Source organism: Blautia sp. AF32-4BH (assembly GCF_003460565.1).
In the GTDB taxonomy this organism is placed as follows: Bacteria; Bacillota; Clostridia; order Lachnospirales; family Lachnospiraceae; genus Fusicatenibacter; species Fusicatenibacter saccharivorans.
This window is the reverse complement of record NZ_QTVL01000001.1, coordinates 172,338-230,008: the sequence shown is the minus strand read 5'-3', so window position 1 is coordinate 230,008 and position 57,671 is coordinate 172,338. Positions and strand designations below refer to the sequence as shown.

Sequence of the window (57,671 nt, the reverse complement as noted above, 5' to 3'; positions counted from 1 at the left end):
AAAAAAGTCTTGCTGCCATTTTATTTTCCTCCATAATATATAGAATGTCTTGACCGGCGGCAGGTCGGTCAATTTATACAGCGAAAAGCATTTCTGCCTTTTGCTGTTTGTCAGGGAAATGAACTTTTCTATACAAAAATTTCATTCCTCTAGCAAACGTATGTAATGTGATCTGCGTTAATCGAGGTAACGCACATCGTGGGCTCCTCTGGAGAGTCCTGTCACTCCTGTTCTGGCCAGTTCCAGGATTTCGTATCCCTGTACCAGATTCAGGAACCCTTCGAGCTTTGACTGGTTTCCGGTCAGCTCTACAATCAGGCTTTCCTGTCCCACATCCACGATTCTTCCACGGAAGACATCGGAGATGGCGATGACATTGCGGCGTTCATTTTCATTCACACGGATTTTGACCAGCATCAGCTCTCGTCTGACACTCTCGTCCGGCTTCAGCTCTTTGATATCCCGCACATCGACAAGTTTTGCCAGCTGTTTTTTGATCTGCTCCAGAATCATTTCATCACTGCAGTACAGAACAACAGTCATTCTTGTGTATCGCGGGTCTGCTGTCACACCGGCGGTGATCGTCTCGATATTGTATCCGCGTCGGCTGAAAAGACCAGCTACTCTGCTTAAAAGTCCCGGCGTATTATCCACCAGCAGGGATAATGTTCTTTTCTGTTCCATAAACACCAACTTTCCTCCATCCGCAGGCGCCGCGGATTTTCAGCAATTTCTTACAACTTCCAACGCCTTATCCAATATATTAGCAACTTATCCTCACTTTGTCAACAAAAATTTTACCAAATTATTCTTTTGAGCAAAAATCTTTTGCCTCCTGTGGTTCCCATTTGCATACCTTCCGGTCATACGTAAGGATGCCGTTCGACTCCTCCTCGACATCGGTAAGCTGTGTGTAGACTGCTGCGGCAAGTCCCTGTTCTGTGAGTTCTCTTATCTTTTCTGCCAGTGCATTCATCGCTTTCTGGTACTGTGTCTGGTTCTGGTACGTGCGGTAGCCGAACGATTTTTCGGAGTAGAGATGCTCCTGTACCGGATACGTATAGCCGCCGTATTCAGAAAAAGCAAACGCGCGCTCCTCCGGTTTTACTTTTAACGGACGAAAGTAATTGTGAAGGCTCTTGATGTCCCCCGCTCCCTGATCGTACCAGCCGCTCGCGTGGTCGATCTGCCGCGTCGGATCGAGAGCGCGCACCATTTCTGTCATCTCCCTGGCATCAAACTGTCCCCATCCCTCGTTGAACAGAACCCAGAGCGACACGCACGGTGCATTGTAAAGCTGATGAACCGTCTCGCGGCACTCCCGCTTCCACCACTCTCTTCCCGTTTTTGAGGTCCGCGAAAAGAGCGGATAACAGTTATCCCTGAATTCCGTTGTCACAAACGGCAGTACGGTCGGAAGGTACAAAAGGAACGTCTGAATCGACCGGCCGCCGCCGTTGATCATATCCTGCCACACCAGCATACCGATATGGTCGCAGTGGGAATACCATCTTGCGCACTCAACTTTCAGGTGTTTCCGGATCATATTGAAACCGAGGCGTTTGGCCGTCTTAATGTCATAAACCATCGCCTCATCGGACGGCGGCGTGTAGAAGCTTTCCGGCCAATAACCCTGGTCGAGGACACCGTTCTGGAAATACGGCTTTCCGTTTAAGAGAAGACGCGTGATTCCTTTCTCATCTTTTCCAATGCCGAATTTGCGCATGCCGAAATAACTCTCGATGCGGTCTTCTCCCGCTTCAATGGAAACCCCATAGAGATGCGGATGTTCCGGGCTCCAGCCTGCAAAATTACCGAGAATCAGCTCCGCCTCGTTTTCTCTCGTCTCCCGGACGCAGATCACCTTCGCATCCGGCGCTTCGCTCTCCCGCACCGTAATTTTTTTCGTCAGTCCCGCATCCGGTCCGTTGAGGAAAACCCGTACTTTTACGCTCGCCGTATCATATTCCGGCGTGATCACGATGCGTTCCAGATACGTCTCCGGCACCCATTCCATCCAGACGCTCTGCCAGATGCCGCTCTGCGCGGTGTAAAACATGCCGCCCGGGGTAAGGCTCTGCTTTCCGCGGCCCTTCCAGTCCGTGTCCGTCTCATCGCGCACCTTGACGGCAAGCTCGTTCTCTCCCGTTTTGAGATACGGCGTAAGATCCACTGAAAAAGAAAGATACCCGCCGAGATGGCCTCCGGCACGCTTTCCGTTGCAGTAAATTACCGCATCCTGATCCACGGCGCCGAACTGCAGCAGCAGCCGTTTTCCGGCAGGAATTTTGGGAAGCTGAATCGTGCGGAAGTACCACAGATATTCTTTTGGAAGCAGCTGCCGCTTCACGCCGGACGCATCGCACTCCGGGGAAAACGGAACGAGAATTTTTCCGTCCCGCTGTTTTGGCATTTTCTGCGTTTCCGTGAACGCATACTCCCACCATCCGTTCAGATTTGTCCAGTTTTCCCGGCGCATCTGCGGACGCGGATATTCCGGAAACGGGAGCTCTTCTTCCGGATTTTTCCCAAATTCCGTAGAAAGGCGGAATTTTTTTCCTTCCTTTTTTCCAATCTGTAATGCTTTGACCGCATTTTTGAAGTCCATTCTTTTCCCTCTTTTTCTGATTTTTATGATTGATAAAAGCGTGCCCGGACAAAATCCCGGACACGCTTTTGGTGTACTGAAAATCAAAGCGGATATTCGCAATCCGGTTAGATAAACGCCAGCGTTTTCATCAGATACAGCCAGAACGTCAGCGTAAAGGCACTGCCGCACGTTGTGAGCATAACGGTGTTTGCCGTCAGACTTCCCTCATGACCCATATTTTTCGCCATGATAAAACTGCTCACCGTCGTTGCGGAACCCAGCATCACAAGGATTGCCACCAATTTTTCCTGACGGAAGCCAAGTATCACGGCGATCGGCAGAAAGACAGCTGCAAGACCGACCAGCTTAATCGCAGCTGCAGCAATCGACGGCCGGATATTCTTTGCCGCGCTCTTTGCCTCAAACGACGCACCCATCGCAATCAGGCCGAGCGGCGTTGCAAGTACCGCAATATTCTGCACCGTTTTCTGCAGAATCACCGGCTTTGGAATGCGAAGCACCGACCAGAGAAGTCCTGCAACGATCCCGAGGATAATCGGGTTTGTCACGATATTTTTCGCCGTCTTTTTCACAAAATCTGCCGTGATCTCCTCCCGTTCCGGACCGAATACCGCAAGAACGACAACCGCCATGATATTATACAGCGGCACACTGCTGATGATCATCAGCGGCGCCATGCCGGAATTTCCGTAGATATTCTGGATAAAGGCAATACCAAGGATCGCCGCACTGCTCCGGTACGCCGCCTGGATAAATTCGCCTCTTGCACTTCTCTCTTTTAAGAGATGGGAAAGTCCCCATACCGCAAGAATTGAGAGCAGTGTTGCAAAGAAGCAGAACAGAACGAATTTGATATCCCACACAGCGGAGAAATCAGAATCCGACAGGTCCTGGAACAGCAGCACCGGGAGTGCGATTTTAAACACAAATTTGTTCATTTTGCTTGTGAACGATTCGTCCAGAATACCAACCTTTCGAAAGAAAAGTCCCAAAATCATTGTCAGGAAGATCGGCATCGTCGCGTTCAGGCTGAAGATCAGATTACTCATACCAGTGTTTTTCCTGCCAGTACATTTTTATAATCTTCGTAGTTCTCTTCGAGAAGCTTCGGCGTATTCAGACCGTAGGGACATTTCTTCATGCAGGCGCCGCAGTGGAGACAACCTTCGATTTTCTTCATCATCGCCTGGCCGCGCTCGGTGAGCTGGTTGGCGGACGGGGAACGGCGCAGAAGCAGGCTCATGCGCGCGCAGGTGTTAATCTCAATGCCTGCCGGACATGGCATACAGTAACCGCAGCCGCGGCAGAAGTTGCCGGAGAGCTCTTTCTGGTCTTTCTCGATGATCGTCTTGATTTCATCCGTCATGGCAGGCGGACAGGCAATGTAGCTTAAGAACTCGTCCAGCTCTTTTTCTCTCTGGACGCCCCAGATCGGAAGCACGTTGTCGTACTGGTCTTCAAAAGCATATGCAGCCGCGGAGTTTGTGATCAGCCCGCCCGAGAGCGCTTTCATTGCGATAAAGCCGATATTTTTCTCTTTGCATCCCTGTACCAGTGCTTTCTCACGGTCCGTTGCCAGATAGCAGAACGGGAACTGCAGCGTCTCATAAAGACCGGACTCAATGATCTCCTCTGCCACGCTCATGCGGTGGTTCGTGATACCGATGTGGCGGATTTTTCCCTGTGCTTTTGCTTCCAGCATCGCCTCATACAGGCCGGTTCCATCTCCCGGCTTAGGACAGAAGGACGGATTGTGGAACTGATAGATATCGATGTAATCCGTCTTCAAAAGGGAAAGGCTTGTCTCCAGATCCTTCCAGAAGCCCTCCACATCCTTTGCCATCGTCTTCGTAGAGATAAAGACCTTCTCACGCATTTTCTCAAACGCTGCGCCTAATTTTTCCTCGCTGTCGCTGTAGGCACGCGCGGTATCAAAAAAGCGGATGCCTCCGTCATACGCTTTGCGCAGCAGATAAACAGCGTCTTCTTTCGTGACACGCTGTACCGGTAGCGCGCCGAAGCCGTTCTTGTTTACACAGATTCCTGTACTTCCCAGTGTTACCATGGACATACTTATGTTCCTCCTTTTTCGCTTTCATTGTTTCAACTCACAGTCGGTATTTCACGGAGTCTGACATATCGAAAATAGTTCGACTGTGACTTGCCTCATGTCAGTGGAGAATACCGATTTCTCTCCGCCCGCCACTGCCGTTATGTTTCTTTTAGCAATTCATCCCACCGCTTCAGAAACGGGGGACTTCTTGTCTACTGGTGTTAAAATCCGTTATTTCTATAGTATCACACTTTCTGTCAGACGGCAAACGCGATTTAAAGAGGCAGGCACAAAGGGAAATACTTTCCTTTTATGTCTGCCTCTGAATATCATTTTTTATTTTACTTCTTTATAAAAGTTTACGCAGTCCGACGGATCATAATAGATTTTATTATCCGCAAGCAGCGTGGAAACACCGTTCTGTACTTCGATGATGCTGACCGCACAGTTGTACGGCACGCCGCCGTGCCAGAAGTCGTTCTTGTCTTCATAGACATTGCGCAGCAGCGCGCGCATGCAGCAGCCGTGGGTGGCGATCAGGATCGTCTTGTCCTGGAACTCCGGTTTCGCAGTCAGCTCATGATAGAACGCTTCTGCCCGGTCGCAGACCTCCTGGATTGTCTCTCCGTCTCCCGCCGGGCGGAAGTGGAACGGATCTCTGTAAAAATCGTCGAAGTGTTCAGACGGAATCTCAAAATTGTTTGCCCGGCATCCAAGCCCTTCCCAGGAGCCAAAGGAAAGCTCCATCAGGCGGTCGTCGGTCGTAAGCGGCACATTTCTGCCCGCAAGGACGAGCTCTGCCGTGTGCTTTGCGCGGCGCAGTGGACTGGAAATTCCAAGGTCAAACGGGATATTTTTCAGTCCTTCCGCCGTCACTTTCGCCAGACGGACACCGTTCTCATTCAGCTCGGTGTCCGTCTGGCCCTGCAGCCTGCCTTCTACGTTCCACGCGGTTTCACCGTGGCGCATGATATAAAGTTTCATAAAAATCAGCCTCTCAGTTCGATGTTGAACTCATTCTGCAGTTTCTTGCAGATCTTCTCGACAAATTTCTGTACTTTTTCGAAGTCAAATGCTTCTTCCTTCGGTGCAAAGGTGACGGTGAACGCCATGCTCTTCTTGCCTTCCGGAATCTGGCCGCCCTCGTAAACATCGAACAGACGGATCTCTTTTACGTATTTGTTTGCCTCGCGGATACAGTTCTCTACATCGCCGCAGCTGATGTTTTTGTCCATGACAAATGCCAGGTCACGTTTCTCCTCCTGGAATTTGGAGATCGGCTGGAAGGTGCGTTTTTTGCCGTACCATCTGGAGAGCTCTTTTAAGTCAAGCTCCATGATGTAAGCGGAAGCACGCATGCTCAGCTCGTTCTGGATATCATATGCTGCTTTTCCGAAGTATCCGATTTCTGTACCCTCGCAGAGTACTTTCACTGCCTGATACGGATGCAGGAAGGATTTCTGAACCGGCTCGTAGGTGAACTCAATGTCCATGCTCTCGGCGATGGTGTTGGCGATGCCCTTCATAGTGAAGAAGCTCTCGTTGTTTCCGAAGGTTCCGACGCAGAGAACTTTTCTCTCATCCGGGTAGGATGTCAGCGGCAGGGACTCCGGAATGTAGATGCTTGCTACCTCGAACAGTCTTCCTTCAAGAGTGCCCTGTTTCTCATTTCTGGAAATGGCATTCAGCATGGAAGCTGCCAGTGTGGTACGCATCAGGGACAGATCCTGGTTGATCGGGTTGATGATCTCGATGGCATTTCTCTCTTTTGCATCTGCCGGCAGTTTCAAGAGATCCAGATCTGCAGGGGAGAAGAAGGAGTAATGCATGCACTCGTAGATACCCATGGTGCATAAGGTATTCTTCAGTGCCAGCTCGCCTTTCTGCTCTTCATTGTAGCCGCCCATCGTTACCTGTGCAGCGGAAAGGAAGGTATCGGTTACGTGATCGTAGCCGTACATACGGATGACTTCCTCTGCCACATCCGGGTAACGCTCTACATCGTTTTCGCCCTCCGGCAGCATATCCTCACGGTAAGCCGGTACCTGAATGGTCAGCTCGTCGCCGTTGATTTCCGGTGCAAAGTTCAGATTTTTCATAATGCGGAGAATTTCAGCTTCCGGAACTTCAATACCGAGTACGCCGTTTACCTTGCTGACGCTGACGGTAATCGGGGTCGGATCAATCGAGTTTCCTGTATTCACATCGAAATGGGTGCGGGAAACTTTACCGCAGCCGAGCTCTTCCATCAGGTGCAGCGCACGTTTCATACCAAGAACGGCAGAATACTCATCTACGCCTTTCTCATATCTTGCGCTGGCATCCGTTGCTTTTCCAAGTGCACGGGCTGTCTTTCTGACGTTGTCGCGTGCGAATTTTGCGGACTCAAACATAACGGCCTCTGTCGTGTCGCGGATCTCGGAGTTTAAGCCTCCCATGACACCGGCAAGCGCAACCGGTTTTACGCCGTCACAGATTACGAGGTTGTTCTCATTCATTGTGTATTCCTGCTCATCGAGGGTCACGATCTTTTCATTTTCTTTTGCTCTTCTGACGCAGATCTCATTGCCTTCCAGATAAGAGCAGTCAAAAGCATGCATCGGCTGGCCGATCTCTTTTAAGACATAGTTTGTGATATCAACCACGTTGGAGATCGCGGACATGCCGACGAGTGCCAGACGGCGTTTCATCCATGCCGGGGACTCTCCGATTTTTACGTCATATACGTAATGAGCGCTGTAACGCGGGCAGAGTTCCGGAGCTTCCACGCGGACAGAGAAGCCTTCTTTTTCCACATCCGTCTCGGTGTAATCGGTTGCCGGCATTTTTAAAGGTTTTTCCAGCATCGCCGATACTTCTCTTGCGATACCGAGGATACTCTGGCAGTCCGGTCTGTTTGCAGTCAGGGAGATATCAAAGATCCAGTCGTCAAGACCTGTCAGCTCTTTGACATCTGCGCCAAGCTCGGCATCTTCCGGCAGAACAAGCAGTCCGTTGTAGCCTGCGCCCGGGTACAGATCCTCGGTAAGGCCGAGCTCCACGCCGGAGCAGAGCATTCCGCAGGACTCATATCCTCTTAATTTTCCTTTTTTGATGGTCATAACACCCTCGATGGTCTTATGATCCTTTGCTGTTGCATAAACAGAAGCGCCAGGAAGGGCAACCGGGAATTTTCCGCCGGTGTGCACGTTGTCTGCGCCGCAGCAGATCTGCATGGCGCCGTGTTCTCCTGCATTTACCTGGCACACATGAAGATGGGTCTCCGGAATCGGCTCGCAGCCCTCCACCAGACCGACAACAACATTGCTGATGTCTTTTCCCACTTGATAACGCTCTTCTACTTCAAAACCGCCGTCGAACAGTTTTTTCTCCAGTTCTTCCGGGGTAACATCGATATCTACATATTCTTTCAGCCAACTTAACGGTACTAACATATTAAACCTCCAAATTCAAACTGTTTCGTCTTTATTTCTCGTTAATCTGATTTAAAACCCGCAGATCGGAACCGAATAACAGTTTGATGTTGTTGATTCCGTATTTCAGCATGGCGATACGCTCCAGGCCGATGCCAAAAGCGAAGCCGCTGTACTCTTCTGAATCAATGCCGCAGTTCTCCAGCACGCGTTTGTTTACGATACCTGCTCCAAGGACCTCGATCCAGCCGGTTCCCTTGCAGAGGCTGCATCCTTTTCCGCCGCAGGCGAAGCAGCTGCAGTCTACCTCAACGGACGGCTCCGTGAACGGGAAGTAAGACGGACGAAGACGTGTTGTGGTTCCCTCGCCGTAGATCTTCTGTACGAGTACGTCGAGCATTCCTTTCAGGTCGCAGAGGGTGATGTTTTTGTCGACAACGAGTCCCTCCATCTGATGGAACATCGGAGAATGGGTTGCGTCGTCATCAGACCGAAAAACACGTCCCGGGGAAAGGATCTTGATCGGCGGCTTTTTGTTTTCCATGACATGAATCTGGCCTGCCGATGTCTGGGTACGAAGCAGGAATTCCGGGGAGAGATAGAAGGTATCCTGCATATCTCTTGCCGGGTGATCCTGTGGTGTATTCAGTGCAGTAAAGTTGTAATAATCGGTCTCGATTTCTCTTCCCTCGTATACCTCAAAGCCCATACCTGCAAAGATGTCGATGAGCTGTTTGCGGATCAGGGTAACCGGATGAAGGTTTCCGATCGCTGTCTCTTCTGCCGGAAGGGTCAGGTCGATTTTCTCGGACTCATATTTCTTCTGCAGCTCGCGCTCTTTCATCTCCTCTTCCACTTTCTGGAAGCGGCCAAGCGCCCACTCTTTTAACTCATTGACGGATTTACCGTAGTTTGCGCGCTCTTCCGGGGCAATGTTTTTCATTTCTTTCATCAGCCCGCTGATCTTACTTTTCTTTCCTTCCAGATACTCGCTCTTAAATTCATACAGTTCTTTGGAGCTTTTCAGCTCTTCCAGTCCATTTTCAATCTTCTGTTTTAATTCAGACAGATGGCCGGTTAATACACTTTTTTCCTGCATTTGACTCTCCTACTTTCTTTTTCTTGCTTGTTTGATGGTAAATGTGAAAAACAATCAGATACCCCGCTGCAAACAGCGGAGCATCTGATTTTCGTGGCAGTCGCCAGATATCCATGCAAGCATGGCTGCCTGGCTCGTTGCTCACGAAAAAAAGACCCCGCCCCACAAAGGGACGAGATCTGAAATTTCGCGGTACCACCCTGATTTCTGCAGATACTTCCTGCAGACACTCATAACCGGTGCTGTAACGTACACCAAACGTCTGTCCCTACTTGCATTTCCAGTATCCTGCTATGCGTTCCGGACATCTGCTCCAATGCGAAATTTGAAATATTCCTGAACCTGAAGGAGCTTGCAGCCGATGACTCCCTCTCTCTGGCGGAAAAAATATTTCTCTGAACATCTTCACAGCATTTTTCCTGTTAGATTATTTATAAAACTATCATAAACAATGTTTATTGTACCGTCTTGACCCCTGGATGTCAAGCCATTATTTTCCCGCTTCTTTATTTGTCTCTTTATTTTCCATAAAATGCTCGATCGCCGCATTCTGCAGTTTCCGCAGTTTATCCTCAAAATACGCGTTGATCTCCGCGCCGATCAGAAGGATCCACATGCAGAAATACATCCAGATCATGATAAACACAATCATCGTCAGACTGCCGTACATATTGGACACCGCAAGCGCGATGTCGAGGTACATGGAAAATGCAAGGGAAAAAATAGACCAGGCAAGGGATGAGATCAGTGCGCCCGGGCACTGGCTCTTAAAGCTCGCCTTCCGGTTCGGAATGCATTTATACAGCACCAGGAACAGAACCGCCAGCACGCCTGTCGTAATCAGGGTACGCATGCCCATGATAGAGGATGTCACGCGCGCCACCATCGGCAGATGTTCCGTCAGCTTATTCTGAATGCGGGTTCCGAAGACCAGAAGCACCAGACTGGTGAGGAATGCAGCGACAAATATTAAGGTATATGCCATGCCCCGCAGCCGGTTGATGATGTAATTACGTGTCTCTGTTACGTGATAAATGCTGTTCAGCCCATTTGTCAGCGCCGCAATGCCCTTTCCCGCCGACCACAGCGTTGTGATGATCGTAATCGGCATATAGGCAACGGACTGATAAAAGATCTCATTTACAATACCGCCCACGTAGCTCTGGAACTCCGTGGGCAGCATATTGATCAGAACGCTGTAAACATCGTCGCGTGTCAGCGGCGTATATTTTACAAGCGTAACAACCAGAAGAACAAACGGAATAAAGGAAAGAAGAATGAAATACGCGCTCTGCGCTGCATAAGCACCGACATGGTCCTCATTCAGGCGCTTCATAAAACCGCGGATTGTTTTTATCATCTGGCAAAACCGCCTTTTCTTTGTTTTCGTGAATCTATCCCATTCTTGCACATATATCGTACTTCAGGATAGCCTACAAAGCATATCATACTTTTCTTTCCTTCGCAAGGGATTTAATTCCATTTCCGGTAATACCATGCGTAACCGCGTGCCGGAACCGGAACGCCGCGCAGAACACGTTTCTCGCCGGTAAACAGATCCTTCCAGATGAACTCACCCATATCGATCCAGGCCGTGCGGTCTTCATTGCTGAAGTTAAAGAGACCCGTTACCATCTCATTGCCGGATTTTCTGCAGACACAGAGAAGCGCCGTATCATACGTTTCCTCGGTCCAGACATCCGCCTCACCCTCAAACGGACGGTATTTGAATTTCAGCTCCTCCATCTTTTTCATCGAAGCAAAAATCTGATTCTGAACCGTTCCTTTTTTCTCCTTCTGGGGCTCCAGATCCCAGCGGAAGTGGCCGCGGTGCAGATAACGGCTGTCGGCTGCGCGGTCAGAATCTTCACTCTCTTTGTAGGAATAATCGTTGACCTGGCCGATCTCATCGCCGCTGTAGATAACCGGAATACCAGACTGGATGAAAAGGTATGCGTTCAGCATCTCAATTCTCCGGATCGCCTGTTCGGTCTTCGCCTCATTCTGCTCAAAGCCTGCCGCCTCAAGTCCACACAGGGAAGCGGTTGTTCCGCAGAGACGCGCATCCTGCAGCACCGGATCGTCGTTATAGAGCTCTCCTCTTGCGTCGCTTCCCTCCACATAACCGCGGAAATAGTCATTCAGATATTTCTTATGCGGTGCCTCGGCGATGCCGAACTGTTTCAGCCATTCGTAATCGAGGCCCCAGCCGATATCATCGTGGCATCTCAGATAGTTCAGGAAGACATAGTCCTTCGGCAGTCTCGTCACAATATCCATCTGATGTTTCAGCAGGCGGGTATCCGCCGTTGCAACCGTGTGCCAGGTGGATGCCATCGTCGTTACGTTGTACAGCATATGGCATTCCGGTTTCTCGAGTGTTCCGAAGTACGGAACAACCTTTTCCGGCTCCATGACAACCTCGCCGAGCAGCAGAACGCCCGGGCAGACGATCTCGGTGATCATACGCATCATGCGGACAATGGTATGTACCTGCGGCAGGTTACGGCAGGTGGTGCCGAGCTGTTTCCAGATGTATGGAACGGCATCAATGCGGACGATATCGATTCCCTGGTTGACGAGATAGAGCATATTGTTTACCATCTCGTTAAAGACAACCGGGTTCGCATAGTTCAGATCCCACTGGTATGGATAGAACGTCGTCATGACAAATTTATGGCAGTCCTCTCTCCAGGTAAAGTTGCCCGGTGCCGTTGTCGGGAATACCTGCGGACAGGTCTTTTCATATTCGGACGGAATATCGTAGTTGTCGAAGAAAAAGTAACGGTCCTGGTACTCTTTCTCACCGGCAAGTGCACGTTTTGCCCATTCATGATCCTCGGAAGTGTGGTTCATAACGAAATCCATACAAAGGCTCATGCCCTGGTCATGGCATTTTTCAGAGAGGGCAGCCAGATCTTCCATCGTTCCAAGGGACGGCTGTACCGTGCGGTAATCGGCAACCGCATAGCCGCCGTCGCTTTTTCCCTTCGGCGTTGCAAGGAACGGCATCAGATGCAGGTAGTTGACGTTGCACTCTTTTAAATAATCCAGTTTTTTCTCAAGGCCGCTGATGTTATCTGCGAATGCGTCGATGTACAGCATCATACCGAGCATTTTCTGGCTCTTGTACCAGTCTTTCTGTTTTTCTCTTTTCCGATCCAGCGCTTTCCATTTTTTATTCCGCTCTTTGTACCACTGCTCCATGGCTGCACAGAGTTCCTCAAAGCGTCCCTGGCCGTTTGGATACAGCTCACAGTAGAGCCATTTCAGCTCGTCGTAGTGTTTTTCGAGTCTTCTCTGATATTCCACTGTCATGTTGTTTATTCTCCTTTATCTTATTCTTTATTTTGTCACATCATTCCGTTAACGGTAATTCTGTGTTACGTTTCTTCTCTTGCAGTATACCGTTGTGTGAATTATATGTCAACCGTTTACATATCATATTTTTCAACAAATTTCCGGCTTCTTCTTTGTCTTTTTTGCCATTTTTCTGTCTATCGTTTACCGCAGGGCAGAAAAAAACTCCGCGGTTTCTTTTTTCCGCAGAGTTTTCTTTCCGTTTTTGTTTCACGCCGAATCGCGCACCACAAGGCTCACCGGCATGGTCGTCACATTCGGCACCATCTCTCCCTTTCTTCTCCGGTCGATATACGCAATGGAAAGCTCCGACATTTCCTCAATCGGCTGATGAATCGTCGTGATGGAAGGCGTGGTAATCCCGGCGATCACAGTGTCATCAAACCCGACAACTTTAATATCCTCCGGCACCCGTTTTCCCATGGCGCAAAGGCGCTGGAGTACCTGTGCGGCAATCAGGTCACTGCTTGCAAAAATTCCGTCCGTCTCCGGGTGCTCCAGAAGGCCCTTTTCAATATAGGATTCATAGTGCATGGAGCCGTAGCTTAAGCGGTCACTCAAAAGAACTTCCCCTTCAATCCCCCGCTCCCGGCAGACGCGCAGGAATCCATCCGCACGCCGGTCCGCCGGCATATCTCTTCCGACGATTCCGCCGAAATGAAGCAGATGGCAGCAGCCGCAGTCCGCAAGATGCGATGCTGCAAGCGCTCCTCCCTGCTCGTTGTCACACTGGATTGTAATGGCCTCCGTATTTTCCTCTCGCTCGAAATTGACGATCGGAATTTTCAGATCATGAAACTTTTCAATCTGCACATCGCGGCTTGCCATCACAACGCCGGTTACACGGTTGGAGATGAACATATCGAGATATTCGGTTTCTTTCTCCGGCTGATCTTTCGAGTTGCAGAGCAGAATCTTGTAGCCCCGCTTTGCCGCCGCGCTCTCGAGTGCACTGATCATTTTACTGAAAAACGGGTGCGAGATGTGCGGAACGATAACCCCGATCGTATTGGAATGCGCTTTTGCCAGGGAACGCGCCAGCTCATTCGGCTGGTAATTCATCTCCTGCATCGCCTGCGTTACTTTTTTTCTTGTCTCTTCACTGATGTATCCGCGGTTGTTGATCACGCGGGAAACCGTCGTCGCCGTAACGCCGGCGCGTGCCGCTATGTCCTTGATTGTCGCCATGTTTCTCTCCTCGTCATTTTCTAACTGTTTTTCGCTTTCGCCCATTATAGCACAAAAAATCTGTTTTCGGTGATTTTTTTAAAAAAGGGAACGGCAGTCGCCGATTTCGATGTTCTGGTAAAAATAGCGGAGAATCTCCTCATACGATTTTCCCTGCTCTGCCAGATGTTTCGCACCGTTCTGTGACATGCCGACGCCGTGGCCGTAGCCGCCGCCGTAAAATGTAAAGGAGACAACCGTTTCCCCTTCTTTTTCCGGAACCACGATAAAGCAGGCACTCGGAAGCAGCTCCATCTCACAGCTTACAGTTCCGTCATTTTTCTGAATCGGCCAGCCTTTCGCCGAGAGGAACTTTCGGATCTGATACTCTCCCTCGATTTCCATGGATCCTTTTTCCCCCTCGATAAGGACGGTTTCTGCCGCACCTCCCTCTGACCGCCGCCGCACCTCAATCCCCGTGATCTCCCCGATTTTCTGATCCGCTGCCCGTTCTGACAGCACATCCGCCGGAATCGTCACCTGCCAGCGGTACCAGCCGTCCTCCACTTCCAGACTTGTGCTGTCCCTTTTGGTGATAAACGATGCAAACGCCTCCTCCGTCTCCGGTTCCTGCTTCTCCCCGCCTACCGTCACGCTCTTCAGATATTCTGCCGTCTCCGCCGTATTCCACACTTCATCCGTACTCGTCTTCCCGCAGGAGGTTGAGAAAAAATACGCCTGAATTGGTTCCCCGCCGCAGGTGATGATTTTTCCTTCTGTCTCCGCCACCGCAGCGTCTGTCTCCGGCTGCGCTTCCATATTGTGGTAGACCTGGCTTTCCACGCTGTCGTCTACATCCGCGTGGTAGTTCTCCCACGTTTTTTCACGAATCCTGGCACACGCATACGTTCTCGCACAGACCGCCTGTGCTTTTAATGCCTCCTTTTCATAGGAGGACGGCATCTCACTCGGCACGACATACCGAAGATACATTTCCAGATCAAGTTCATTTACAACGAGAAGTCCCTCTTCGCTTTTATAGATGACAAAACTTCCCGGATAAACCGTCTCGTCCTCCGGCTTTCCCGTAAGGGAAACCGCCGTTCCCGCCGTCTCATCGGCCGGCACCACATGCACAACTTCCCCGCATTCCTGTTCCGTCACACAGATCGTCTCCTGCGGGGAAGCTATGTATGCGCCGTCGTTCATGGAAAGGCTTGCGTTTCCACGCAGGGACACCTGTTTCTGTGCGTATCCCAGCTTTCCGCAGTCTGTCAGAAGGACACGGATCTGCACCGGTCCGGCTGCCGTTGTTTCTTTTTGTTCTTCCTTTTTACTGTTCAGAAAAGCCGCGTTTTCCTGTTCCATGTTCTGTATCGTCTCCTCCTGCTTTTTGCCTTCCATCGTCTCCGTCCTGCTTTCTGCTGTCGCTGTCTCTTCCGGCGCATCCAGACGGCGCTTCACAACAAACAATAACAGCAGCAGGAGAATCCCCACTCCTAACAGTATCAGTTCCAATTTATCATTTTTTCTCTTCATATCTCATTCTATGCACACGGCTTTTTGTCTGATTCCTTTTCTTTTTGCGATTTTTCCTTGACAAATACCGCCCTATGGTATATAGTATGGTTGTGTATAAATTTCATATCAACATCCAGAGTGCATCAAAAGAAGATCCGTCTTTTGGTGAGAGAGGGAATTCAGGTGAGATTCCTGGGCGATCCGGTCACTGTAATCAGGGAGTGAAGCATAACAAATCCATTGTATGTCCGCAACATATGAGAAGGAATGTGGAACGATGATCTGTAAGTCAGGAAACCTGCTCTGTATGCATAGGGTTGATGCTTCCGATGAAAGCTTCCATTCAAAGACTATTATGGGATATGGAATGTCTGAAAATTTTCGATTAGATTTTTAGAAACCTTCGAGCGAGATTTATGCATTGCATTAAACGGCCGGGTAAACCGTTTCAGATTCTGGTTTCGCCTGTTCTTAGTCAGGCGCCATCCTCCGCTTAAAGGTGTCTGCTATTCCGCTTGCAGGTTGATTCAGATGGCGAAGCGGTTACCCACCTCTGAAAAGAATATGACATAACTGGTAAGATTCTGTTGGATTTGAAAACAGGGTCTTTTCTTTTTCTGTTTTTTCAGAATTCGTTTTCTGCATATTTTCCCATAAAAAGGCTCCCCGCCTGCGCTCCTGTTTTCACAGGACGCTGCAGGAAGGGAGCTTTTTTATGCTGTTTCTATAGCAAGACCCGAAAATAATGCAAAAAAGGCAGTGCTGCAGAGCGCGAATTGCAAGGAACAGATTTGAAGGCGTACCGAGGTACGACGAAAATCTGTGACGCAGTAATTCACGCTCTGCGGTGCTGAATTTTTTGCATTATTTTCGGGGATTGCTATAAAATAGGATCTTAGAAAATGAATTTGTATACGGTTGTGGTGTCGTAAGTATCGCCTGCCTCGAGGATCGGTTTCTCCTCGCCCTCCTGGTTGACGGCATTCGGCACATACTGAGATTCCAGGCAGAAGCCGTTGCGTTTGTCATAGAATACCCCATTCTTTCCGGTAACCGGAGCAATGAAGTTTCCGGCGTAGAACTGAACGCATGGCAGATCCGTGAAGGCTTCCATGGTGATGCCGCTCTCTTTGCAGGATGCGACTGCCATCAGCTCAATGCTTCCCTCGACAGCCTTGTCCAGGATAAAGTTGTGGTCGTAGCCGCCGGTCAGTTTGAGCTGTTCGAAATCTGCTTCGATCTCTGCTCCGATTGCTTTCTCGCTGGTGAAATCCATCGGGGTTCCCTGTACCGGTGCATGCTCGCCGGTCGGGATGGATGCAGAATCGATCACCGGGCTGAACTGCTCCGCTTTTAAGACAAGTGTCTGGTTCTCAATAGATCCGGCATCGTGGCCTGCCAGGTTGAAGTAGCTGTGGTTTGTCATGTTGACAACGGTATCCTGATCGCAGCTTCCCTCATAGTGGATTTCTACGGCGTTCTCATCGGTCAGGGTATACGTAACGGACACTTCAAAGTTTCCCGGGAATCCCTGGTCTCCGTCCGGGCTCATCAGAACGAAGGTAACGGCGCTGTCATCCGCCTCTTCTACGTTCCAGAGGCGGTAATCGTATCCGTCCGGGCCGCTGTGCAGGTTGTTGTTGTTCTCATTTTTTGCCAGCTGGTATGTTTTTCCGTGCAGTTCAAATGCTGCTCCCGCGATACGGTTTCCGTTTCTTCCGATGGTGGCTCCAAAATGGCTTCCGTCGGTCTCATAGCCGGTTACGGAGTCAAATCCAAGGACAACGTCTCTCTTCTTTCCATCCTTATCCGGAACGAGAACCGATACCAGATGTGCGCCGTAATCGGTTACGCTGATTTCCATTCCGTTTTTATTGGAGAGCGTGTAGAGCAATGCTTCTTTTCCGTCTTTTGTTGTTCCAAAACCCTGTTTTTTCATGTTCCTTCTCCTTTTGGTTGTATGTAACGTATAAAAGAGAACCATTTTCATGATTCTCTTTTTTCTCTTTTGTAACCCCGGAATGCCGTTTCCCATACTTTGACTCCTAGCAACGCAAGCTAGGTGGGTAGCCGCAGTCATCATTTCTGCCTTCCACTGACGTCTGTTTCCAGGGTGGCCTGACATCCACATGACAATAATAAGCCTCCCGTTTAAAGTAAATGTAGGTTCAAAATAATGAGATCATCGAACATTCCAGGAAGTTACATTTTTCTTCTTTTCTTTTCACAATTCGGATTATACGCTATTTTGGTTCGCTTTTCAAGTATTATTGCACAATTACTCAAAAATATTCGAACAGCTTTTGTATTAAATGATAATACACACCATTCCGCCCCGGCTGTCGTTGACAATTTTCTGCATGGAATCCTGGAGTTTTGCCTGGCCGTCCTCGGTGATCTGGGCGATTTTGCTGCGGATGCCGTCGTCAACGAGCTGCTCGACGGATTTGCCGAAAATGTTGGTATTCCAGATTCCCTCCGGGCTCTTTGCGCTCTCTTTGATATAGGCGATCAGATCCTCCGCCTGCTGCTCACTTCCGACGATCGGCGCAATCTCCGTCTCGATGTTGGCCTTGATCATATGAATCGACGGGCTCACCGATTTAATTTTCACGCCGTATTTGTTTCCCTGATGGATCACGGCTGGCTCCTCCAGCTGAATCTCCTCCCTCCCCGGAATCACGACGCCGTAGCCGCATCCGCGCACCGCATGAATCGCGTCCTCTACCTTGCGGTACTCTTCCCGCTGTGCCGACAGCTCGCGGATCGTCTGCACCAGATCATACTCGCCTTTGATCTCCACGCCGGCAAGTACACTCAGCATTTCATAATAATACTGCTCTTTCACCTCAATCCGCACCTTCACCGTACCGCTCGCAAGATCCATCGACTGCAGCAGTGTCTGGCTGACATACTGACTGGCAATCGCTGTTTTTCCGCCCACTGCATCCTTCAGGCGCGTCTTTTCCCTGCACATCTCACGGATCTTCTGCAGCAGCTCTGCCTTCAGCGGATGGTCATCGGCAAGAAGCTCCACCCATTTTGGAATATAAAATTCCATCTGCTGAAGCGGGAACTCATACAACACCTTTTCGAGCATATGCAGAATATCTTCTTTGCGGAGCTGGTCGCAGTTCACCGCCATCGCTGCCACGCCGAATTTTGTTTCAAGCTCCTTTACCTGCCGCTGTGTCTCCTCCCGGTACGGTTTTTTCGCATTCACAAGAATCAGGAAGGGCTTTCCCTGCTTTTTGAGCTCCGCAACGGTCCGTTCCTCCGCCTGCAGAAAATTCTCCCGCGGCAGCTCGCCGAACGATCCGTCGCACGTCACCATAAGACCGATCGTGGAATGTTCTGCGATCACCTTCTTCGTACCGATCTCCGCCGCCTCCCGGAACGGAATCGCCTGCTCGGACCACGGTGTTTTCACCATCCGCTCCTTCTCATTTTCCAGATTTCCCGCCGCGTCCGGCACCAGAAAGCCGACGCAGTCGATCAGTCGCAGCCGGATCGGATCGCCCTCCCCAAGCTGCAGCTCCACGGCGTCTTTCGGCACAAATTTCGGCTCCACCGTTGTGATCGTCTTTCCCTCCCCGCTTAAAGGCAGGGCATCCCGTACCTCCGCCTGTTCCTTTTCCGAAAGATACGGCAGTGCCAGCACCTCCAGGAAACGGCGGATCAGGGTGGACTTTCCCGTCCGTACAGGCCCCACCACTCCGATCAGGAACTGGCCCTTCGTTCGTTTCTGAATATCGCGGTATACTGAATATGCATCCATGCGCTGTTGTCCCCCTTTTGATCTTTGTTGCTATGTACTGTTATATTCTATGAGCCGGCCCCCTCTCCTATCACCAAAACTGCACTGCCGCGCACGCAAAAAAGGCACCGCCGCCCTTTTTTCGGACGCACAGTGCCTTTTTTCTGTCACTTTCTTATCTTCAGCCTATGATCAGCTGTTTTTTCTCATGGCAGCCTCTACCACATGGCCGACCAGAACAGATGTGGTAACGGATCCTACGCCGCCTGGAACCGGTGTGATTGCCTCAACGATCGGCTCAGCTTTTGCGTATGCAACGTCTCCGCAGAGTTTTCCTTCTTCGTTTACGTTGATTCCGACATCAATAACGGTCTGGCCTGCACGCAGGTAAGTATCATCTACAACACCTGCACGGCCTGCTGCTACGATCACGATATCTGCCTCTTTAACTACAGACGGCATGTCTTTCGTTCTAGTATGGCAGATGGTTACGGTTGCGTTTTTCTTTAACAGCATCATGGCTGCCGGTTTTCCTACAACGAGGCTGCGGCCTACGACAACGGCTTTTTTACCGGTGCAGTCGATGCCGTAGTGGTCGAGGATCTCCATGCAGGCCTGCGGAGTACATGGCGGGAAGCCCTGTTTTGTTCCGGCGAATACGCCTACCATGGAACCGTCTGTGATACCGTCTACGTCCTTCTCCGGGGAGAGTGCTTTGATGACTGCTGCCTCATCGAGATGTTTCGGAAGCGGACGGAAAATCAGAACGCCGTGGATGGAATCGTCTTTGTTTACTTTATCGATGGTAGCCATCAGCTCTTCCTGGGTAACGTCTGCCGGGAGAAGGAATTTCTCGTATGCAACGCCTAAGGTCTCGCAGCGTTTTGTTGCTCCTCTTTCGTAGGAAAGATCATCCTCTCTCTCGCCGACACGGATGATTCCGAGAGTCGGTTTTACTCCTTTTGCTTCCAGCTCTGCTACATTTGCTTTGATCTTCTCATTTAATGCTGCTGTTACTTCTTTTCCTAATAACTGTTTTGCCATTTTTTTATCCTCCGCTTTTCTTTTCGGTCAAAGAGAACTCCTTTTTCAACCCGCTTGCTGCCGGGAAGCTTCTCTGGCCGTTTGTTTTCAGGCTTTCAGTCTTCCCAGTACATTCCGGAAAATCTCGTCTGCTTTTACGGTATAGACCGCAAGCATCTCATCGCATTTTTTGTTCAGCTCTTCTGCGTATTCCCGGTTTTTCATGGATTTGGTGTTGATGTATACGTTCAGGGAAGCGCCCTCTAAGGCAGCCTTGCAGAACGCTGCGCCAACGCCCGCATCGCTGATTGCGAGTGCGGAACCTTTTGCTGCAAATTCCACGATCAGATCGATCGCTTCACAGCATTTTTCCATGATTTCCATCGGCACGGAGCAGGCGTCCTTCAGCACGATTTCCATAACTCTTGCTTTTTCTGCCTTCTCCTCTTCTGTCTCGCGCGGCATGCCGTATGCTTTGGAGAGCGGCTCAAATACTTCCGCATCGCGCTCGATCAGGTGAAGCAGTTCGTCCTGAAGCGTGGTTGCTTTCGCCATCAGCTCTTTCATTTCCTCTTCGACATCCGCGTATTTCTTTTTACCTACTGTCAGCGCACCAACCATGTTGCCAAGCGCTGTGCCGACAGCGCCAACCAGTGCAGAAGCTCCGCCGCCGCCCGGAACCGGTGCTTTGGAACCGAGCACTTCTACAAACTCATTGCAAGGTACTGTTGAAAATCCCATGTTATTTTCCTCCGCTTATTTTTTTCGATCCAGAAGCCATCCTGATGGCCTCAAACCATAACTATTTTGCAGCCAGAGCCTTCAGCATATCAATTGTGACATCTCCCACAACCGCCATATCCTCTCCCTGCGTAAATGCAGCCGGGAAATTGTCCGAAAAGAGGATCTGCGCGGACGGCGGAAACTCATCATCTCCTGCCCATAAAATCAGTCGTACAAAAAGCCCTTTCATAAACTCCAGCTCATATCCGACATCACCGGATGAAATCGCCTGAGCGCCGACACGTTCCATGATCTCACGGAATGCATCCAGCTTTCCGCCAAAGCCAAACGCAAGACGGAACAGGCATCTTCCCTGGAACTGTTTAAAATAAACTTCTCCCCACGGAATCTCCCGGTACGTCAAAAATTTTCCGGTAGACGGAGCAGCTCCGCCCTCTGTCAGATAACGCAATACCAAAATTTTTGCATTCGGTTTTTTCTCGAGTGGATACCAGCCAATTATCGGCGAAACGCTTCCATCATCTCCAATATGAAATACGTTGTACTCCGGCCACGAAATCCGGTAGGAAACACCCATCAGGGAAACGGTAAACTCCTGTTTTTCCGCATCATACGGAACGTCGCACCGGCTGGAAATCTCTCTTGGATCTGCATTCTGATACACTTCCAGATAATGCTCATACGGAATACGCTCTTTGCTGTCTTTTTCGTAATTTAAGTCTACTGCCATGTAAATCCAATTCCTCTCAAAAAGGTTCGCCACAATTCAAAGCAAAACCACATGTGTTTCACCTTGAATCGTAACAGAAAGTTCTGCTTCCGTTTTATGCTTCCACAGACGGGAACATCGTCGTGTCTGTGTGCGGCAGGAAGCACGCCGCTACAAATTCATCCATATAGGTTGGTACCGTAGAGAGTTCCAGATATGTCATGTTCCGGGCAACCTCATACGTTTTCTTCTCTGCTGCTGTCGATAAAAGCATTGAATACGCACCGGTCAGGGAAGAGTTACCAATGTAATGGAATTTTTCCAGCGGAATATCCGGGAACATACCGATGGTAACGGCATTTTTCATGTTGATGCCGCTTCCGATACCGCCCGCTACGTAAACCTCCTCGATCATGGAAACATCCATATCCAGATAGTTCAGCATCGTACGGATCGCTGAGAAAATCGCGCCCTTGGCGCGGATAAAGTTGTCGATATCGACCTCGGTAATCTCAACATCGCGGACACTTCCAGCCTCCTCCTCGAACGCAATGACATAGCTTCCCATGCCATATTTGTCGTGGCGGATCCGTTTTCCCTCACGGATAAATTTACCCTTCGGATTGACCATCTTCGCGCGGAACAGCGCCGCAATCACATCGATGATACCGGAACCGCAAAGGCCGATCGGTTTCGTACCCTCATCTCCGATAACATGGTACGAAGGTTCCATCGTCTCCGGATCAATCGTACATTTTTCAATCGCACCGTCGGTCGCACGCATGCCACAGCTGATATCGCCGCCCTCAAAGGCCGGTCCGGCCGAGCAGGCACAGCTTACCATAAAGTCAGAGTTTCCAAATGCAAGCTCGCCATTGGTACCAAGGTCAATAAAAAGACTCATCTCCGGCCGGTTCCAGATCATGCTGACCAACGCGCCGGCAGTAATATCTCCGCCCACATAGCTTCCGATGTTCGGTGCCAGAATGATATGGGCGTCCGGATGAATCGCAAGATTGACATCCGATGCAAACAGTGAGTTTGTCTTAAAGAAGGCCGGAATATACGGCTCCATCCGAAGCGGATCTGCATTGATGCCCATCATCAGATGCTCCATGGTAGTGTTTCCGGCAATCGCCGCACGGTAAATCTGCTGACTGCTGATTTTCGCTGCACGGCACATGTTGGAGATCATCGGGTTTAAGGTTTCTTTGATGATTGCATTCTGCAGTCTTTCATGGCCTCCCGGTTTCTGGGATTCAATGATACGGTTGATAACATCCGCACCATACCGGATCTGTCCGTTTCCGGAAGAGGCTTTTGCCAGGATTTCTCCGCTCAGCATATCCACGATCAGTGCAGAAACTGTCGTTGTTCCAATGTCGACAACGAGACCGCCGACAACTGCTTTTGCTTCCATTGGAAGCATATCGTATAAAAAGACGTCATTTGGCGTAACCCGGACGACACACTGTGCCTGAAAATGGGATTCCCGAAGGACATCCGGCATTTTTTTCAGTACAGAGTACGGAATCCGTACCCGGTCAAGCCCCGTCGCTGCCTGTACAGCCCAGGTTACTCTCTCGTTATCCGGCATCGTATCATCCAGAGTAGGCTCTTCCATTGAGATTGTAATCACCTGCATGCTGTTTTTCAGCTCCAGACCGGCGTCTGTAATTTTCTTTTTCGTATCTTCAAAAATTGCAATTTCACTCGGTGAACTAAGGTCTGCCACTTTCATGCGGCTCCGGTAAGCGGATGCAATGTCCGGCACTTCCACTTCAACATCGCCTTTGACGGTGCTGACGCACGCCAGTCTCCAGCCATTCTGATATTCTTCCTCAGAAATATGGCGGGTTATTTTGGAATCCAGCTCACCGCTCACAAGACGAACGCGGCATTTACCGCACGATGCGTTTCCGGAACACGGTGCATCGATCGGCACATTGCTCTTCTGCGCTACTTCAAGAAGGCGCTCACCCTCGGTTGCGTAGGTGACTACCGGTTCTCCCTCTTCAAATCGAAAGGTTACTTTTGCCATAATCTGTAAATCCCCCAGTCGTATATATTCTCCGCTGTTTTTTTATTTTTCCGCTTTTAGATAGAAAAACCCCTGATGGTGCCTCAGGTTTTCGCAAACGCTACGGCACCATCAGGGGAAAACCTGCGAGATTTAAAGATTAAAGCTCCAGATAAGAATCTGCGTACAGAGTGTTGCCTTTGAATACGTCACAGGATTTAATGGTCTCCATCAGTCTCAGGTCATTCGGGTTAACGATGGCGCTGGTCAGACCCTGCATCATAGCCATAGCTACAAGTGCGGAATCCATGATCGGACGGATGTTTTTCGGCATACCGTTGGAGTTGTTGGAAAGTCCGCCGGTAGAATTCAGTCCCATATCACTGAACATCTTGATGCACTCAAGAACTTCCATCTGTTTGTCCTGCATTCCTTTTACAACCAGAAACAGCGGGTCAAACCACAGATCGGTCGGCTCCATACCATGCTCCATACCTCTTTCCAGAAGGGTCTGGCAGTACATCATACGCTCGTCGTTGTCTTTTGCAATTCCTTCGCCGTTGCAAAGTGCAATAACGATTGCATCGTTTGCAGCCGCAAGGTCAACGTACTCGATTCTTCCTGCAGCATCTGCAGAGTTTACGATCGGTTTTCCTTTGGAACGGTTGTATACAGAGATACCAGCCTCAATTGCTTTTTTGTTGGATGTATCCAGAGCCAGCGGAACATTGTCAAAATTGCTCTGCAGCAGCTCAACAGCCCATTTCATGATGTCTTCTCCATCATTCTCAGCCGGTCCGATGTTTACATCAAGGTAAACGGCACCAGCATCCAGCTGCTGTTTTGCTCTCTTTAAAATTGGCTCTTCATCTCTTGCTGCGAATGCTTTGTTTACAGTAGGAGCTGTAACGGAAAGTCTTTCGCCGATGGTTACAAATTTTGCCATATCTCTTCTCCTTTTCTTTTGGGAATCCCCCATAATTATTTTTTTCACGGAAGGAACTCCGCTTGTCTGGAGTTCCTCCCGGAATTTTTATGTATTACAGTTCTCCGTTTGCCTGCAGATCTTTCATGAATTTCACAAGCTGAACTGCCTCAAGCGGAGCAACGATTACTTCCCATCCAGGAAGTTTGGACTCAATGTCGCCCTTTAATACGGCTACTTTACCAGGAATGATAACTTTTCTGGATTTTACTTTATCTTCTACATTCTCTTTGAAGAATTTGGAGATAGAGTTACCGGAGAATTTACCTGCTGCCCAGGATGTCAGTACAGAAAGTCCGCCGGCGTCGTTGATTACAAGGTTTACCGGAACTCCGGATCTCTCGAGCTCTCCGGATACCAGGAAATAGGTCAGAGCAAAGTCTACTGTGGTCAGGCAGATCGAATTTTCATCTGCGCCGTTCAGCGGGTAGATGCCCGGCTCTACTTTCATCGGTTTCTGCGGATCGGTAAATACGTTCTGGCGAAGTCCGAATACCGGAAGTGCCTCTGCGTATCCCATTTCCTCAAGAACAATAATGGAACCGTATTTCATGGTGAACAGGGAAAGCAGTGCCTGCTGCATATATCTGTCGCCCTGTGCAATTTTTGCCAGATTTACAATAGACGGATAACCAAAGGTACGGTCTGTATCCTTTAAGGATGCACGTCTTACCTGTACGGTAGTAGCAAAGGTCTCTTTGATGGTCGCTTCTGTGGTATCAAGAACAAGGTTCTTGTTGCCGAGTTTCTCGATTGCTTCTACGGTGTCGTGAAGCTCATCAATGTTTGCGCCACTTACGCCGAGAACAACGCCTGCCTCTGTGGCAAGTTTGCTCATCTCTTCATAATTGGATGCATTTGCACCATTCAGGATCGGTTTGCCTGCTTTGCATACTTCCAGAGCAGCTTTTGCAGCTTCTGCGTCCTCACAGCCAAGTACCAGAACTTTTCCGGTTGCTGCTGCTTTCGTTACAAGAGATACGTATTTGTCTACGCCATTTCCGGCATAGTTTACATACAGCATCTCTGCGCACATACGCTCACCGATACGGTCGTAATCAACTTTTTTGTCTTCTTCCAGTTTTGCGTCGATCTCTTCGTCAGACATGCAGCTGCAGAGAGATACTGCATAACGGGTTTTGCTTACAAATGTTTTCTCATGACGATAGAGAACCGTCTCTCCGCCAAGGGTGTACTCACTGTCGCCGGTTCCGACTTTGATGGTCTTCATTGGCGGTGCGGTAGCTTCGGAAAGCTGTGCCATAGCGTCGTCAGACATATATGGGCACGCTGAAATATCCATAGCGCCCTGTGCAACCTTCATGGAGAATGCCATACAGGTCGGACATCCGCACTCTTTACAGTTTTTCTTTGGGGTCATTTTAAAAATCTGAATACCTGATAATGCCATAATTCTTTATCCTCCTAATCTCTTCCTTACGTACTGATTACATCAGTTCCTGAATCATTTTGGAAATGGTTGCAACAGACTGTGGATGTTTGAGGATAACTGCATCAGAACCAGAAGCCAGAGATGCGGCTGCTGTCTGAATCTCCATAGAGATTCCTCGTACTTCCTGATTTCCCCATTCCGGAGATTCCTCTTCTGTTGCCATTGCCTCTTTTACATTCCATGTCTCAGAAGCGATTGGAGTAATAATTGGCATCTGCAGCATTTTATCGTCCTGGGATAATGCTGCTGCTTTGATACGGTCCAGTGTAGATACTACGTACTCATATCCGTATCCGACTGCTGCAGAACCTACGTTCATAACAATGCTGTCCGCGCTGACACCAAGCTGGGTCATAACAACATTCAGCTGTTTTGCAAGGTTGATATCTACAGCGGACTCAGCGCCGACTTTCTGGCTGTATGCCAGACCTGCGGCTGCACCAACTGCCTTGTAATCTTCTTCTCTTGCGGACATAACAAGAACGTTTCTTCCCTGAAGGACCTCTGCTACTTTTGTGAGCAGTTCGGAATCCTTCTCAACGTTTTTACATCCTTCTACAACAAGCGGCACGTCAACGGCATCAGCAACCTCTTTGACTGTCTCAATGAGTTCTTCTACCGATTTGTTCAGACCGTTCGGGTCTCCGCCTGCCAGACGAAGGCAGAGGAAATCTGCACCTTCCATAGCTGCTGCTTTTTTTGCAATCTCGCCCATGGTAGCTGCACCTTCATAGTATGCTTTTACGCTTTCCGGTTCTCCTTCCATACCAAGGTCTGTGATTTCAACGCCGACCTTCGGTCCGTTTTTGATTTCACCGTCGAAAGCATAGAATGGTAATACGTTTTCTCCGCCAAGAGTTACGGTTTTGTCTCCGCTGCCGATTACAACGGATTTAATTGCTGCATTAAACTTTTGTGGTTTGCGATTAAACGGCATAAAAAAAGCCTCCTTAAAAATAAATTCCATACAGGCATATCTCCATGATTCCGCTTCATGGACACACCTGTTATTATTTTAACGTTTTTTCCCGGAGAATGCAAGATTTACCAGGATATTTTCCAAGATTTTCTGACAAAAAGTATCCGTTTTCTCTTCGTCAGCCGTTTTTTTCCAGAAAATCACTTTACAGCTGCCGGCATGTGCCGGAAAGGGCTTCCTCCTCCGCTTTGGAATCCCCTCCCAAGCCATGCCGGTCTGCTTATTCTTTCACAGGATAAGCCTGTAAAATACGAATTACATCATTGGATCCATGCCAAGTGCCGGATGACCTTTCTCGGTCAGGAATGCAACCAGTGTCTCCGGATCTTCTGCGATGGTCTCGTCACCGATCATATCGGTAAAGTTGTCGATACCGTACAGCTCTTTTGCTGTTTCATTCAGTTTCTCTGCAACCTGCTCTTTCAGCTCTTTCGGCATCCATACGATACGGGCAACGCCGCCTTCTGCTTTCATAAATTTCTTGGAAGCGATAAAGTGTTTGCCGTGTCCCATGAATCCAGGAGTCTGAACACCGCCGCCTGTCATGGAAGCCAGCTCGGAGAAGGTCATTCCCAGAGGAGTCATGCCTGCGTACTCACGGTTTGCGATGCAGACACCGTTGGAGAACGGCTCGATACCACAGATACACTCGAAGCATCCGCAGGATGTCATTGGTTTTTCCATGATGGAGTACAAAGATACATCATCAAGAGCGCCCTGGGAAAGTTTACGAACAGCCTCGTTAACATCCTCGTACTCACCGATTCTCTCATCGATTACTTTTTCTTTTGTGATAACCTGGCAAGGTCCGTTCGGATCCAGCTCGTTGGTAGCTTTTGCATCCAGCCATGAAACAGCACCGCAAAGTCCGAGACGCTCTGGTGTAACAACACATACATGGCTCGGGGAGAATGCCTGGCACATGATACAGCTGTAGTATACCGGTACGGATTCATCTGTCATGGTAGACAGACGCTCATCACGTTTGTCGAATACCGGAATTGCAATTTCGTGACGGATCTTGGTACAGTCTTCCGGATTGGTGTAGATCTTAACCTGACATTTGTCAACAACAGCCTCGAACTCGTTCTTCACCTGTGCGTACAGAACTTCTCCGAAGTGTTTTGCACGGAAGCCTGCGTTGAAAGCTTCTTTGCTGACACGGATACGGATCATATCACGCTGTCCGGTATGCATCACACCTTCGATGCAGTTCAGGTAGCTGTGGAATTTACGCTCAAATACAGGCTCGAAATCCGGCTGCATGCTCTTTCCGGCAACCTCAACAACGTATGCAATGCTGTGCTTGGAACCTACCTCGAACTCGTCGATGTCCGGTCCGATCAGCTCGATCTTGTGATCTTCTACTTCGGAAGCATCTTTTGTCTGAACCAGCTCGCAGCAGTCTACACGGGAACCGTCAAACTCAACCTGCATATCACCGCGGCGGATGATTTCGCCCTCAAATGCAGATGCGAATGCAACCGGGATATCGATGTTTGTAATTTTAATCTTGATGTCGCGGGCTTCCAGAGAAGTTGCGTTGAATTTGGAAACGTCCTTCTGGATAATGAGACTCTTCGGAATAGCCGGAACGTCTTTGTCATCGTTTGTGATAACCGGGAAACCAAGTGCAATCGCACCAGCGCCGCATGCAACGATCACATCATCCAGAGGAGCAAAAGCATTTACGAATGCCGGTACACGGTCTTTGGTGTAGGTCATCAGTGCGCCTGCATCGCCTGCAGTTACGTTACCGAAGATCAGGGCTGCACGGATTGCTACGGATACAACGTGGATTACAGATGTTACGTCTTTTCCAAGCGGGATGACACGTACGTTTGCGCCGGTCTTGTATCCTAATTCCTGACACTGATCAATGATTCGGCCAACCAGTGTTACAAGAATACCCTGTGCCTGATAGCTCTTAACCAGATCCACGCCTTCCTGTGCGGTCGGAGCGCTTCCAAGGATAACAGCTACGCCCGGGATATCGCCTGTTACAAGCGGCACACCAAGCTCACGGATGATGGCATCGCTTAAATGGCCGTAGCACGGCTCATCATATGGTTTTGCACCGTCGATGTATTTAATTGCCTCGATGAACTCTGCGCAGAGTGCAGTTGCAACACCGGACATAAATACATCATTCAGCTGATTTTCTCTTGTCATCAGAGATTTTACCACGCCAAGAGCCTCTTTCATCTCTTTTAAGTTGGTAACCTTTACTCCTGTTACAGCATAGTAACACGGAAGTGCGTAAGCAGTGTCCGGGAAGCTGACTGCTTTTTCCTCTCCGTTTGCTGCGATTGCGGCATCAATGGCAGCTTCGGTAAGACCGTATACTGCATCATTTCCGCCAAATACTCTCTCGAATAATGTCATGTGTTTTTCCTCCTATCACACTTTTTCCATGCCAGGCATGTTTGACTTATCGATTTTTGTTTTTATTTTCCGTATCTCTTCTACTGCAGCCGCGCTGTAATCATATGGAGACGAACCTTCCCTGTCCGCTTCCATAATTTCCGGGTTGTAGTGGACCATGCCCAGAAGATCCTCCGGGGGGATACGGTCCTGTATGAATGCCTCATCTTTTTCGTCGCGTACTTTGTTTGCCACGACATGAACCTGATGAACGCCAAGCTCTTCGGCCAGACGTTTGACATTCTTATAGGTCTGAATACTTCTTGCACCCGGCTCGATGACTACGATGAACATATCCATGCCCTCCGTCGTTCCTCTTCCCAGATGCTCAAGGCCTGCTTCCATGTCGAGGATGACAACATCCCCTCTGTGAAGGACCAGGCTGTTGATGATTCTCCGCAGCATCACATGCTCCGGGCAGACACAGCCGCTTCCGGCCGTCTCCACGGTGCCAAGCGTCAGGAGTTTGACTCCATTGTACTCTTTGCTGTATTTATCGGGGATATCACTTACTCTCGGATTTATCTTGTAAAACCGGTTGTCTGCACTTGCCTCGGTGCGCTCTTCGATCAGTTTTCTCATTTTGGTAATCGGAATGATCGAATCGAGGATTTCTTCCGGAAATCCAAGCGCAAGGCCCAGATTGGCATCCGGATCGACATCTGCAGCCAGAACCGGATGGCCTTCTTCTGCATAAAGTCTTGCAAGGGTGGCTGCGATGGTTGTTTTTCCTACGCCGCCCTTTCCAGTTACTGCTATTTTCATTTTACACCTTTTCACTTCAAAAAGGGCGGTCTCTTTTTACGTCAGGGACCGCCCTGTCCTTTTTATACGCCGAGTGCGGCACGTTTCTCTTCGATTCGTGCGAGCATTGCATCGCCCAGCTTGTCGATGTCTTTTTCTACTGTGTAAGCTGCCTCAACCCAGTCGCGGACACCGTTGGTCAGGAGTCCTGTTACCTCAGTGGATCCGGATACGTACGGCTCTACGCCAAGGTAAGTATCGATACCGGTTGCTACAACATAGTTTCCGATGGAAACTGCTTTCTCAGACATCCACTCCGGAGCACATCCGACAACCGGAAGCTGGGAAATATTGACATTACCGATTTTAGCAAGTTCTGCTACAAGAACCATCATACGGGAGATATCAACGCAGGATCCCATGTGGAGTACCGGCGGGATATCAGCCAGCTCGCAGACACGTTTCAGACCTGCACCGCAGAGATCTTTAGCACGTTTGTCCATCAGACCTGCTCTTGCTGCTGCCTGTGCAGAGCATCCGGAAGCAACGATGATAACGTCGTGCGCGATCAGCTTCTTCATCAGCTCGATGTGAGCGGTGTCCGGACGGACTTTCGGGTTGTTGCATCCTACCATGGCAACTGCACCGCGGATAACGCCGGATGCCACACACTGCCACAGCGGCATCAGAGTTCCGGTCTGGTCAACCTGGGAATTGGTTACTTTATCCAGAGTCTTGATGATGGACTCAAAAGAGTATCCAACGGTTGCTTTCTGCTTCATATGCGGGATATGTACCAGCTCCGGTTTCCGGTTTTTAAAGTTTTCAATTGCCATTTTTACGATGGCTTTTGCATTCTCACCTGCTGTTTTTGCGTTGAAACGAATGTATTCTGCATCCGGCATCTGCGCAATCGGGCTGGTGGTAACGAATTTAGTATGGAAACATTTGCTTAAAGGTCCAAGGGCCGGGAAAATACACTGTACGTCAACAACGATGGCCTCGCAGGCACCGGTCAGTACCACGTTTTCCTGCTGCAGGAAGTTACCTGCCATCGGCACGCCGCGGCGCATTGCTACTTCATTGGAAGTACAGCAGACACCTGCCACGTTGATTCCCTTTGCTCCCATTTCTTTTGCATATGCGATCATCTCCGGATCGTCTGCGTATTCGCAGATCATCTCGGAAAGTGACGGATCATGGCCATGAACGATGATATTTACTTCATCTTCTTTCATAACACCAAGGTTTGCCTCGGTTTCGATCGGCTTTGGAGTTCCGAACAGTACGTCAGAGAACTCGGTACCCATCATGGAGCCGCCCCATCCATCGGAAAGTCCGGAACGAAGGGACTGGCGAACGAGTGCTTCCGGAAGGGAAGAACATCCCATATGAGTCATATGAAGAGAACATGCAACCTCACGGTCAATCGCACGCGGTGCGATTTCTTCTCTCTCCCAGATTTCCTGTGTGTGCTGCGGAGCACGTTTCAGGAATCTCTGTGTTCCAAACGGTTTACCATACTCCATCAGAGCCAGCTCGGACATCTCATGTGCCAGATCGTAAATATCTTTTCCTTCTGTCTCTACGCCCCACTCTTTTGCGATACGGATCAGTTTCTCCGGATCTTTTACTTTGTAGTTTCCGTTTGGATCAGCCTCATGCAGTGTGTGGCAGATCTCACGGCCATGATCGGAATGTGTTGCGGAACCGCCTGCTGTAAAGCGCAGGAAGTTACGTCCTACAATACCGTGTACATCGCATCCGCAGATTCCTCTCGGTGCCTTTGGTGTAATACGGCAAGGTCCCATCGTACAGATACGGCAGCAGGTTCCCTGCTCACCGAATTTACAGTGCGGGGTCTGGTTTTTTACACGAAACTGCCATGCGTCAGCGCCAACCTTTGCACCATTTTCCAGGAGCTCATTCGTGGCCTGTTCGAATTCTTCTACGCTTGTTAATTTGAATTCGCTCATCTTGTCCTCCTCAAGATTGTATTTTAATATTTTTATGGTAAAAACATCCTCCCATGGGGGATATTTTACTTTTGAAATATCCCTCCGTCTGCAGCGTGTACAAAGCGGAGGGCAGATTCTCTGTTTTTATAAATCAAGGTTTTCTACGATTTTCTTTAATGCCGCGCGTACCGGAGAGTCTTCCGGCAGACGTACGGTTGGTTTTCCGTCACAGTCATATTCATAAACCTGATCATCGTGCGGAACAACGCCAAGGAGAGTTAATCCCTGTTTTTCAATCTCCTCACGGGTTCCCTCATTTAACACGCCATTCGGCGCACGGTTTACGATCAGTCCTACCTGCTTCGGCTTCATATCGCATTCTTTGATCAGCTCCGCGATTCTCGCAGCGGCCTGTACTCCTCTTCTTGAGCAGTCACTGACCAAAATAGCTGTATCCATTCCCGGAAGTATACCACGGCTGATATGCTCCATGCCTGCCTCGTTATCCACAACCATGAAGGGGTAATTCGGATACAGCTTTGCAAGCTGATTCTGCAGAAGTCCATTGACGAAGCAGTAGCAGCCTTTTCCCTGTGTTCTTCCCATCACAAGCAGGTCAAAATCATCTTCCTCAGTCAGAGCGCCTGCAAATTTAAATTCCGCATAATCTGCCTTGCTCATACCTGCCGGAATCGGGTTTTTGGATGCCATCTCTGCACGGGCAATCTCCTCCCGGATATCTCCAAGGGTAGCTTCTACTTCTACACCGAGTACCTCATTCAGGTTTGAGTTTGCGTCCGCATCAACCGCAAGAACAGGACCTTTTCCTGACTCGCAGAGATACTGGATCAGCAAGCCGCATAATGTTGTTTTTCCAACGCCGCCTTTTCCGGCGACAGCTATTACGTGTGCCATAAAAATCGGATGCCTCCCAAATTCAAGTAATTAATTCATTAAACCAGTGTGCAAAGGCCGGATCTGTCGATGATTTCAGATACGTCTTTCCATTTATTCAGTGCATACAGATGAATTCCATTGACACCGAGTGCACGGTATGCATCAATCTGTTTTACGGTATATTCGATACCCTCTTCTTTGAACTCTGCAACTTTCTTGTCGTAGAATACGTCGAACGGTTTGCCCTCTGCATCTTTTGCTGCAAATGGGTTCGGGAACAGCCAGTGTCTGGAGATCATTCTGGAAAGCTCTCTGTCCATCACACAGCCGTTTCTGGAAAGTGCCATGTTGATGGTAGCTGCCTGATCCAGGATCGGCATAACTCCAACGTCTACCGGCATGGTGATTCCTGCTTTACGGATTGCATCGAGCCAGTATTTGAACTGCTCCATATCCCAGCAGAGCTGTGTCATGATGTAGTCAGCTCCGTTGTCCTGTTTCTGTTTCAGAACTGCGATATCAGACTCCAGACTTCTGCAGGAGATGTGGCCTTCCGGTGAACCTGCAACAGCGATTTCAAATTTGTCGCCGTAGGTATCACGTACGAATTTTACAAGATCCGTAGCGTAGTCAAAGTCACCGCAGGTTGTGGTCTCGCCAAGCGGAATATCACCGCGCAGTGCCAGCATGTGGTCTACGCCGTCAGCCAGATACTGATCCAGCTGTTCTTTAATTCCTTCTTTTGTGTTTTTGATAACGGTGAAATGAGTAACCGGTGTGGTTCCGGCATTTTTGATCATCTGACATACTTCACGGTTTGCTCCGACGTTTCCGCCGCCTGCTCCGTATGTACAGGAAATGTAAGACGGGTTATATTTCATCAGGTGGTCGATGGTACCCGGCAGATTCTGCAGTCCCTTCTCTGTCTTTGGTGGGAACAGCTCAAAAGACAGAAGGGTCTTGTTTTTCATCTCTTCTGAAAGTTTCATAATTCAATTTACCTCCGCTTTAATATGATATATTCCTATTCTAAGTCCCGGTTCGCCTGTTCTGTTTGTTCCGATTCGCAGACCCCGGGGTCTTAAAACCGCTTTTATAGAATAACTGGTTCCGTCAACCAATTATCATTCACAGTCCAGCTCTACGATGCTGTTTGCAAGATCTACCATTTTGATCTTACCCTGCAGTCTGATCTCTTCGCCCAGGATGTCACGGATGAGAACGTATTCTCCATCGACATCGATGCGGCTTACATTTTTACAGACAACTGTGTTTTCCGGATTTTTGTATACCGTTGCAAGGCACATAGCTTACGCCTCCTCTACTTAACTTCTTTCAAATGCTCTTTTACAAGCGTCAGTGCAAGGGACAGGCGCATATTGCCTTTCTGGAAATCGGATACTCCCTCCCTGATCTGTTTTGCGGCGTCCGCCATTCCGGCTTTTTCCAGTTTGTCGGCCATCTCGTCGAGTTCTGCTGCGTGATGTTCATTGTGCTGCAGCATATAGGTTAAAAGGGCAAGATTCTCGTCCTTGCATTTTTCTTCGGAACCGCATGCATTGCAGGCATGTCCGCAGTCTTCTCCCTCGTGATGATGGTCATGGTGATGATGGTGCTCGTCGTGAGCTCCGTGCGGAATGGGATTTCCATTCTCGTCATATAATAAATGCATAATATGGCCTCCTCTGTCCCTGGTATTTTCCTCTGCCGTCCGTTTCGTCCGCTTTTGTTTTCCTGAAACATCCTGCAGATTGTACAGGGAATGATAAATAAATATCAATTCAAGTTTATTATACTCTATTTCATGCACAAAATCAATACAGCCTCCACAAAATTTCTGTACAATTCGCCGTACTGGCCGTCCTGGCATCCTTCTTTTTTCTTGCGTGGCTTGTTATTTTTTTTCATTTCCCGATTGTGTTAAACTTTTTTAATATATTTGGTCTGATTTCTTTAAATTTTCATGTTATACTAAACATAATTATGAGAGAAATACGGCAGAATCTTTTTTTGATTCAAGATACGGAGGGTTTTTATGGCACTTTCTATTCCAACCATCACATTGAACGACGGCAGAGCGATGCCGCTTCTGGGGCTTGGCACTTACAAATCGACAGAAAAAGAGGCAGAAAAAGCAATTGTCACCGCGGCAAAATACGGCTACCGTCTGATCGATACCGCCTCCTCCTATAAAAACGAGGACAGCATCGGCCGCGGGATCCGCGCAAGCGGAATTCCGCGGGAAAATTTTTTTATTACCACAAAGGTATGGAATACCGCGCAGCGGGTCGGTGATATCGAAGGTGCCTTCAACCGCAGCCTCGACCGTCTCCGTCTCGACTACGTTGATCTTTACCTGATTCACTGGCCGGTGCCGGGCTGCTACCCGGAGACGTGGCGCGCACTCGAAAAAATCCGCGAATCCGGGCGTGCAAAATCGATCGGCGTCAGCAACTTCGAGGAGCCGCACCTTACCGCCCTCTTTGAATTTTCCGGCGTCATCCCGGCCGTCAACCAGATCGAATGCCATCCGCTCTGGAACCGGAAACCGCTCATCGCTTTCTGCCGTTCACATGGAATCGCCGTTCAAGCGTATGCGCCGCTCGCAAGAGGTCTTTATCTGAACCGTGAGATTATGCAGCAGCTGGCAGAAAAGTATGTACGCACTGAAGCACAGATCGGCCTCCGCTACCTCGTCCAGCAGGGCATCAGTGTCATCCCGAAATCGACACAGCCGGACCGCATTTTTGCCAACGCGGATGTCTTCGACTTCGAACTTTCTGAAGCCGACATGGCGCTCATCGACACGATGGACGAACAGCTCCGCTCTGCTTCCATACCGGATGACCTGCTGTAACTGCGGATTCACAGCAAAAGCAGCACAGAAAATCTGTTTCTTTCCGTTTCAGATTTCTGTGCTGCTTTTTCTGTTTCTCTTTATTTCGAGGATACCATCCAGTCTGCTGCAGGTGCAGATCCAGTCCCCCATTGCTTCGGCTTCTTCTAAATCATGCGTGACCAGAAGCATCGTTTTTTCTTTTCCTTTTCTGCGGATATAGTTCATCGTTTTCTTTTTCGTCCCCGCATCCAGTCCCCGGAACGGCTCATCCAAAAGGAGGAAATCTGCGTCCATGCGCATGGCCCGCAGAACCGCCACCCGCTGGCGCATGCCGCCCGACAGTTCCGATACAGCCTGGTTTTCACAGCCCGAAAGGCCGAGTTCCTCCATCTCCTCCACAAGATGACGGGAGCTTCTTTTTTCTTTTCCAAACATGCGGCGCCTTACCGCGAGCTGGATATTGGCTGCAGCTGTCAGTTCTTCTGCCAGCCGCGGTTCCTGAAAAACCATACTTTTTCTTAAGGCTTCCAGTCCCCCGATTTTTCCGCCGTCCGCCTGCTCCAGGCCTGCCAGAATCCGCAGCAGGGTTGTCTTTCCAGCCCCGGAAGGAGCCATCAGACAGGTCACTGCTCCTTTTTTCAGTTCCATCGTAAGATTCGAAAAAATAACGTGTTCTCCATACGCTTTTTTCAGATGGCAGATTTCAATCGTATCTTCTCTCATTTCATCACCAGCATCCTTTTTTCTGCAAGATCCATTCCTTTTAAAACAGCTTTTTCGAGACAGAAGCTGGCGTACACGATCGCTGCCGTCCAGGCAAAGAGTCCCGGTGTGTCGAGATATATTTTTGCCTGATACAGATGCTCTCCGATGGATCGGTTCGGAATGCCGATTACTTCTGCTGCCGTTCCGGCCTTCCAGCAAAGGCCGAGGGAAAGTGAACATCCCGTCCGGATATATGGGTACAGCTGCGGCAGGATCACCCAGCGCAGCCGCACCGGCCGCGGAACCTGAAAAACGTCTGTCATCTCCAAAAGCGCTGTGTCCAGTTCCCGTAGGCCGTTCCGCGTGTTTGTATACAGGATCGGAAATACCATCAGAAACGAAATCACAACCGAAAGATTCTTCGAAGAAACCCAGATCAGGATCAGAATCACAAAAGAAGCGACCGGCACTGCTTTCACTGCTGCAACCAGCGGCGTCAGGAGTTCTTCTGCAATGGAAAACCGACCGGCAAGTGCAGCTCCTGCAATTCCCGCCGCCGCACCAAGAAGGAATCCGGCTCCGATGCGTGCTCCGGAAAACAGCAGGGACTGCCAGAAGACCTGTTCTGTTACAAGCGTAAAAAGGCGTTTCAAAACAGCAGCAGGAGATGCCAGAAGGATCTCCTGCCCGACAAAAACGCTTACCGCCTGCCAGATCATAAGCCAGAACACGATCGGCCAGCGCTTCGTTTTTCTCTGTTTCTCTTTTTTGTTTTTATTCGGAATAATAGAAGTCATCTCCTGGAAGTTCTCCTCCGACTGCCTCCGGGTTCTGGTCTTTGAGTACACCGAGATAACCGGAAAGCTTCTCTTTCATCTCATCACCGGTGATGCAGACAATGTTGCATGCCGGAAGCGCTTTCTTTGCGACTGCCTCCGGAACAATGTCATAATCCCCGATCAGTTTTGCCGCCTCATCCGTGTTTTCGGTTACGTAGGATACGGATGCCTGGTAAGCTTCCATGAAGTCTGCAACTGCTTCCGGATGCTCCTTGGCAAAGGCAGTGCGCACAACGGTAACACCTGTCACCAGTGTGCTCGCCGTTCCTTCGGACTCCTGGATTTTGTTCCATTCTTCGGTCAGGTCAAGTGCGGTGCGCAGCGTTTCTTTTTTCGTCTGTGCCGTCGTTACAAACGGCTGCGGCAGCATGGCGATTCCATCGGCATCTTCTGCAAGTGCTGCCACGCACTCGGCGTGTTCGCTCTTCCACTCGATCGTTACGTCCTCACCCGGTACGAGGCCGTTCTTTTCGAGGATATAATTCAAAGCATACTCCGGAGTTGCACCTTTGCCGCCCGCATAAATGGTTCTGCCTTTCAGATCCGCAATGGAATGTACGGTATCGCCGTCCTCGACGATATAAAGGACACCGAGCGTATTGACTGCGAGCACCTGCACGCCGCCGTTTGTCTTGTTGTAGAGTACGCTTGCAAGGTTCGCCGGAACCGCGGCGATATCCACCTCTCCCTGTACCAGTTTTGCGCTGACCTCATCCGGGGCAGCGGCAAGTTCAAACGTGTCCGCAGGTGATTCTTTGCTGTCGTTATCGCTCATCATTTTTACCATTCCCATGCTGGTCGGTCCTTTTAATGCAAGCACATGGACCAGTGTCTCATCTTCTGTTTCCGATGCCGCTGTGCTGCTCTCCGTCTTTGTCTCTGTCTGGCCGCATCCTGCAAACAGAAGTACCATTGCAAGAATCGCTGCCGCAAAGCCCATCTTTCTTTTCTTTTTCACTTTTGTCTCCACCTTGCTGTTCTTTTTAGTCTACCAGCTTGTCCAGTTCTTTTACATATTCTGTCTGGCTGGAAATCTTGTGTTTTGCCTGCGCCGCATATTTGTTGACTGCCGCCTGCGACTTTTTGATTGACTGCATCGTGCCGGCTCCTGCCACGCATCCGCCCGGACAGGCCATGCCTTCGAGAAGATAACCGTTGTACTTTCCGGCCTTCGCCATTGTCAGCAGTTTCCGGCATTCCTTCAGACCTTCTGCATTTGCCATCTTGATTTCGCGGTCCGGGTATTTTTCACGGATTACATTTTCCACAGATTTTGCAACGCCGCCGGAGACAGCAAAGTTTCTTCCGTCCACCGATGCATCGCTGACGCCGTCCGGATCTTCCTCAAGTGCACTCACATCTACCTGGCGCGCATCGAAAATGCCCGACATCTCTTCAAACGTCAGAACGAAGTCCACCTCACTGCGGACAGACTGGCGCATGGCCTCCAGTTTTTTCGCCGCACACGGTCCGACAAAGACAACCTTCGCATTCGGATTGTGTTTCTTGATCAGACGCGCCGTCAGCGTCATCGGAGTCAGTGCCATCGAGATACAGTTTGCGTAATCCGGGAACAGTTTCTTCGCCATTACAGACCAGGCCGGACAGCAGGATGTCGCCATAAACGGCAGTTTCTCCGGAACTTCGTTCACAAAATCCTCTGCCTCCTGTGCCGCACAGAGATCCGCTCCGATCGCAACTTCAAAGACATCCGCAAAACCGAGCTTTTTCATCGCCGCACGCAGTTTTCCAGGCGTTACTTTCGGTCCGAACTGGCCGACAAACGCCGGTGCCAGCGCTGCATAGACGCGCTCTCCCGACTGGATCGCACGGATTACCTGGAAGATCTGGGATTTGTCCGAAATAGCGCCGAACGGGCAGTTGACGAGACACTGGCCGCAGGATACACATTTCTCGTAATCGATATCCGCTTTTCCGTTCTCATCTGAACCGATGGCATCCATTCCGCAGGCTCTCGCACACGGACGCTCCTGAATGATAATAGCCTGGTATCCGCATACCTTGGCACATTGACCACATTTGACGCATTTATCCTGATCAATATAGGATCGTCCATTGGTGCGGTCCAGCGTAATGGCCTTTTTCGGACAGACTTCCACGCACGGATGTGCAAGACACCCCTGACATCCCTCCGTGATCAGAACCCGTTTTTCATGACAGGCGTTGCATGCAAATTTGATGACATTAATGAGCGGCGGTGTATAATACGTCTCCGCCTGGTCCGCCAGTTTGATATTGTCCGAGATCGGGGCGTGCTCTGCCGCGCTTCTGCACGGAAGTCCCATTGCAAGGCGAAGCCGCTCTCCTACAATCGCCCGCTCCAGAAACACATCATTTCTAAAATTTCCGACCTCACCGGGAATTACACGGTAAGGAATTTCCTCGATCGTCTTTTCCACCGGGGAGTCCACGTCATACGCCATTTTTGCAACTTCCGTAAAAATGGCATGGCGGATTTCCTGAATTCTTGTTTCTACTCCTCTCATTCTTTCTTCCTCCTGCTGTATTTTCCTCCGCATCTTTTCAGTTAAAATTATTCCGCTTTCTATTACTATACTTGATTTCGAAAGTATTGTCATCTTTTTCCCGTATTTTTGCTGAAAAATTTCGGTCTGCACAAAAAAAGAACCTGCCGTCTCTGTATCATTTCACAGAAGTGACAGGTTTCTTATTTTTACCGCTCCCAGAGATCCGGGGCGAGTTCGTCTTTTTTCATACGCTGCATCAGTTCATCCACAGCCTGTTTCGGGTTTTTGTTTTCAAACAGAACCTGATTGACTGCCTGAATGATCGGCGTTTCGATTCCGAATTTTTTCGACAGGGTAAGACCCGCTTTTGCGGAATAGACGCCCTCGACGATCATCTGAACCTCATCCATCGCCTGCTGCATCGTTCTGCCCTGGCCGATCAGGTATCCGGCTTTCCGGTTCCGGCTGTGAACGGAAGCACACGTTACAATCAGGTCGCCGATACCGGAAAGACCGTAGAAGGTTTCCGCATGGGCACCCATCGCCGTACCGAGCCGTGCAATTTCCGCGATCCCGCGGGTAATCAGAGCCGCTTTCGTATTGTCGCCGTAGCCAAGACCATCCGCCGTTCCGGCTGCCAGTGCGATGACATTTTTCAGAGCTCCGCCAAGTTCAATTCCCGTGATGTCCGGGCTTGTGTAAACGCGGAAGACCGGACTCATGAACACATTCTGCACATACAGTGCGCTCTCGCGGTCATGCGCGCCGACAACGATCGTGGTCGGCAGGCCACGGCCGACTTCCTCTGCGTGGCTCGGTCCGGAGAGAACAACGACATTCGCTCCCGGCACTTCCTCCTCGATGATCTGAGACATCGTCATCAGGGTATCGGCTTCCACGCCTTTTGCCACATTGACGATGAGCTGGCCGTCCGGAATATCCGCCGCATACTTTTTACATGTGGTTCGCACGTACGGGGATGCTTTTGCCATCACAAGGATGTCCTGTCCTGAAAGGGAGCCGCGCACATCGCAGGTGAACTTCATTTCATCCGGCAGTTTTACGCCCGGAAGCTTCGTCAGATGCTCTCTGTGTTCCTTTAAGCTCTCAATTTCCTTTTCATTTTCCGAGCAGATCGTCACGTCATGCCCGTTGTTGCAGAGCAGGAGGCCGAGGGCGGTTCCCCAGCTTCCTGCTCCGATGATACTAATCTTTGCCATATTTTATTTCTCCGACTTTTTGGATAAATACGTTTTCCGCTCTGTTCCCGCGATGAGGCGCTTGATGTTTGCACGGTGCTCCCAGAAGGCAAGCACGGCAAGAAGTGCGATCACCACGTACATCTCATAGAGATACGGCGGTTCCAGCGCAAAGCAGCCCGCCTGTCCCATGATAACGGCCATCGCAAAAAAGACAACGTAAACCATCATGGAACCGAGGGAAACATAGTGTGTTACTGCAAGATTCAGGAAAAACAGCGCTGCACAGACCAGCGTGATTCTCCAGTCAAACGAGATAATCAGACCCGCGGTCGCAGCGATTCCTTTTCCGCCGCGGAAGCCTAAGTAAAACGGGAAGTTGTGGCCGAGAATCGTTCCAGCCGCAGCATACACCGTCAGCAGTTTCAGCATTTCCGGGTGCGATGCACCGAAGATCAGGCGTACCGTCAGGACCGCCAGAATGCATTTGATGCAGTCGCCGGCAAGCGTGATGGCGCCTGCTTTTTTCCCTAAAGTCCGGAGCGCGTTGGTCGTTCCTGCGTTTCCGCTGCCGTGTTCCCGGATATCAATTCCCTTCGTCCTTCCATAAATATATGAGGTCTGAAAAAGGCCAAATGCGTATCCGATCAAAAGGCATATGATCCGTACCATAACTCTTTACTGCTCCTTCTCTTTTCGTTCTCTGATGATGAATTTCAGCGGTGTGCCGCGGAAGCCGAACGACTCTCTGATTTTATTCTCCAGATATCGAACATAGGAGAAATGCATCAGTTCTTTGTCGTTGACGAAAATAACAAATGTCGGCGGTTTGACCGAAACCTGTGTCATGTAGTAGATTTTCAGTCGTTTTCCACGGTCTGACGGCGGCTGCTGCATTGCCATTGCCTCGGTCAGAATCTCGTTCAGGACACCGGTCTGTACGCGCAGGTTCTGGTACTGCAGAACCATGTCGATCGTCTCGAACAGCTTCGGAAGACGCTGTCCTGTCTTCGCAGAGATGAAAAGAAGCTCTGCGTACGGCATGTAAGCCAATGTATTTCTTACTTTTTCGGTAAAGCGGTAGATCGTCTTGTCATCTTTTTCCAAGGCATCCCATTTATTTACCGCAATGATCATACCTTTTCCACGCTCATGGGCGATACCGGCAATTTTGGCATCCTGCTCGGTGACACCCTCGGTTGCATCGATCAGAAGAACGACGACATCTGCGCGCTCTACGGCAGATACTGTACGGATGATGCTGTACCGCTCCAGCTCCTCTTTGATCTTGTTTTTCTTTCGAAGACCTGCGGTATCGATGAAAATATATTCATTTCCATTGTGCATGATCGTGGTATCGATCGCATCGCGCGTCGTTCCGGCGATATCGGATACGATGACACGGTTCGAGCCCAGCAGTTTGTTGACCAGGGAGGATTTTCCGACGTTCGGTTTTCCGACAATGGCGATGCGCGGAATCTCGCTCTCCTCCTCGTTTTCCATCTCCGGATCAAAGTATCCTGTCACCTCATCGAGCATATCGCCGATGCCGAGCTTTCCGGATGCGGAAATGGCGTGCGGCTCTCCGATGCCGAGGTTATAGAATTCATAAACATCCATCATCTGACGGTCGAAGTTGTCGACTTTGTTGACCACCAGCACAACCGGCTTGCGGCTTCTTCTGAGCATATCAGCTACTTTTGCATCGGCATCTACAAGGCCCTGACGGACGTCAGTGATGAAGATGATGACATTTGCGGTATCAATGGCGATCTGCGCCTGGTCTCTCATCTGGGAGAGAATGATATCTTTGGATTCCGGCTCAATACCGCCGGTGTCTACCAGCGTAAATTTGTGGTTCAGCCACTCCACGTCGGCATAAATACGGTCACGGGTTACACCCGGTGTGTCTTTTACAATCGAAATATTGTCTCCGGCTAATACATTAAACAGGGTGGATTTACCCACGTTTGGCCGGCCCACAATTGCTACAATCGGCTTGCTCATACATTGTTCTCCTTCTGTGTATCGTCTCCTGGTTTTCCTCCACAACGGCTTTCACCAGGTCGCTGCCCGGCTCATCGATAATCTGTACCGGTGTTTTCAGGCGCTCTTCCACCTCTTCCACCGTCACATCATCGAGAAAGACGTTTTTTCCCGAACGGAGCATGTTGCACGGAAGCAGCAGGCAGTCGCCAAGATCTCTTCCCTCTAACTGCTCCATCAGATCCTTTCCGGTAATCAGACCGGATACGGTAATGGATTCTCCAAAGAAATAGTTGATAATCGTGATAACCTCCGCCTGTACATTCGGATATTTTTCACGAATTTTCTGCATGTGTTTTTCCAACGACGGCGCCGCAGCTTTTCCGGTCGCAATCGTTACATGGCGGTGACGGTCGTCCCCTTCTCGTTTCGAAAGTTCTTCCGCAACCTCGTCCTCCAGAAGCCGGAGCATTCCCACTCCGTTTTCCAGCTGGATATAGCCATCGTAATTTTCCTCCTCCGGGATCGGCTCTCCCGCCAGCAGATACCATTCATCACCAGCATGGATAAAGTGAAGTCCCCACTGTTCATACAGCTTTTTCTGCCATTTGTGAATCGTGGCAAGAACTTCTTTTGCATCCTCCCTGGTAAACGGTTCCAGAGGCGCCAGTCCGTCGCGGTACTTCGAAAGTCCGACCGGGACAACCGAAACACTTTTCAGATGCGGCAGATATTTTGACAGATCCGAAATACTGCGCTCCAGCTCTGCGCCGTCGTTGTATCCCTTGCAGAGCACAATCTGTCCATTCATCTCGATTCCCGCCTCGTAAAGGCGCTGGACCTTCGGAAAGATATTGCCCGCAAAACGGTTGTGCAGCATTTTGCAGCGGAGCTCGGGGTTCGTTGTCTGGAACGAAATATTGATCGGTGCCAGATGGTAGCGGATAATCCGGTCGATATCGTGGTCGCTCATGTTGGTCAGTGTAATATAATTTCCCTGCAGGAAGGACAGACGCGAATCGTCATCCTTAAAATACAAGGTGGGACGCATTCCCGGCGGCATCTGATCGATGAAGCAGAAAATGCAGTTGTTGCTGCAGGAACGGTACTGATCCATGAACTCGTTCTCGAATGTGATGCCGATTTCCTCGTCATACTCTTTTTCGATTTCCAGGTCCCATTCCTCGCCGTCCTTTTTCCGGATCGTGAGTTCCAGATACGTGTCGTTGGTCTGGAAGTGGTAATCGAAGACGTCCTCGATAATTTCCCCGTTCACGCGGAGCAGTTCATCTCCCGGTTCGAGTTCCAGTTCTTCGGCAATACTGCCCGGTTCTATTGTCTTGATAATGTGTTTCGTCTTGTTTTTCACAGATCTTACGTTTTGGCCTTTCCATTTACTTCTTTATAACTTCTCTTTGCCCAGTAAAAAGCGTGCTTTTTTTGCATACCTTCCGGACATTCATCCATTATAATAACAACAACCTGCACAAAAAGCAAGGATTCTTTCGTTTTTTGCTTGACGCGCCCTTTCCCAAGATGATATAAATAGGAAGTAAATGGTTTGTAAAAAATGTCGATTACTGGAGGTTTGTATGGCTAATTTAGATTTACTTGAAAATTCCATTCCGGTTGCTCCGTTAAAGCTCGCAGCTCTGCCGGGCAGTATGGAAATGGCAAAAAAAGTTGATGCGTATCTGGTTCAGTTCCGTAAAGAGCTCGCCGAGCGCCGCAACGGGGTTTCCTTTTCCGGATATTCCGAGGATTCTTTTCTGATTGACTGCGAGTGCCCGCGTTTCGGTTCCGGCGAAGCAAAAGGAAAGATCAACGAATCCGTCCGCGGTGCCGATCTTTACATCCTGGTTGATGTCTGCAACTACAGCATCACCTACAAGGTCTGCGGCTACGAGAACCACATGTCACCGGATGACCATTATCAGGATCTGAAACGTATCATCGCTGCTGCAACAGGAAAAGCACACCGGATCAACGTAATCATGCCTTTCATTTATGAAGGAAGACAGCATAAGCGCACCAAACGTGAGTCTCTCGACTGCGCACTTGCTCTGCAGGAGCTGATGAACATGGGTGTTTCCAACTTTATCACCTTCGACGCACACGATCCTCGTGTCATGAACGCAATTCCGCTCGGCGGCTTTGACAACTTCATGCCAACCTACCAGTTTTTAAAAGCCCTTCTTCGTTCCGTTCCGGATCTGACGATCGACAACGATCATCTGATGATCATCAGCCCGGACGAGGGAGCGATGGCGCGTGCCGTATACTTCTCCAACGTGCTCGGCGTCGATATGGGTATGTTCTATAAGAGAAGAGATTACTCCACCATCGTAAACGGAAAGAACCCGATCGTGGCACATGAGTTTCTCGGCGATTCCGTAGCAGGAAAAGATGTTGTCATCATCGACGATATGATCTCCTCCGGTGAGAGTATGCTCGACGTTGCAAAACAGGTCAAAGAGCGCGGCGCTGACCACGTCTTTGTCTGCACCACCTTCGGCCTCTTCACCGATGGTCTGGAGAAATTCGATGCTTACTATGAGAAAGGCTATATCAGCAAAGTCATCACCACCGACCTGACCTACCGTACACCGGAACTCGTTTCCCGTCCTTGGTATGAGCCGGCTGAGATGAGCAAATATATGGCAAGCATCATCGATACGCTTAACCACGACGTATCCGTTGCAAAAGTACAGTCTACGACAGAGAAAATCAATAAGCTGCTGGCAAAACACAGATAATCGATTTTGTGTCCGCCGGATGCATACAGCAAAAAAACGGATCTGTTTTTTCCAGGTCCGTTTTTTGATGCTTTCTATTCTGTTTTCGATCCTGTTTTCAGACCAAGGAAAGGAATGCCGCGAGGTTTCCTCTTTTTCCCTTCGATGCACGGTGGGAATACAGGAAATCCGGGTTGCAGCAGGTGCAGAGGTTCGGCAGATGAATCTGCTTCTCCGGCACTCCTGCTGCAAGAAGGATCTGATGATTCGCCTCCCAGAGATTTAACTGGTATTTTCCATCTGGTTTTCCGTAGAACAGTTTCTCATGCAGTGTTTCCGGGAATGCTGCCCGGAACTCTTCGATCACGTCACCGCTCACCTCGTAGCAGTCCTGGCAGATCGACGGGCCGACGGCTGCGATCACATCTTTTGCTTCTGTTCCAAACCGTTCGTGCATCGCATCGAGCGTTGCCTGTCCCATCTTGTGGACCGTTCCACGCCAGCCGGAATGTGAAAGTCCAATTGCACGGTGCACCGGGTCGACAAAGTAGAGCGGCACGCAGTCCGCATAGAATGTCGCAAGTACGACGCCCGGCTCGTCAGTGATCATACCGTCAATATCATGAAAATCGCGGTCTCTTGTCACGCCGCTGCCGCAGTCTGCTTTCGTCACATAACGGACCTTCGTTGTGTGTGCCTGATCGGAGGTAACAATGTTTTCCACTTCAAACCCCGCCGCCTCACAGAATCTTCTGTAATTCTCCCGCACATTCGCCGGATCGTCGCCGCGCGAAAAGCTGAGATTCATGCTGGAAAGATGTTCCTTACTCACCCCGCCGATCCGTGTGGAAAATGCATGGCGGATGCCCTCAATTTTCTCAATCGCCGGCCAGGTCAGATAGACCACGCCGTTTTCCGCCTCGTTGACATGCATCGTTTTTTTATCGTTTTGTTTCCATTGAATTGGTATCATAAAAACTCCCTTCCTACCAGCCGCTCCCCTGATAATAAAACGCGTTCGCATAGACGCGGATCTCCTCCGGTGTCTCTGCCACGACGTCGAAACGGCAGGGCACATCCATCGGGATCTGGTGGAGCATGCGGTAGTAATCTGCTGTTTTTGAAATTTTCTTCTGTTTCTTTCCATCCACGGCGCTTGTCGGGTCTCCGGCTGTCCGGCCGGTGCGGTATTTTACTTCGATAAAAATGTATGTGTCGTCCTGTTTTGCGATCAGGTCGATCTCACCGAAGCGGCACCGGAAATTCCGCACTAGGATGTGATATCCCAGGCTTTCCAGATATTCTGCCGCACGGCTCTCCTGTCTCGTTCCTACTTCCCGCTGGTTCAAATGCGATACCCTCTCCTTTTTTTGATGCAGTGCCTTTACACGAAATGGCCGATAAACGACTGCCGGTGGATCGGTGACGGGCCGATTTCTTTTAAAGCAGCGATATGCTCTGCCGAACCGTAGCCCTTGTTCGATGCAAAACCGTAGCCCGGAAGCACCTTGTCGTACTCTTCCATCAGGCGGTCCCTTGTCACCTTCGCAACAATACTTGCCGCCGCAATCGAAACACTCTTGGCATCTCCCTTGATGATCGGCACCTGGCGGATGTCCACCTGCGGGATTTTCACCGCATCGTTTAAGAGTACATCCGGCTTCACGGAAAGCTTGCTGATCGCCTCCCGCATCGCCTCGTACGTTGCCTGTAAAATATTGATCTCGTCGATCCGCGCCGGGGAGGCATAGCCGATGCCGACGGCCACTGCCTCGCGCATGATCACATCGTACAGCTCGTCGCGTTTTTTGGCCGTCAGCTGCTTGGAATCGTTCAGATACAGGATTTTACTGTCACGCGGCAGAATGACCGCACCTGCGACCACAGGGCCCGCCAGAGGGCCTCTTCCGACCTCGTCGATGCCGCAGATCCAGCCAAGATCCTCATATTTGTGTTCGTAGATCTTCATCTGTTCCGTGCGCTCGCGCTCTTTTTTTAAGGCCTCTTCCTGTTTCTGGTATTTTTGAATCAGATTTTGTACGCCGGCACGGGAATCCTCTTCATATTCCAGATAAAGGGCGGGCAGCTCCGTCTCCGAAGCTGCCGCAAAAATTTCCCGTATGGCGGATATCGATTGTTTTTTCTCTGTCATCGTTGTTCTCCGCATTTTTTATTTTGATAAATCCATTTATTCCGGTTTTTCCAGCGTGATTCTGCCGAGCTTTCCGCTCCGGAAATCATCCATCAGAAGCCGTGCTGCTTTTTCGTAATCGAGCTCATTTCCCTTTTTCAGGCAGCCGCGCACACGCGCAATCTCACCCAGGATTTCCACACGATCCGTCACACCTTCAAAGCCAAAGCGTTTCTCCAGCGTTCCCGGATACTCTGCCGTCAGATAATCGATGACGGACAGCGCCAGCTCCTCCACGTTCAGGATCTCATCGTTGATGGAACCGATCATCGCAAGATGCAGTCCCACCTGCTGGTCCTCAAACTTCGGCCACAGGATACCAGGTGTGTCCAGAAGCTCCAGCTGTTTACTCAAACGGATCCATTGTTTTCCCTTCGTGACGCCCGGTTTGTTTCCGGTCTTCGCACAGGCTCTGCCCGCATACGCATTGATAAATGTCGATTTTCCGACGTTTGGAATACCGACAACCATCGCGCGGACCGGACGGTTCAGGATGCCGCGTTTGCGGTCGCGCTCGATTTTCTCTTTGCAGGCCTCCTGTACGGCGCTGTTGATCGCTTTCATACCGGCTCCGAAACGGGAATTGACCTTCACAACAGAATATCCCTTTCCTTTGAAATATTCCATCCAGGCATCGTTTCCGCGCTCATCGGCAAGGTCCGATTTGTTCAGCAGGATCAGCCGTGCTTTGTTCTTTCCAAGTTCATCTATATCCGGGTTGCGGCTCGCTGCAGGAACTCTCGCATCGACCAGCTCAATCATCAGGTCGATGAGCTTTAAGTCTTCCTGCATCTGTCTGCGGGCCTTCGTCATATGACCCGGGTACCACTGATAATTCATGTTTCTTCTCCTTCTATGCTGCGTTTACACGAAACCGATTTTCTTCCACGGCGAAATCGTAAACCAGAGCTTTCCGACAATGCGGTCCGAATCCACGAGTCCCATGCCGTTGTGGCGGCTGTCCTCGCTGTTGTTCCGGTTGTCGCCGAGCACAAAGTACTGTCCCTTCCCGACCGTGATCGGCTCGGAGGCAAGTCCCGCGTTTGTGATGGCCGGAAATTCATCTTTTTCATTATAGACTTCCCCGTTGATGAGGATCTGTCCGTCTTTGATCTGTACCGTCTCGCCCGGCAGCGCAATCACACGCTTGATGTGGATGCTCGCCTTCTTGTCCTCACTCGTCCGGAACGCGATGATATCCCCGCGTTTCGGAGAACTTAAGCGGTACCAGGCGGAGTCCATCAGCACACGCTCCCCCGGCACGAGAGTCGGCTCCATCGAGCCCTCCTGCACCACGACACTTCTGCAGAAAAACCAGGAAAATGCCGCCGCAAGAAGAATCGCTGCGATGATTTCCAGATTCCATACAAACATGGAACGGATCTTTTTCTTGTAGAAATATTCTTTTACATATCTGGTATTCATACCCATAGTGTAATTCTCCGTAAGACAAAACCGGAGAAACACAATTGCTCATGTTCCTCCGGCCATCCTTTTAACGACTTATTATTTTACCAGCTCTTTCACTTTCGCTGCTTTACCAACACGGTCTCTTAAGTAGTTCAGTTTCGCACGTCTTACTTTACCACGTCTGATAACTTCTACTTTCTCAACGTTCGGAGAGTGTACCGGCCATGTTTTCTCAACGCCTACGCCGTTAGAGCTCTTACGAACAGTGAAGGTCTCTTTGCTTCCGCCGCCCTGTCTTTTCAGGACAACGCCTTCGAATACCTGGATACGCTCGCGGTTACCCTCTTTGATTTTACCGTAAACTTTAACGGTATCACCAACGCGGAACTCCGGTGCTTCTGCTTTTAACTGTGCATCTTCGATTTTCTTAATAATGTCGTTCATTTCTTTATCTCCTTTTTTTACCCTGGATGTTCTTAATGCCTTTTTGCAACAGCGGACCATCTCTTTACTCACAACAAGATATATTATACTATAATGCATCCGCAGATGCAAGTATTTTTTTCACTTTCCATTCGCCGCTGTACAGCAGACTGCGAAGCGCGAAAGAAAACCGCTGCAGGCCGTCCGCGGACTGTATGCCGGTAAGCCGTGCGACCAGACGGAAACCGTTTTTTTCCAGCTGCTCTTCGAGTTTTTCTTCCTCTTCTGAGAATCCGTCCGGGCACAAAAACACCAGCGGTGTTTCTTTTCCGGCAAAGCTGCGGATATACTCGCTCTTTGCTTTCATACCCTCCTCAAGCGTTCCCGGAAGCTGCAGAATCAGCAAATCATGGTCATCAAACAGATTTTTCTGTTTCCGGATCTTCTTTCGTCCGAGATCAAGGCTTACACCATAGCGTGTCATGCCTGCCAAAAGATCGTGCGCCCAGGCAGACGATTCCTCTTTTTCATTGCATGCGCAGGAAATCTGGAATGCATTTTCCAGAAGGTCCGGCCGCCGCTCGGCTGTCCGCACCAGGGATGCCTCATGACGCCATGCTTCGATCTTTTTGTGGTCACCGGAAAGAAGCACCTCCGGAACTTTTTTCTCGTGCCATGTCTCCGGTCTTGTGTAATGCGGATACTCAAGCAGGTTGTCCTGCAGTGACTCAAACTGCGAAGATTCCTCGTTGCTTAAGACACCCGGCACAAACCGCGATACCGCATCCACCAGCACCATTGCACCGAGTTCTCCGCCTGTTAAAACATAATCCCCGATCGAGATATAGTCCGTTACCACTTCCTGCAGTACGCGGTCATCGATGCCCTCATAGTGGCCGCAGAGCAGCACAAGATCGTCCTCAAGCGCCAGCTCTTCCACCATCGTCTGGTTCAGTACTTTTCCCTGCGGTGTCAGATAGACCGTGCGCGGCTTTTTCCCGATCTTTTCGGCTACCGACTGGTAGGCGCGGAACACCGGCTCCGCCTCCATGACCATGCCCGCACCGCCGCCGTACGGGTAATCGTCCACGCGGTTGAATTTATTTGCTGAAAAATCCCGGATATTCGTCGTCTCGAGGGAAATATAGCCGTTGTTGATGGCTCTTCCTAGGATGCTGGTGTGCAGCCCCTGCTCGATCATCTCGGGAAACAGCGTCAGAATATGATATTTCATCGTTCTTTACTCTCTTTATCAGTCAATCAGGCCCGGAAGAAGGTGAATCGTCATCTTCTGCTCATCCAGGTCCACATCCAGAATGCAGTCATGGATCGCCGGAATCAGAACCTCTCCGTGCTCTTTCGAATCTACAATATAGACGTCGTTCGCACCGGTCTCCATCACATCGCGGAGCGTGCCGAACAGTTCGCCGTCCTCGGTGTACATCTGCATTCCCTGCAGGTCTGCGATATAGTATTCGTCCTCTTCCAGCGGAATGGCATCCTCTCTCGTCACATAGAGGCTGCAGCCTTTATACCGTTCGATATCGTTGATGTTGTCAATTCCTTTGAATTTTACAATGGCAAGCTGTTTGAAAAAACGCACGCCAGTTACATGGAGTTCTTTTTTTTCTTTTCCTGTATCGAGAAAAACGCGGTCCAGAGAAAGAAAACGCTCCGGATCTGTCGTCGGGTATACCTTTACCTCACCGCGTACGCCGTGGGTTGTGGTAATTACGCCAATCTGCAAATATTCTTCCATTCAAAAACCCTTTCCAACCAGTTCTACTGTGTATTGCGACTTGAGAAACACGCTTTGCGAGTTTCTCAAGTTATCGCGGCAGTCGCCAAGGTCCCGTGCAAGCACGGACTTTGTCTCGTTGCCCGCGTAAAGAAAGGAACCGGCAACAACTGTCGGTTCCTTTTCCTATCTTTTACTTACTGTAAAATTTCTACGACAACTTTTCTGTCGCTCTTTGAGGAAGCTGCTTTTACAACCGTACGGATTGCTTTCGCAATGCGTCCCTGACGTCCGATGACTTTTCCCATATCTGACGGATCTACTTTGAGTTCCAGCAGAAGGTCATCACCGCTGACGGTTTCTGTCACAACTACCTCAGATGGATGATCAACCAGAGATTTTGCAATTACTTCGATAAGTTCTTTCATTACAAGATACCCCCGTATGAATTATTTCTCGATACCAGCCTGTTTTAAGAGTTTGGCAACGATTTCGGTCGGCTGTGCGCCGTTAGCCAGCCATTTTTTAGCAGCCTCCTCGTTGAAGCTGATTGCGCTCGGCTCGCGGTTCGGATCGTAAGTTCCGATCTCCTCGATGAAACGTCCGTCTCTTGGGGATCTGGAATCTGCTACAACGATTCTATAAAAAGGAGCTTTCTTCTGTCCCATTCTTCTTAATCTCATTTTTACTGCCATTTTTCTTTACCTCCATTGTAAATTCATGTATTTATTTATATTTTTTCTTTTATGCTAAAAGGGAAGTTTGAATCCTCCTCTTTTACCACCCTTACCGACCATTCCGGTCATCTGTTTCATCATTTTTCTTGACTGTTCAAACTGTTTGATGAAACGGTTTACCTCCGCGATGTCAACACCGGCGCCTTTTGCAATTCTCTGCTTTCTCGACGGATTGATGAGATCCGGGTTTTCTCTTTCCTTTGGCGTCATAGAAAGTACAATAGCTTCCTTTCTTGCCATGTCTTTTTCATCCACCATGCTCTCAAGATCCTGACCCTTCATTTTCGCGCCGACGCCCGGAAGCATATTCAGGATGCTGGAGATGCCGCCCATATTGCGCATCTGCTCCATGGAATCCAGATAATCGTTGAAGTCGAACTGCGCCTTCTTCATCTTCTGTTCCATGGCTTTTGCTTTTTCTTCGTCGATGTTTGCCTGCGCTTTTTCAATCAGGCTCATCACATCGCCCATGCCGAGGATACGGGACGCCATACGGTCCGGATAAAACTGCTCCAGATCCGAAAGCTTTTCGCCCATGCCGACATAGAGAATTGGTTTGCCGGAAACTGCACGGATTGAAAGTGCCGCACCGCCTCTGGTGTCACCATCTAATTTTGTAAGTACTACACCGTCGATGCCGACTTTATTGCTGAACATCTCGGCCACATTGACTGCGTCCTGTCCGGTCATAGCGTCTACTACCAAAAGGGTCTGATCCACAGGAACAGCCGCTTTGATATCCTGTAACTCCTGCATCATCTCTTCATCGATGTGCAGACGGCCTGCGGTATCCAGAATCAATACGTTAAAGCCGTTTGTCTTTGCATGCACCAGCGCTGCCTTTGCGATATCCACCGGACGGTTTTTATCTCCCATAGCGAACACTTCCACGCCCTGCTTTTCTCCGTTGACCTGCAGCTGTTTGATCGCTGCCGGGCGGTATACGTCGCAGGCTGCAAGGAGAGGTTTTCTTCCCTTGGCTTTTAACTTTCCTGCAATCTTTGCGGTTGTGGTTGTTTTACCGGCTCCCTGAAGACCTGCCATCATAATAATGGTAACTTCGCTCGCCGGGCGCAGTGCGATTTCCGTTGTCTCGGAACCCATCAGCTTAACCAGCTCGTCATTTACGATTTTAATGACCATCTGACCCGGATTCAGTCCGTTCATGACGTCCTGTCCGACTGCCTGCTCCTGTACGGATTTGATAAACTGTTTTACTACTTTGAAGCTGACATCCGCCTCGAGAAGTGCCATTTTTACTTCCTTCAGCGCAGTCTTTACATCCGCCTCGGTCAGGCGGCCCTTGCTTCTGAGATTTTTGAAAACATTCTGGAGTTTCTCGGTTAAACTTTCAAATGCCATGCTCAAAGCTCCTCTAATATATCCGATGCAATTGCTGCAATCCGCTGCATCACATCTTCTTTCGGGGTATCACCAGAAGGATCTGTCAGCTTTCGGATCTCGTTTACATTCTCCCGGATCTGCACAAAGCGTTGTACCAGATGAAGCTTTTCTTCATACTCTTCCAGTGTCTTGTTGCAGCGTCTGACCAGATCGTGGACTCCCTGGCGGGAAATGCCCCGCGCTGCCGCAACCTCGCTCAGGGAAAAATCGTTGAGCACCACGTCCTCATATACCTGACGCTGATGTTCAGTCAGAAGTTCGCCGTAAAAATCATACAGTAATGTCTGTTCCAATATTTTTTCCATTGCGATCACCTTGGTTATCATACACGAAATGATGCTGGGTGTCAAGTATTTTTTCTTGACAGTTTTAAAATTTTTCTGATCCGTTTCAAAAGCCGCAGAAAAGGCGCATTTTCCGCGTTTTTTCGCAGAAAACACGCCCCTTATAAAGACTTTTGTATACCTACTGCAGCTCCGCAATCCTCGTCACAGCCACATAAATCGACTGAATTTTGTACCACGTCGGATAATCCACAATGCCGGAAACCGGCAGGCCGAACAGCCGCTGGAACGCTTCGACGGCGTCCTGCGTCTCTTCATCGAAATAGCCATTTTCATAGACCGTCGGAATCGATGAATACACCTCCGCAATCACGTTCAGCTGCTCCTGTATCTGCAGTACCTTGTTCCCGGACGAGCCGATGGTGAGGTCATACCCCGGCCAGGAGGACGGGATGCCGGAAATCTCCTCCGCCGTGTTGATATACATATTGTCTCCATAATAATTGCGGAGAATCTGAATCGTTGAATACCCTTGGTCCGCCAGGTTTTTGGACCCCCACTGGCTCATCCAGTTCGGGCAGCTCACACGGTTTCCGTCACAGTACTGCGTCAGAATCGGCTGTTTCACATTCGGGCGCGACAGGTAATCAGCAAAAATCTCATCGACCACAAGGGAAATGCTGTCGAAAATATTCCTGCCGTAAATCCATTTGTGATCGTAGGCCGTCGACGAAGTGATCGTAAAATCGTATCCCTTGTTGCGGTACCATTCTGTATAGACACGGTTCAGCGTAAATGACATGATTGCGAGGATATTCGCCCGGATCGCCGCATCCGGCCATGTTGCATAGATTTCCGAGCACGCCACGTTTTTGATGTAGTCGCGGTACCGCACATAATAGTCGCGTGCCGTGCTGTCGGTCGGCGCTCCGTCGTGGACGATGATATACTCCGGGATCACGACACGGGACAGCACAATCTCACCGCTCTCCCTCGTCGGCTTGATCTCACTTTCCGGAATTTTCGCCGGATATTCGCCGAACAACGTATGGTCCGGGATCGTCACATCCGCAAACGCTGCGCCCTCTGCCAGTTTGAGGTCCACCTGCTGGACGGACTGTTCTCCTGAAAGAAGCTCGGAGCCCGTCACTTCAACCGGTTCATACCCTTCCGCCTCCACTTTCACCGTATATTCGGAATACGGCTGATTCACATTCGGTTCCAGACTGTACTCGAGCGGCGGCGTCGCCAGATCCAGCGTCTCCGTTCTGCCGTCCCCGTCGGTAATCAGCTCCTCGATCACATTCTGCGGATCTCCCGTATACGAAACCGTCACCCGCGCCCCGGAAACAGGCCGCGCCTGGATTCTTGTATTTACCCGGATTTCCAGCCGCCCGCGGTCAGTCATTTCCTGCTGCATACGCAAATTTTTCATAAAAAAGCCCCATATCCTGCACTCCTTTTATGGTATGCAGAATATGAGGCTTTGTTGCTTTTCATTTTTCGATTTACAGGATCCGCTGGACGTCGTGGATCATGACGTAGACCATCAACGCCATCAGAAGCACCAGGCCCGCGAAGTGAACCATACCCTCCAGTTCTCGCCGGATTGGTTTTCTGCGGATGGCTTCTATGATCAGAAAAACAAGCCGTCCGCCGTCGAGTGCCGGGAGCGGCAGCAGGTTCATGACGCCAAGGTTCGATGACAGCAGAATCACCATGTTCAGCATCGTCATCACCGTAACCAAAACGCCCTGCGATTTTACATCATCATAGGCGGTTCCGATCGCATCCACCACGCCGACCGGGCCGGAAAGATCGTTCACAGAATACTGTCCGGTGATCAGCATACTGACGCTGTCAATGACGGTGCGCACCCAGTATTTGATCTCCAGCACGCTGTATTTCAGCACGCCGATCGGGGACTGTTTCTCCCGGAGCTGATACGAAAACTGTACATTCGCATACGTATTTTCAACCGGTGTCACCGTAATCTCTTTCGTCTTTCCGCTGTGCTCATACTCCAGCGTCACAGCGCTTCCATCGAAAGGATGCTCTGTCTGGTAAGCAGTAAAATCTGCCACACAGGTGATCGGCGCTCCGTTGATCGATACGAGCAGGTCGCCCGCGACAACACCCGCAGCGGCAAGCGGCATATTCTGCTGCACATACGTGAATTCCATGCCGCGGTCACAGTCATCGTAGTTAAAGCCCATCATATACCGCGTTGTCACCGTCGGTTCATATGTGATCGTTTTCTTTTCCCCGTCGGCCTTTTTAACCTCCAGCGTAATCTCATCCGTCGGCACACCCCGTACCGTCATCACAGAGTTCAGCTCTTTTCCGATGGAAATATGTCTTCCTTCATAGGAAGTGATGATATCTCCCGCTTCCAGGCCTGCCTCTGCCTCCGGCGAACCGTCTGCCACTTCTGTGACGCGCGCCGGGGAACTTCCCGCGTAACTGATCACAAAGATTGCGCAGAAAAATGCCAGAATCATGTTGAACACCGGTCCCGCCGCAACGACGGAAATTCTTGCCCACACGGATTTGCTGTTAAAGGTTCCTTCCCCCTCCTCTTCACCGTCCTCGCCGAGCATCTGGCACGCACCGCCGAAAGGCAGAAGTTTTAAGGAATAGACCGTTCCTCCTTTTTCTGTCTTTACCACCGTCGGGCCAAAGCCGATCGAAAATTCCGTCACGGTAATACCATTCGCTTTCGCCAAAAGAAAATGCCCCAGCTCATGGATAATGACGGTGATTCCGAAAATGAGTACGGCTATCAGGATTTTTACAATCATGCTGTCTTATTCTCCCATCTTATATCTGTTCGCAATCCATTCATACGTCTCCTGCTCCGCCGCGAGAATCTGCTCCAGCGTCGGATCGGCAATCGTTTTGTGTGCTTCCATTGCACCGGCGATCACGTCGTAAATCTCGAGGAAACGGATCTTCTTCGCGAGGAACAGTGCAACGGCGCGTTCATTTGCCGCATTGAAGACCGTCGGCATGGAGCCGCCCGTCCGGGACGCCTGCATTGCCATCGGAAGGCCGAGGAAGGTATCCATATTCGGTTCTTCAAACGTGATCTGTGTCAGCGCCGCAAAGTCGAGGCGGTCGCCTGCAAGGAAGCGGCGCTCCGGGTAATACAGTGCGTACTGGATCGGCAGTTTCATATCCGGTGTGCCAAGCTGTGCCATGACAGCGCCGTCTTTAAATTCTACCATGGAATGGATAATGCTCTTTGGCTGTACCACAACCTGGATGTGGTCGAGATCAACACCGAACAGCCATTTTGCTTCCATGACTTCCAGTCCTTTGTTAACGAGTGTCGCGGAATCAATCGTGATCTTGTGCCCCATCGACCAGTTCGGATGACGGAGCGCCTGCTCTACCGTTACGTTTTCGAGCTCCGCTCTTGTTTTTCCGCGGAACGGACCGCCGGATGCAGTAATCAGAAGTTTTTCAATTTCTTTTCTGTTTTCCCCGTGCAGGCACTGGAAAATCGCCGAGTGCTCACTGTCCACCGGAAGGATCTGCACACCGCATTCCTCTGCCAGCGGCATAATAATGTGTCCCGCCGTTACCAGTGTCTCTTTGTTTGCCAGTGCAATGTCTTTTCCTGCCTTCATCGCCGCAACCGTCGGGCGAATGCCGATCATGCCGACGATCGCTGTCACAAGGATTTCGCTCTCCGGCATCGTGGCAAGCTCGATCATGCCGTCCATGCCGCTGCCGATTTTTACAGGAAGATCCTTCACTCTGTCACGGAGTT

53 protein-coding genes, 1 other RNA gene, 1 riboswitch and 1 other annotated feature (2 of these 56 cut by a window edge) are annotated in these 57,671 nt (G+C 49.9%); of the genes, 2 read left to right on the top strand and 52 right to left on the bottom strand.

Translation table 11 applies throughout. The annotated features are described in order from the left end of the window. From ilvC to DWZ44_RS00955, 29 genes are all read right to left on the bottom strand, one after another. A protein-coding gene (gene ilvC, locus DWZ44_RS01100) for a ketol-acid reductoisomerase (RefSeq protein ID WP_022462282.1) crosses the window boundary here: on the bottom strand, positions 1–19 show its start. 1,001 nt of this gene lie to the left of the window's left edge; the window shows 19 of its 1,020 coding nt (coding positions 1–19); the start codon lies at positions 17–19; its stop codon lies beyond the left edge, outside the window. Between the two features lie 158 nt (positions 20–177). Next, positions 178–684 (bottom strand): acetolactate synthase small subunit, encoded by a 507-nt coding sequence (gene ilvN, locus DWZ44_RS01095; RefSeq protein WP_022462281.1) that lies wholly within the window; start codon positions 682–684, stop codon positions 178–180. 121 nt (positions 685–805) lie between these two features. Next, the gene (locus DWZ44_RS01090) at positions 806–2,608 is read right to left on the bottom strand and encodes a glycoside hydrolase family 2 protein (RefSeq protein WP_117804051.1); all 1,803 of its coding nucleotides are present in this window, start codon (positions 2,606–2,608) and stop codon (positions 806–808) included. Positions 2,609–2,715: 107 nt separating this feature from the next. After that, positions 2,716–3,660, bottom strand: a complete 945-nt coding sequence (locus DWZ44_RS01085; RefSeq protein ID WP_117804050.1) for an AEC family transporter — start codon at positions 3,658–3,660, stop codon at positions 2,716–2,718. Beyond that, on the bottom strand, positions 3,657–4,682 hold the full coding sequence (locus DWZ44_RS01080; RefSeq protein WP_117804049.1) for an aldo/keto reductase: 1,026 nt from the start codon (positions 4,680–4,682) through the stop codon (positions 3,657–3,659). Before DWZ44_RS01080 ends, DWZ44_RS01085 begins: the two co-directional genes overlap by 4 nt. A gap of 318 nt (positions 4,683–5,000) precedes the next feature. Then, positions 5,001–5,648, bottom strand: a complete 648-nt coding sequence (locus DWZ44_RS01075; RefSeq protein ID WP_117509036.1) for a histidine phosphatase family protein — start codon at positions 5,646–5,648, stop codon at positions 5,001–5,003. A 5-nt stretch (positions 5,649–5,653) separates the two neighbouring features. Then, complete coding sequence (gene pheT / locus DWZ44_RS01070; protein ID WP_117804048.1) at positions 5,654–8,098, bottom strand: phenylalanine--tRNA ligase subunit beta; 2,445 nt, start codon at positions 8,096–8,098, stop codon at positions 5,654–5,656. A 31-nt stretch (positions 8,099–8,129) separates the two neighbouring features. Further along, a complete protein-coding gene (gene pheS, locus DWZ44_RS01065; protein WP_022461828.1) occupies positions 8,130–9,176 on the bottom strand; it encodes a phenylalanine--tRNA ligase subunit alpha in 1,047 nt (348 codons plus the stop codon). Between the two features lie 165 nt (positions 9,177–9,341). Further along, positions 9,342–9,594, bottom strand: a binding site (T-box leader). Positions 9,595–9,666: 72 nt separating this feature from the next. Next, complete coding sequence (locus DWZ44_RS01060) at positions 9,667–10,536, bottom strand: YihY/virulence factor BrkB family protein (protein ID WP_117804047.1); 870 nt, start codon at positions 10,534–10,536, stop codon at positions 9,667–9,669. A 113-nt stretch (positions 10,537–10,649) separates the two neighbouring features. Further along, the gene (locus DWZ44_RS01055) at positions 10,650–12,494 is read right to left on the bottom strand and encodes an alpha-amylase family protein (RefSeq protein WP_117804046.1); all 1,845 of its coding nucleotides are present in this window, start codon (positions 12,492–12,494) and stop codon (positions 10,650–10,652) included. Positions 12,495–12,746: 252 nt separating this feature from the next. After that, complete coding sequence (locus DWZ44_RS01045; protein WP_117804167.1) at positions 12,747–13,724, bottom strand: LacI family DNA-binding transcriptional regulator; 978 nt, start codon at positions 13,722–13,724, stop codon at positions 12,747–12,749. Positions 13,725–13,802: 78 nt separating this feature from the next. After that, entirely contained in the window at positions 13,803–15,242 is a 1,440-nt protein-coding gene (locus DWZ44_RS01040; protein WP_117760356.1) for a SpoIID/LytB domain-containing protein, read from the bottom strand. Positions 15,243–15,343: 101 nt separating this feature from the next. Then, positions 15,344–15,544, top strand: a riboswitch (cobalamin riboswitch). A gap of 575 nt (positions 15,545–16,119) precedes the next feature. After that, on the bottom strand, positions 16,120–17,163 hold the full coding sequence (locus DWZ44_RS01035) for an aldose epimerase family protein (RefSeq protein WP_117760357.1): 1,044 nt from the start codon (positions 17,161–17,163) through the stop codon (positions 16,120–16,122). Between the two features lie 70 nt (positions 17,164–17,233). Continuing rightward, a non-coding RNA gene (ssrS, locus tag DWZ44_RS01030) (6S RNA) lies at positions 17,234–17,428 on the bottom strand. Positions 17,429–17,532: 104 nt separating this feature from the next. Then, the gene (gene spoIVA, locus DWZ44_RS01025) at positions 17,533–19,002 is read right to left on the bottom strand and encodes a stage IV sporulation protein A (RefSeq protein ID WP_022461834.1); all 1,470 of its coding nucleotides are present in this window, start codon (positions 19,000–19,002) and stop codon (positions 17,533–17,535) included. Positions 19,003–19,173: 171 nt separating this feature from the next. Next, positions 19,174–20,025 (bottom strand): bifunctional 5,10-methylenetetrahydrofolate dehydrogenase/5,10-methenyltetrahydrofolate cyclohydrolase, encoded by an 852-nt coding sequence (locus tag DWZ44_RS01020; RefSeq protein ID WP_022461835.1) that lies wholly within the window; start codon positions 20,023–20,025, stop codon positions 19,174–19,176. An 87-nt stretch (positions 20,026–20,112) separates the two neighbouring features. Then, positions 20,113–20,745, bottom strand: a complete 633-nt coding sequence (locus DWZ44_RS01015; protein ID WP_117804044.1) for a cyclodeaminase/cyclohydrolase family protein — start codon at positions 20,743–20,745, stop codon at positions 20,113–20,115. Between the two features lie 61 nt (positions 20,746–20,806). Next, positions 20,807–21,478, bottom strand: a complete 672-nt coding sequence (locus DWZ44_RS01010) for a DUF3786 domain-containing protein (protein WP_117509043.1) — start codon at positions 21,476–21,478, stop codon at positions 20,807–20,809. A gap of 94 nt (positions 21,479–21,572) precedes the next feature. Beyond that, the gene (acsV, locus tag DWZ44_RS01005; protein WP_117509044.1) at positions 21,573–23,498 is read right to left on the bottom strand and encodes a corrinoid activation/regeneration protein AcsV; all 1,926 of its coding nucleotides are present in this window, start codon (positions 23,496–23,498) and stop codon (positions 21,573–21,575) included. Between the two features lie 139 nt (positions 23,499–23,637). Further along, positions 23,638–24,423 (bottom strand): carbon monoxide dehydrogenase/acetyl-CoA synthase methytransferase subunit, encoded by a 786-nt coding sequence (acsE, locus tag DWZ44_RS01000; RefSeq protein WP_022462424.1) that lies wholly within the window; start codon positions 24,421–24,423, stop codon positions 23,638–23,640. Between the two features lie 94 nt (positions 24,424–24,517). Further along, positions 24,518–25,873 (bottom strand): acetyl-CoA decarbonylase/synthase complex subunit gamma, encoded by a 1,356-nt coding sequence (acsC, locus tag DWZ44_RS00995; protein WP_117509045.1) that lies wholly within the window; start codon positions 25,871–25,873, stop codon positions 24,518–24,520. Positions 25,874–25,910: 37 nt separating this feature from the next. After that, on the bottom strand, positions 25,911–26,852 hold the full coding sequence (gene acsD, locus DWZ44_RS00990) for an acetyl-CoA decarbonylase/synthase complex subunit delta (RefSeq protein WP_117509163.1): 942 nt from the start codon (positions 26,850–26,852) through the stop codon (positions 25,911–25,913). 297 nt (positions 26,853–27,149) lie between these two features. Further along, on the bottom strand, positions 27,150–29,279 hold the full coding sequence (acsB, locus tag DWZ44_RS00985) for an acetyl-CoA decarbonylase/synthase complex subunit alpha/beta (protein ID WP_117804043.1): 2,130 nt from the start codon (positions 29,277–29,279) through the stop codon (positions 27,150–27,152). Positions 29,280–29,294: 15 nt separating this feature from the next. Beyond that, positions 29,295–30,083, bottom strand: coding sequence for an ATP-binding protein (locus DWZ44_RS00980; RefSeq protein WP_117509047.1), 789 nt, complete (start codon positions 30,081–30,083; stop codon positions 29,295–29,297). Between the two features lie 62 nt (positions 30,084–30,145). Beyond that, positions 30,146–32,038, bottom strand: a complete 1,893-nt coding sequence (cooS, locus tag DWZ44_RS00975; RefSeq protein ID WP_117509048.1) for an anaerobic carbon-monoxide dehydrogenase catalytic subunit — start codon at positions 32,036–32,038, stop codon at positions 30,146–30,148. Between the two features lie 126 nt (positions 32,039–32,164). Further along, positions 32,165–32,935, bottom strand: a complete 771-nt coding sequence (locus tag DWZ44_RS00970) for an ATP-binding protein (protein ID WP_022462430.1) — start codon at positions 32,933–32,935, stop codon at positions 32,165–32,167. Between the two features lie 38 nt (positions 32,936–32,973). Next, on the bottom strand, positions 32,974–33,906 hold the full coding sequence (locus DWZ44_RS00965; protein WP_022462431.1) for a methylenetetrahydrofolate reductase: 933 nt from the start codon (positions 33,904–33,906) through the stop codon (positions 32,974–32,976). Positions 33,907–34,041: 135 nt separating this feature from the next. After that, a complete protein-coding gene (locus tag DWZ44_RS00960; protein WP_117509049.1) occupies positions 34,042–34,224 on the bottom strand; it encodes a CooT family nickel-binding protein in 183 nt (60 codons plus the stop codon). A gap of 14 nt (positions 34,225–34,238) precedes the next feature. Next, positions 34,239–34,589 (bottom strand): hypothetical protein, encoded by a 351-nt coding sequence (locus DWZ44_RS00955; RefSeq protein ID WP_055218122.1) that lies wholly within the window; start codon positions 34,587–34,589, stop codon positions 34,239–34,241. Positions 34,590–34,952: 363 nt separating this feature from the next. Here DWZ44_RS00955 and DWZ44_RS00950 point away from each other — a divergent pair, with 363 nt between their 5' ends. Next, positions 34,953–35,774, top strand: a complete 822-nt coding sequence (locus DWZ44_RS00950; RefSeq protein ID WP_117509050.1) for an aldo/keto reductase — start codon at positions 34,953–34,955, stop codon at positions 35,772–35,774. A 48-nt stretch (positions 35,775–35,822) separates the two neighbouring features. On the opposite strand, the gene DWZ44_RS00945 is transcribed toward DWZ44_RS00950, so the two are convergent. The 8 genes from DWZ44_RS00945 to DWZ44_RS00910 all read right to left on the bottom strand — a co-directional run bounded on the left by DWZ44_RS00945 (position 35,823) and on the right by DWZ44_RS00910 (position 44,343). Then, entirely contained in the window at positions 35,823–36,479 is a 657-nt protein-coding gene (locus DWZ44_RS00945) for an ATP-binding cassette domain-containing protein (protein ID WP_070100780.1), read from the bottom strand. Beyond that, positions 36,476–37,258, bottom strand: coding sequence for an ABC transporter permease (locus DWZ44_RS00940; RefSeq protein ID WP_117509051.1), 783 nt, complete (start codon positions 37,256–37,258; stop codon positions 36,476–36,478). The genes DWZ44_RS00945 and DWZ44_RS00940 overlap by 4 nt, the downstream gene beginning before the upstream one ends. Further along, the gene (locus DWZ44_RS00935) at positions 37,236–38,258 is read right to left on the bottom strand and encodes an ABC transporter substrate-binding protein (RefSeq protein WP_022461522.1); all 1,023 of its coding nucleotides are present in this window, start codon (positions 38,256–38,258) and stop codon (positions 37,236–37,238) included. The genes DWZ44_RS00940 and DWZ44_RS00935 overlap by 23 nt, the downstream gene beginning before the upstream one ends. Before the next feature lie 25 nt (positions 38,259–38,283). Next, a complete protein-coding gene (locus tag DWZ44_RS00930) occupies positions 38,284–39,807 on the bottom strand; it encodes a 4Fe-4S dicluster domain-containing protein (protein ID WP_117509052.1) in 1,524 nt (507 codons plus the stop codon). A 188-nt stretch (positions 39,808–39,995) separates the two neighbouring features. Next, the gene (locus DWZ44_RS00925) at positions 39,996–41,009 is read right to left on the bottom strand and encodes an NAD(P)H-dependent glycerol-3-phosphate dehydrogenase (protein ID WP_022461520.1); all 1,014 of its coding nucleotides are present in this window, start codon (positions 41,007–41,009) and stop codon (positions 39,996–39,998) included. Positions 41,010–41,012: 3 nt separating this feature from the next. Further along, positions 41,013–41,660 (bottom strand): glycerol-3-phosphate 1-O-acyltransferase PlsY, encoded by a 648-nt coding sequence (gene plsY / locus DWZ44_RS00920; protein ID WP_117509053.1) that lies wholly within the window; start codon positions 41,658–41,660, stop codon positions 41,013–41,015. Between the two features lie 6 nt (positions 41,661–41,666). Continuing rightward, positions 41,667–42,995 carry a ribosome biogenesis GTPase Der gene (gene der, locus DWZ44_RS00915; protein WP_022461518.1) on the bottom strand — a complete coding sequence of 443 codons (1,329 nt, stop codon included), beginning with the start codon at positions 42,993–42,995 and terminating at the stop codon, positions 41,667–41,669. After that, positions 42,949–44,343 (bottom strand): DUF512 domain-containing protein, encoded by a 1,395-nt coding sequence (locus tag DWZ44_RS00910; protein ID WP_117509054.1) that lies wholly within the window; start codon positions 44,341–44,343, stop codon positions 42,949–42,951. The genes der and DWZ44_RS00910 overlap by 47 nt, the downstream gene beginning before the upstream one ends. Positions 44,344–44,566: 223 nt before the next feature. Here DWZ44_RS00910 and DWZ44_RS00905 point away from each other — a divergent pair, with 223 nt between their 5' ends. Then, positions 44,567–45,730 carry a ribose-phosphate pyrophosphokinase gene (locus tag DWZ44_RS00905; protein WP_117509055.1) on the top strand — a complete coding sequence of 388 codons (1,164 nt, stop codon included), beginning with the start codon at positions 44,567–44,569 and terminating at the stop codon, positions 45,728–45,730. Between the two features lie 97 nt (positions 45,731–45,827). Here DWZ44_RS00905 and pgeF read toward each other — a convergent pair whose 3' ends face one another. From pgeF to DWZ44_RS00830, 15 genes are all read right to left on the bottom strand, one after another. Continuing rightward, on the bottom strand, positions 45,828–46,682 hold the full coding sequence (pgeF, locus tag DWZ44_RS00900) for a peptidoglycan editing factor PgeF (protein ID WP_055226466.1): 855 nt from the start codon (positions 46,680–46,682) through the stop codon (positions 45,828–45,830). Between the two features lie 13 nt (positions 46,683–46,695). Beyond that, on the bottom strand, positions 46,696–47,058 hold the full coding sequence (locus DWZ44_RS00895; protein ID WP_022461514.1) for a YraN family protein: 363 nt from the start codon (positions 47,056–47,058) through the stop codon (positions 46,696–46,698). Positions 47,059–47,093: 35 nt separating this feature from the next. Then, the gene (locus DWZ44_RS00890) at positions 47,094–47,861 is read right to left on the bottom strand and encodes a ribonuclease HII (RefSeq protein WP_055266587.1); all 768 of its coding nucleotides are present in this window, start codon (positions 47,859–47,861) and stop codon (positions 47,094–47,096) included. Between the two features lie 36 nt (positions 47,862–47,897). Then, on the bottom strand, positions 47,898–48,740 hold the full coding sequence (gene ylqF / locus DWZ44_RS00885; protein WP_117804042.1) for a ribosome biogenesis GTPase YlqF: 843 nt from the start codon (positions 48,738–48,740) through the stop codon (positions 47,898–47,900). A gap of 24 nt (positions 48,741–48,764) precedes the next feature. Further along, entirely contained in the window at positions 48,765–49,325 is a 561-nt protein-coding gene (gene lepB, locus DWZ44_RS00880) for a signal peptidase I (RefSeq protein WP_055218369.1), read from the bottom strand. An 81-nt stretch (positions 49,326–49,406) separates the two neighbouring features. Further along, positions 49,407–49,754 (bottom strand): 50S ribosomal protein L19, encoded by a 348-nt coding sequence (gene rplS, locus DWZ44_RS00875; RefSeq protein ID WP_022461510.1) that lies wholly within the window; start codon positions 49,752–49,754, stop codon positions 49,407–49,409. Positions 49,755–49,842: 88 nt separating this feature from the next. Continuing rightward, positions 49,843–50,967 (bottom strand): tRNA (guanosine(37)-N1)-methyltransferase TrmD, encoded by a 1,125-nt coding sequence (gene trmD, locus DWZ44_RS00870; RefSeq protein ID WP_117804041.1) that lies wholly within the window; start codon positions 50,965–50,967, stop codon positions 49,843–49,845. An 18-nt stretch (positions 50,968–50,985) separates the two neighbouring features. Beyond that, positions 50,986–51,492, bottom strand: coding sequence for a ribosome maturation factor RimM (gene rimM / locus DWZ44_RS00865; RefSeq protein WP_022461508.1), 507 nt, complete (start codon positions 51,490–51,492; stop codon positions 50,986–50,988). A gap of 176 nt (positions 51,493–51,668) precedes the next feature. Further along, a complete protein-coding gene (locus DWZ44_RS00860; protein WP_022461507.1) occupies positions 51,669–51,899 on the bottom strand; it encodes a KH domain-containing protein in 231 nt (76 codons plus the stop codon). A gap of 21 nt (positions 51,900–51,920) precedes the next feature. Continuing rightward, a complete protein-coding gene (gene rpsP / locus DWZ44_RS00855; protein ID WP_022461506.1) occupies positions 51,921–52,166 on the bottom strand; it encodes a 30S ribosomal protein S16 in 246 nt (81 codons plus the stop codon). 54 nt (positions 52,167–52,220) lie between these two features. Next, positions 52,221–53,570, bottom strand: coding sequence for a signal recognition particle protein (gene ffh / locus DWZ44_RS00850; RefSeq protein WP_117509057.1), 1,350 nt, complete (start codon positions 53,568–53,570; stop codon positions 52,221–52,223). 2 nt (positions 53,571–53,572) lie between these two features. Then, the gene (ylxM, locus tag DWZ44_RS00845) at positions 53,573–53,917 is read right to left on the bottom strand and encodes a YlxM family DNA-binding protein (protein WP_330377042.1); all 345 of its coding nucleotides are present in this window, start codon (positions 53,915–53,917) and stop codon (positions 53,573–53,575) included. 160 nt (positions 53,918–54,077) lie between these two features. Further along, entirely contained in the window at positions 54,078–55,331 is a 1,254-nt protein-coding gene (locus DWZ44_RS00840) for a peptidoglycan-binding protein (protein ID WP_117804040.1), read from the bottom strand. Positions 55,332–55,404: 73 nt separating this feature from the next. Then, the gene (gene rseP, locus DWZ44_RS00835) at positions 55,405–56,697 is read right to left on the bottom strand and encodes an RIP metalloprotease RseP (protein ID WP_117804039.1); all 1,293 of its coding nucleotides are present in this window, start codon (positions 56,695–56,697) and stop codon (positions 55,405–55,407) included. A 6-nt stretch (positions 56,698–56,703) separates the two neighbouring features. After that, a protein-coding gene (locus DWZ44_RS00830) for a 1-deoxy-D-xylulose-5-phosphate reductoisomerase (protein WP_117760369.1) crosses the window boundary here: on the bottom strand, positions 56,704–57,671 show its 3' portion. 187 nt of this gene lie beyond the right edge of the window; 968 of the gene's 1,155 nt are visible here — the last part of the coding sequence; its start codon lies beyond the right edge, outside the window; it ends in the stop codon at positions 56,704–56,706.

Coding starts and splice junctions, on each gene's coding strand:
- ilvN (WP_022462281.1), bottom strand. CDS start 684: ATGGAACAGAAAAGAACATTATCCCTGCTGGTGGATAATACGCCGGGA.
- DWZ44_RS01090 (WP_117804051.1), bottom strand. CDS start 2,608: ATGGACTTCAAAAATGCGGTCAAAGCATTACAGATTGGAAAAAAGGAA.
- DWZ44_RS01085 (WP_117804050.1), bottom strand. CDS start 3,660: ATGAGTAATCTGATCTTCAGCCTGAACGCGACGATGCCGATCTTCCTG.
- DWZ44_RS01080 (WP_117804049.1), bottom strand. CDS start 4,682: ATGTCCATGGTAACACTGGGAAGTACAGGAATCTGTGTAAACAAGAAC.
- DWZ44_RS01075 (WP_117509036.1), bottom strand. CDS start 5,648: ATGAAACTTTATATCATGCGCCACGGTGAAACCGCGTGGAACGTAGAA.
- pheT (WP_117804048.1), bottom strand. CDS start 8,098: ATGTTAGTACCGTTAAGTTGGCTGAAAGAATATGTAGATATCGATGTT.
- pheS (WP_022461828.1), bottom strand. CDS start 9,176: ATGCAGGAAAAAAGTGTATTAACCGGCCATCTGTCTGAATTAAAACAG.
- DWZ44_RS01060 (WP_117804047.1), bottom strand. CDS start 10,536: ATGATAAAAACAATCCGCGGTTTTATGAAGCGCCTGAATGAGGACCAT.
- DWZ44_RS01055 (WP_117804046.1), bottom strand. CDS start 12,494: ATGACAGTGGAATATCAGAGAAGACTCGAAAAACACTACGACGAGCTG.
- DWZ44_RS01045 (WP_117804167.1), bottom strand. CDS start 13,724: ATGGCGACAATCAAGGACATAGCGGCACGCGCCGGCGTTACGGCGACG.
- DWZ44_RS01040 (WP_117760356.1), bottom strand. CDS start 15,242: ATGAAGAGAAAAAATGATAAATTGGAACTGATACTGTTAGGAGTGGGG.
- DWZ44_RS01035 (WP_117760357.1), bottom strand. CDS start 17,163: ATGAAAAAACAGGGTTTTGGAACAACAAAAGACGGAAAAGAAGCATTG.
- spoIVA (WP_022461834.1), bottom strand. CDS start 19,002: ATGGATGCATATTCAGTATACCGCGATATTCAGAAACGAACGAAGGGC.
- DWZ44_RS01020 (WP_022461835.1), bottom strand. CDS start 20,025: ATGGCAAAACAGTTATTAGGAAAAGAAGTAACAGCAGCATTAAATGAG.
- DWZ44_RS01015 (WP_117804044.1), bottom strand. CDS start 20,745: ATGGGATTTTCAACAGTACCTTGCAATGAGTTTGTAGAAGTGCTCGGT.
- DWZ44_RS01010 (WP_117509043.1), bottom strand. CDS start 21,478: ATGGCAGTAGACTTAAATTACGAAAAAGACAGCAAAGAGCGTATTCCG.
- acsV (WP_117509044.1), bottom strand. CDS start 23,498: ATGGCAAAAGTAACCTTTCGATTTGAAGAGGGAGAACCGGTAGTCACC.
- acsE (WP_022462424.1), bottom strand. CDS start 24,423: ATGGCAAAATTTGTAACCATCGGCGAAAGACTTTCCGTTACAGCTCCT.
- acsC (WP_117509045.1), bottom strand. CDS start 25,873: ATGGCATTATCAGGTATTCAGATTTTTAAAATGACCCCAAAGAAAAAC.
- acsD (WP_117509163.1), bottom strand. CDS start 26,852: ATGCCGTTTAATCGCAAACCACAAAAGTTTAATGCAGCAATTAAATCC.
- acsB (WP_117804043.1), bottom strand. CDS start 29,279: ATGACATTATTCGAGAGAGTATTTGGCGGAAATGATGCAGTATACGGT.
- DWZ44_RS00980 (WP_117509047.1), bottom strand. CDS start 30,083: ATGAAAATAGCAGTAACTGGAAAGGGCGGCGTAGGAAAAACAACCATC.
- cooS (WP_117509048.1), bottom strand. CDS start 32,038: ATGAGCGAATTCAAATTAACAAGCGTAGAAGAATTCGAACAGGCCACG.
- DWZ44_RS00970 (WP_022462430.1), bottom strand. CDS start 32,935: ATGGCACACGTAATAGCTGTCGCCGGAAAAGGCGGCGTTGGAAAAACA.
- DWZ44_RS00965 (WP_022462431.1), bottom strand. CDS start 33,906: ATGAAACTTTCAGAAGAGATGAAAAACAAGACCCTTCTGTCTTTTGAG.
- DWZ44_RS00960 (WP_117509049.1), bottom strand. CDS start 34,224: ATGTGCCTTGCAACGGTATACAAAAATCCGGAAAACACAGTTGTCTGT.
- DWZ44_RS00955 (WP_055218122.1), bottom strand. CDS start 34,589: ATGCATTTATTATATGACGAGAATGGAAATCCCATTCCGCACGGAGCT.
- DWZ44_RS00950 (WP_117509050.1), top strand. CDS start 34,953: ATGGCACTTTCTATTCCAACCATCACATTGAACGACGGCAGAGCGATG.
- DWZ44_RS00945 (WP_070100780.1), bottom strand. CDS start 36,479: ATGAGAGAAGATACGATTGAAATCTGCCATCTGAAAAAAGCGTATGGA.
- DWZ44_RS00940 (WP_117509051.1), bottom strand. CDS start 37,258: ATGACTTCTATTATTCCGAATAAAAACAAAAAAGAGAAACAGAGAAAA.
- DWZ44_RS00930 (WP_117509052.1), bottom strand. CDS start 39,807: ATGAGAGGAGTAGAAACAAGAATTCAGGAAATCCGCCATGCCATTTTT.
- DWZ44_RS00925 (WP_022461520.1), bottom strand. CDS start 41,009: ATGGCAAAGATTAGTATCATCGGAGCAGGAAGCTGGGGAACCGCCCTC.
- plsY (WP_117509053.1), bottom strand. CDS start 41,660: ATGGTACGGATCATATGCCTTTTGATCGGATACGCATTTGGCCTTTTT.
- der (WP_022461518.1), bottom strand. CDS start 42,995: ATGAGCAAGCCGATTGTAGCAATTGTGGGCCGGCCAAACGTGGGTAAA.
- DWZ44_RS00905 (WP_117509055.1), top strand. CDS start 44,567: ATGGCTAATTTAGATTTACTTGAAAATTCCATTCCGGTTGCTCCGTTA.
- pgeF (WP_055226466.1), bottom strand. CDS start 46,682: ATGATACCAATTCAATGGAAACAAAACGATAAAAAAACGATGCATGTC.
- DWZ44_RS00890 (WP_055266587.1), bottom strand. CDS start 47,861: ATGACAGAGAAAAAACAATCGATATCCGCCATACGGGAAATTTTTGCG.
- ylqF (WP_117804042.1), bottom strand. CDS start 48,740: ATGAATTATCAGTGGTACCCGGGTCATATGACGAAGGCCCGCAGACAG.
- lepB (WP_055218369.1), bottom strand. CDS start 49,325: ATGAATACCAGATATGTAAAAGAATATTTCTACAAGAAAAAGATCCGT.
- rplS (WP_022461510.1), bottom strand. CDS start 49,754: ATGAACGACATTATTAAGAAAATCGAAGATGCACAGTTAAAAGCAGAA.
- trmD (WP_117804041.1), bottom strand. CDS start 50,967: ATGAAATATCATATTCTGACGCTGTTTCCCGAGATGATCGAGCAGGGG.
- rimM (WP_022461508.1), bottom strand. CDS start 51,492: ATGGAAGAATATTTGCAGATTGGCGTAATTACCACAACCCACGGCGTA.
- DWZ44_RS00860 (WP_022461507.1), bottom strand. CDS start 51,899: ATGAAAGAACTTATCGAAGTAATTGCAAAATCTCTGGTTGATCATCCA.
- rpsP (WP_022461506.1), bottom strand. CDS start 52,166: ATGGCAGTAAAAATGAGATTAAGAAGAATGGGACAGAAGAAAGCTCCT.
- ffh (WP_117509057.1), bottom strand. CDS start 53,570: ATGGCATTTGAAAGTTTAACCGAGAAACTCCAGAATGTTTTCAAAAAT.
- ylxM (WP_330377042.1), bottom strand. CDS start 53,917: ATGGAAAAAATATTGGAACAGACATTACTGTATGATTTTTACGGCGAA.
- DWZ44_RS00840 (WP_117804040.1), bottom strand. CDS start 55,331: ATGAAAAATTTGCGTATGCAGCAGGAAATGACTGACCGCGGGCGGCTG.
- rseP (WP_117804039.1), bottom strand. CDS start 56,697: ATGATTGTAAAAATCCTGATAGCCGTACTCATTTTCGGAATCACCGTC.